This window comes from Synechococcus sp. CS-1329 (genome assembly GCF_025128055.1).
In the GTDB taxonomy this organism is placed as follows: domain Bacteria; phylum Cyanobacteriota; class Cyanobacteriia; order PCC-6307; family Cyanobiaceae; genus Regnicoccus_A.
In genome coordinates, this window is sequence record NZ_JAHLYS010000014.1 from 1 (window position 1) to 55239 (window position 55239).

Sequence of the window (55239 nt, forward strand, 5' to 3'; positions counted from 1 at the left end):
CAATGTCTTGCAGAGAGGCCAACGATGCCGAAATCGGGCAGTTTGCGGCTCTGATAGCCGCCGATCCGTCTTTTTGAGCCGGAAATCCACTGATGCCTGTGGAAAACTGGCTCGTGGGCTCGTTTTTCAGCAAACTCTTAAAGCGCAAATCTCGAGGACGGGACACTTGGATGTCCACATCGGCCAGCATCCAATCTTGCTGCCCAGAGCATGTAGCGAAGGATCAGGAAGCCTCGCCTCCTGGGTGGATCGGTTCCTCCCACTCGAGCACTGGAAGTCCTCGGAAGGCTTGGCGCACGCCTGCACTCCAGCCGGTGCTCAGAGCGGAGAAGTAGGGGTCGCCGTCGTGGAAGCGGCGTCTGTGGTGAATCGCCAGGCTGCCGCGCTCATAACAGATCAGGTCGATCGGCATGCCCACCGAAAGATTGCTGCGCATGGTGGAATCGAAGGACACCAGCACGCACTTGGTGGCATCGGCCATTGTTGTGGTCGGGGTGATCACACGGTCGATGATGGGCTTGCCGTATTTCGCCTCGCCGGTCTGCAGGAATGGGGTGTCCTCGCTCGCTTCGATGAAGTTGCCTTCGGCGTAGATGCGGAACAGCCGTGGGGCTTCTCCTTTGATCTGGCCGCCGAGGATGAAGGAGGCGTTGAAGGTCAGCGCACTGCCCTCCAGGGAGGGGGCATCGCGATGTTCGATCTCGCGCATGGCATCCGACACCAGCAGGGCCACGTCGAACAGTGTCTGGGCGGTCCACAGGGTCGCGGGTGCGTCGTTGCGGCTGGCCCGTTGCTTCAGCAGGCTCACCACCGCCTGGGTGCCGGCCAGGCTGCCGGAACTGAGCAGAACGATCACCCGATCACTGGGCTGCTCGAAGGTGGTCATCTTGCAGAACCTGGCGAAATCATCGACACCGGCGTTGGTGCGTGAATCGGAGGCCATCACCAGTCCCTCCTGCAGCAGCATGCCCACGCAGTAGGTCACGGCCGGCTCATCCCTTGGGCGGCTCCATTGTTGCGGCGCGCCCGCCGCTGCGTCTGTGCCGGCAACGCCCCCGGTCAGGGGGGACAATGGCATCAGCTGCAGTGGCCGGTGATGCCCTCATCCCAGACGTCCCCCGCTAATGACCCTGAAGCGGCCATCGATCCGGCCGCTCCCGCCGATCACCCCCACAATTTCGAGGTCCAGAAGGAACTGCACCAGCGGATCCGCAACGACCCCGACTACGACGACTGGGAATACGGCACTGAGCCGCTGCCCCATGAGTCGGAAGCCTGGATCCGTGCCCAGAAGGCCAGGACCCAGGTCAACGATCAGGTCAACGACCAGGTCGAGGAGCCCTGAGGGCTCCCCACGCTCACGGGGATCAGAGCCTTGGTTGGATCTGCCGCTGAGCGGCATGGGGATGGAAGCGGCTCAGCTCCCCCACCAGCAGCAATCCCAGCAGGCTCAGCAGCGTCATCAGCAGCCAGAGGCCGGCCCCGTGCTTCTGGTTCTCCAGCAACCAGCCGCCCACCAGGGGTGCCACGAAGGAGCTGATGGCGAAGCACTGGGAAAACAGGGCCAGGGCCATCCCCTGATGGGACGCCGGGGTGACCTCGATCACCGCTTCGCTGGCGGTGGGCAGGAAGGCCGCCGCTGCTGCCGCCAGGGGCAGCTGGGCCAGCACCAGCAGGGGCAGGCTCTGCCAGCCCAGGGCGGAGAGGGCCAGCAGCAGGCTGCCGAGGGCGAAGCCCAGCAGGCTCCAGCCCAGACCGAAGGCCACCGGCCGCTGCGCCAGCCAGCGCCCCAGGGGCCACTGCAGCAGCAGCAGCAAGCTGAGCTGCAGGCCCAGCAGCAGGGCCCCGATGCTCTCGCTCAGCGGCGCCCGCTCCAGCCCGCCCCGCACCAGATCCAGTGGCAGGGCGCTCTGCAGCAGCGACAGCATCGCTGTGGCCAGCAGGGTCACCCCCAGCAGGGGCAGCAGTGGTTTCACCCATTGGCGCCAGGGAAGCCGGCGCTCCAGCTGGCTGGCGGCCACCGCCATGGGCAGGGGTGAGCGCAGCAGCAGGCTGATCACCACCAGCATGCAGGCGATGTCGAGCAGATAGATGCCCCGCAGGTGCCGGCTGCTGGCCAGCAGGGCTCCCAGGAGCACCCCCAGGGCTGCACCCAGAGCATCTCCGGTGCGCACCAGGGCATAGGCGCGGCTGCTGGGCAGGGGTGGCGCACTCAGGGGCACCGCCAGCTCGATCGCCGGCCAGTAGATCCCCATCGCCAGTCCCAGCAGCACCTGCCCCAGCACATAGGCGGCGAAGGTGTCGGCGCTGAACAGCCGGCTGTCGGCCACCACCGAGATCAGTGCCGCCAGCAGCACCGGCCGGGTGGTGCTGAGGCCATGGTCGAGCCACCAGCCGCTCAGCAGCCGCCCGACAGTGCCGGCCAGGGCCGCGGCGGCCAGCCCCTGACCCACCGCCAGGGCCGAGAACTGCGCCTGATGGAACACCACCGGAGTGAGATAGAGGATCCCGCCGGCCCCGAAGCTGCCCACCAGGCGGATCACGGTCAGTTCGCGCAGCGGCGCGGGAAACTGGAGCCACCAGATTGGTTGGCTTGCTCCTGCCTGCGGCTCTGTCACAACACGTTCGTCGGGGGCTGGCACTGCTGGCCAGTCTGCTGCTGGGCACGGCGTCGCCGCTGCTGCTGCTGGCCACAGCCCGGGCGGCCGACCGCCTTGATGTGCGGCTCGATGGCCTCTCGCTGCCCATCGACCTGCACCAGCTCGAGGCCTGGAGCCTCGATCCGACGGGCAGCCGCAATGAACTGGGGATCTGGCTTGAGCTGCTCGACAGCAGCAGCCGCGAGGATCTGTTGAGCCTGCTGCGATCCCCCCTGCTGCCCGATCGCGGTTTCGCCCTGCAGCTGCTGCAGAGTTGGGCGGGCCGTCAGGTGCTCGAGGCGGTGGGGGAACTGTTCGCCGGTGGCAAGCCCGGCAGTGGCGTGCTGCTGCTCACCACCCTGCGCGAGCGCCTGCAGCGGCCCGAACCGATCCGGTTCGTGGACCTGCTGCAGGCGGTGCCCACGCCCCAGCTCACCCTTGATCTCGATGGTCTGCTGCAGCTCGCGGCCCTCTGGCGGCGGCAGCTGGAGGAGCAGACGCTGGCGCTGAAGCAGTTGCGGGACCTGCCGCTGCGCCTCCTCCGCCAGGAGTCGGAGACCGGTGCAAGGCTGGCGGCGATTCAGCCCGACCCCAGGCCCAGGGCCATCGCCCTGACGGTGGCCCACAGGCCAGTGCCGCTGGAGCTGGAGCTCTGGCCCGCCGTCGCACCCCGCCAGCGCTCCTGGGTGCTGCTGATGCCGGGACTCGGGGGCAGCAGCGCCCAGCTGGGCTGGTTGGCCCGGGGCCTGGCCGCCCGGGGCTGGCCGGTGCTGATGATCGAGCACCCAGGCAGCAACGAGGCGGCGGTGCGCCAGATGCTCGATGGCCAGCGCCCCCCGCCGGGGGCTGAAACCCTGCCCGACCGCCTGGCTGATGTGGAGGCGGTGCTGGCGGCGGAGCGACAGGGACAGATCCCTGGACTGGGCGACTCCGTGGTGCTGATGGGCCACTCCCTGGGAGGGCTTTCGGCCCTGTTGGCCAGCGGCCTGCGCCCGGCTCCGGGCCTGACCCGCCGCTGCGAGCGGGCCCTGGATGTGATCCCGCTGATCAACATCTCCAGGCTGCTGCAGTGCCAGCTCCAGGAGGTGCCCCTGCCGGAGCAGGCGAGCGCTCGGCCCGGAACGTTGGCGGCCGTGGTGAGCTTCAATGGCTTCGGCAGCTTGCTCTGGCCTGGCCGGGGTCTGGAACGCCTCAAGGCACCCCTGCTGATCACCGGTGGCGGGTTGGATCTGGTCACCCCGCCGGTGAGCGAACAGCTGGCGCTGTTTCTGCAGCACCCCGATCCCCGCAGCCGCCTGGTGATGGTGGAGGGCGGCAGCCATTTTTCCGTGGTGCGCGTCAAGGAGCAGGAGCAGGCCCTCTGGCGGCTCGGCGATGGCCTGGTGGGGGTGGAGCCGGTGCGGGTTCAGGAGTTGCTGCTCAGCCTCACCTCCGATTTCCTCTCGTCGGTGGACGCCGCCATTCCCATGGCCCCGCAGCGGCGCAGCCGTGATGGCGTCACGGCCTACGTGCTCGATGGCGCCAGTGCCCGGCGTTGGCGCCGCCGCATCGGCCCCTGAAGAAGGCGCCGCTCAGAAGCGGATGCGTGGATCCAGCACCGCCACCAGCATGTCCACCGTCACGCTCACCAGCACCACCAGGGCCGCCACCACCACGACGATGCCCTGCACCAGGGGGTAGTCGCGCTGGCCGATGGCCTCCTGCAGCCGGAAGGCGATGCCGGGCCAGGAGTAGGTGACCTCGATCAGCAGGGCGCCACCGATCAGCGAAGCCACGGTGATGCCGGTGATCGTGAGCACGGGCAACAGGGCATTGGGCAGGGCATGGCGCAGCACCACCCGGGTTTCGCTGAGGCCACGGCTGCGGGCCGCCTCCACGTAGTCGGAGCGCAGCACCCGCCGCAGGTTGAGGCGCAGGGCGTTGGCGAAGATACCGCTGAGGAGCAGGCCGAGGGTGGAGGCGGGCAGCACCAGGTGCCGCAGGCTGCCGGCCAGCTGCTGGAGATTGGCGGCGCGCAGGCTGTCGAGCAGGTAGAAGCCGCTGCCGCTGGGCGGCATCAAAGTGGCGGGGAAGCGCCCGCCCACCGGAAACCAGCCCAGCCAGACGGCAAAGATCAGCTGGATCACCATCGCCGCCCAGAAGGGCGGCAGGGCGTAGGTGCCGATGCCGTAGAGGCGTCCGGCCAGGTCGAGCTTGCCCTCGGGGCGGGCGATGCCGCTGAAGCCTACCGCCAGCCCCAGCACCGCCGCGATCAGCAGCGCGCACAGCCCCAGCTCCAGGCTGGCCGGCAGGCTCTGGCGGATCACCTCCAGCACCGGGGTCTGGTTGGTGAGCGATTCGCCCAGATTTCCCCTGAGCAGATCGGCGAGAAAGTGGCCGTACTGGGCCAGCAGGGGCTGGTCGAGCCCCAGCTGCTGGCGCAGGGCCTGCCGGGCCGCCTCCGGCGCCCGGATGCCCAGCAGGGCGTCGATGGGATCCCCCGGGGCCAGCCGCAGCAGCAGAAACACCAGGGTGGCGATCAACCAGAGCATCACTGGGGCGAGCAGCAGCCGGCTGCCCAGATAGCCCAGCAGCTGACGGCGACGGCTCATGGCCCTGGCCTTGCCGCGGACGGCCGCTGCTGCAGCTGGCTGAGCACCACGCGCCCGGAGCCATCGAACACCGGGGTGTTCAACCCGGTCTGGGCCCAGGCCCGCGGCGCCACCAGCCAGACCGGGATGTAGGGAGCGGCGGCGGCGGTCTCCCGTTGCAGGCGTTGCAGCAGCTCAATTCGCTCCTGTCCCTGCAGGCTCTGGCTGAGGAGCAGCTCCTCGTTCAGACCGGGGCGGGTCCAGAAGCTGCCGCTGGCGGCACTGGGTCCCTCCAGGCAGCGCTGGCCCTCGGCCTTGTCGCAGCCCAGCAGCGGCTGCAGATAGTTGTCGGCGTCGGGGAAATCGCCCATCCACTCCAGCAGGATCGAGGCGAAGGCCCCTTCGCTGAGCTGACGGTAGGCCGTGGTGGATTCCATCCCGCTCACCTCCAGCACGATGCAGTCGCCGAGATCCCGGCGCAGCTGTTCCTTCCAGATCAGGGCGAAGAGCTTGTCGGCGGGAATGTTGGAGCGGAAGGTGAAGGGCAGAGTCAGCCTCTTGCCCCGGCAGTAGCCGGCCTGCTCGAACAGCCGCCGGGCTTCCACCGGGTCGAAGGCGGGCCAGGCCGTGGGCTCGGCGCCGCTCAGGCTGGGGGGCACCAGATCCCGCAGCGGTGGCCGCAGGCCGTGGGTCACCCGCTGGCTGATCAGCTCGTGATCGAGGCTGTGGGCAATGGCACGCCGCACCACCGGGTTCTTCAGGGGCGGCTGGTCGCTGAGCAGGGTCAGGTAGCCGATCTCCAGGGCCGGACCCACCCCTTCGAGCAGGCGCCCCCGCTGGGCGTCCTGGTGTAGGGAGAGCTGCTGGTCGCCCTCCAGACTGGTGGAGAGCAGCACATCCACCTCGCCGCTGCGCAGGGCCCCGTAGAGGGCGGTGGAGTTGCTGAGGTTGACCAGATCCAGCCCGCTGTTGGCAGGAGGCTCTCCCCAGTAGTCCTTGAAGGGCTCCAGACGCTGCTGCTGGTCGGCGAAGAAGGTGAGCCTGTAGGGGCCTGTGCCCACGAAGCGATCATTGAGGAAGCGCTTGTCGTGGCTGCGGTAGGCGGTGGGGGAGAGGGGCGTGAGACTGACGGCGCTCAGCAGCTGGGGCAGGGCGGTGAAGGGGCGCCGCAGCTTCAGCTCCAGTTCATGGCTGCCGCTGGCGCGCACCGCAACGATCCGGTCCCCCAGCAGGTAGCTGAGCTTGCCGATCGCCAGAAAGCGCTCCAGGGTGAACACCATGGCGGCGGCATCAAAGGGGGTGCCGTCGTGGAAGCGCACCCCCTGCCGCAGTGGTACCCAGGCGGTGAGCCGATCCGGGCTCATCCGCGGCAAAGCCGTGGCCAGACGGGGCTGCAGCTCGCCCCTGGCATCGATGGCATAGAGCGGATCACCGAGGGCGCTGATCAGCTGCAGGGCCCCGAAGTTGTAGGTGGCAGCCGGGTCCACCGAGTCGATCCGGGTGCGGCTGCCCACCACCAACCTCCCACTGGGCCGCTGGGGCTGGCATCCCAGCAGCAGCATCAGCAGGGCGGCCAGCAGGGAGAGCGAGCGCAACCCCTTCAAGGCAGGCAAAGCGTGCAGGATGCTCCTGGGTGCTCAATGGCGCCCATTCAAGACCGCGACGGGCAGCTCTGGGCCTGGGGCAGGTGCTGAAGTTGCACCTGGCGGATTGACACCTCGAACACCGGAGAGCCGTGCCGGGCCAGGGGCCAGCGCCGCACCCAGCAGCGGTCGCGGGGAGCATCCACACCGATCACCTGATACACGCTGGACTGGGCTGCTTCACCGATGGTCCAGGTGGACGCCGAGAGACCGTCCGGGGGACCGGCGCTGAGGGCCACATCAGTGCTGAGGTGAACGCAGTCACCCTGATGGAGGGTCATGGCGGTCGCGGAGTGACGGGGCGAACGGCTGCCCGGATCAGGGCTGTCAGGGAAGGCGGTCAGGGCTTGGATACCGGGAAGCGATCAAGGGGGTTGAGGCCAGGGGCCTGAATGGACTCAGGGTTTCGCAGGGATCGCTCAGCTGGCGTTCAGGCTGGACAACAGCTGGACACAGGTGAGGGCATCAGCATCCGCAGGGCCTGGCGGATTGATTCCATTTTGGCCCTGCCCTGCCCCTGCCCGTCAACCGCTGCGGCATGAGCACTCGTTCTGGCCATCAGCAGCTCTGCTGATGGCCTCAGAGGGTGCGCAGGCAGGCCGCCACACTCTGGACCTCTGACAGGGCCTGAATCGCGGCGAGGGCGGCCTGGAACCGGGCCTCCTCCACCTCGTGGGTGATCACCACGATTTCGGCCTGGCCACCGCTGGCCTCCAGCTGCACGATCGACTGGATCGAGACTTCTTCCAGACCGAAGCAGCTGCCGATGCGGCCGATCACCCCGGCCTGGTCGCTGGTCTGCAGGCGCACGTAGTTGCGGTGGCTGGTGCGGGAGCTCTCCACCAGACGGCAGCGGCGCCAGCGGCTGGCGGCCAGCAGCGGATCGAGCCCGCCGCCTGTGCCGCCCATCTGACGGATGCCGGCGATGTTGAGAATGTCGGCCACCACGGCCGAGGCGGTGGGACCGGCCCCTGCGCCAGGGCCGTAGAACATCACCCGCCCCACGGGATCTCCCTCCACCAAAATGGCGTTGTTGACGCCATTGACCACCGCCAGGGGATGGTCCGTGGGCACCAAGGTGGGATGGACGCGCACATCAAGGCATTCGCTGCCATCGGCGGCAGTGCCCAGGTGCTGGGCCACCGCCAGCAGCTTCACACGGTAGCCCAGCTGGCTGGCATAGCTCACATCCCGCGCCTGCAGGTCACTGATGCCGGCGGTGGGAATCAACGCTCGCTCCACCGAGCCGCCGAAGGCCAGGCCGGCCAGGATCGCGATCTTGTCGGCCGCGTCATCGCCTTCCACATCGGCGGCGGGGTCGGCCTCGGCGTACCCCAGCGTCTGGGCTTCCGCCAGCACCGCGGCGTAGGCGGCCCCCTCATCCGTCATGCGGCTGAGGATGTAGTTGGTGGTGCCGTTGATGATGCCGCTCACCCGCTGGATGCGGTTGCCGCCCAGGGATTGCTTGAGGGGCTCAATGATGGGAATGCCGCCACCCACCGCCGCTTCGATCAGCACATAAACCCCCTGACGGGCCGCGGCATCGGCGATCTCCTCCCCATGGCGGGCGATCACGGCCTTGTTGGCCGTCACCACCGATTTGCCGGCGGCAATGGCCGCGAGGATGAGGGTCCGGGCCGGCTCCAGCCCGCCCATCACCTCCACCACGATGTCTACCGTGGGGTCGTTGACCACCTCGGCCGGGTCGGTGCTGAGCAATGCGGGGGCCAGGGTCACGGGGCGGGGCCGGCTGAGATCGCGGACGGCGACACGCCGCAGCTCCAGCTCCGCCACCAATGGATGCCGGCCGTGCGGGGAGGTGAGGATCTCGGCCACACCGGCTCCCACCGTGCCCAGACCGAGCAAGCCGATGCCGATGGTCATGCCGAATGCGCCGCGAAACCGATGATCCTAGAAATCATTCCGCCGTCAGGCCCCTGGCCTGGGCCTGCATCATCTTGAGGATGTTCAGAAAGCCATTGGCGCGCGATGGGGTGAGACTGCCCTGAAGGCCGGTTTCAGCCAGAAAACCGGGATCCAGACCTGCCGCCTGGCTGGGTGCCAGGCCCTCGAGGCCGGCGATCAGCAGGGCCAGCAGCCCCTTGGTGATCTGGGCGTCGGAATCTCCCCTCCAGTGCAGCTTGCCGTCGACCAACTGGCCCACCACGTACACCTGGGAAACACAGCCCTTGACCTTGAACACCTCCTGACGGAATTCGTCGGGGAGGGGTTCGAGTTTCTTGGCCAGCCAGAGCACGTACTCGTAGCGGCGCTTGGGGTCACTGGTGCCCCGCAGACGCTCCACGATCGCGTCGAGGCTGTCGCTGCCGGTGCTCATCAATGGGCCAGGGCGGAAGTGGCCCCAGTGTGGCGCTTGGCTTCAGCCGCGGCGGCGCTGCACCGCCAGACCACCCACCAGAGCGCCCAGGCCGGTGATTCCGCCGATCAGCAGCAGGGAGCCCCGTTGCCGGACTGAGAAGAGCGAGGGATTCTGGATCCGATCGGCACTGCTGACGCGATCCAGCTGGGCCTGGCCCGCCTGGGTGGGCACCTCAAGAAAATCGCGGTGCCCCGGGCCTGCATCCACCTGCAATTCCCAGTCGCCATTGGCGCCTTTGGGCATGCTGAAGCTGAGACGACCCTCGTCGCTCATCTGACCGACTTCCACGGGCTGGCCCCCATCGGGGGGCACCAGCCGCACCATGGCGCCCTTCACGGGTTCGCCATTGGAGAAGTGGCTTTCGAGCATCAGTCCCTCGCGCAGGGATTCGAGCCGATCCAGGCTCGATTCGATCGCATGGGCCTCAACCCGGCCTGGAGCCGCAGCCATGCCCACCACTGCAGCCAGGGCGGGCAGGGCGAGGAAGCTGAGGAAACGGGGAAAGCGGGATGTCGTCATCGGCAAGGCGTGGTCGCGTCCGAAGGGGCAGATCCGAAAGCTAAGGCGCAATCAGGAGGCTGACCAGCGGTTGCCGGCGGCCTGACCCTTGCCGGCCTGAACCATCCGCACCATCGAGCTGACCATCATCGAGAGGGCTTCGCTGGGCTGGGAGCGGTGGCCCAGCTCTGCGGCCATCACCCGCTCGGGCACCGTGCCGGCTCCGATGGCACCGGCGCCGACGCGCCGGGCGGGTGATGGGCGGGACTGATCGAAGCTGATGTCCAAGGAAACAGGGGCTCGCACCCGCTGATCCTGGCAAAAGATCGGCACCAGGGCCGTCAAAGCCAGGGCCTCTCAACAGGTTGCAACCATTTGATCCCCTCCTCGCTGAGCCAGCCGTCGAAGGGAACGTCCCATGGATCCTGCGGCAGCTGCTCCACGGCGCAGGCGGCGGGGGCCACGATCAGCGCCGGCACCGAGCGCCAGGCGGGATCGGCCCGCAGCCGGTCGAACCAGCCACCGCCATAGCCGAGCCGCAGAGCACGACGGTCACAGGCGAGGGCCGGCACCAGCAGCAGGCCAAGGCTTTCGGCCGGCAACGGAATGCTCGCCGCCGCTGGCGCCGGCACCCCTGCCGCATCGGACCGGAGCGGGTCGCCGGGCTGCCAGGCCTCGTAGCCGAGCCTCCGCTCTCCTGCCATCACTCGGATGGCCGGCAGGGCCAGCCGGCCTGGAAGTGCTGCGGCCAGCTCCCGCAGATCGGGCTCCCCGGCCAGGGGCCAGTAGAGCCCCAGCCGCTGGTCGGCCCCGATCAGCCCTGGCACCCCAGCGCGGGCCTGCTCCAGCAGCCGCCTCTGCTGCTCCTCGGGCTGCTGGGCGCGCCGCTGGCGGAAGTGCTGCCTCCAGAGGGGCTTGGGGTCGCTCAGCCCCGGTGCTCCCGTCATCAGCGCTGAAACCAGGCCGTGATGGCGGCGGCGAGGGCATCGGCGGCGTCATCGGGGCGGGGGGGGGTCTCCAGGTCCAGTTCACGCATCACGGCGTCGAGCACGTCGTTCTTGTCGGCATGGCCGGATCCCGTGAGGGCCAGTTTGATCTGCATCGGCGGAAACTCCACCACCGGCACCCGCAGGCGGGCCAGGGTCATCATCACCACCCCCCGGGCCTGCACCACCGAAATGGTGGTGCTGGAGCGATAGAAGAAGAATTTCTCGACGCAGGCCAGCTCAGGACTCCAGCGGCGCACCAGCCAGCGCAGGTCGCGGGCGATCTCCACCAGCCGTTCCCCCTCCGGAGTGCCGGCTTCGGTGCGGATCATTCCGCAATCCAGCAGGCGCTGGGGCGGACCGGTCTCGATCAGGCCATAGCCGACACGGGCCAGGCCTGGATCGATGCCGAGGATGCGCAAGGCCTCAGGCCGCCAGGGCCAGCTGGAAGGCGTCGCGGGCGGTGTCGGCCATCTCGAAGATCTTGCAGAACACCTTGATCACCCGATCACCGGAATCGATCTGCTCCAGCGGATCCTTGCGCAGCCGGTGGCGCAGGCAGCAGGCCACCACCCGCGCCACGTCGTCGTCGTTCACTTCGGTGCGGCCTTCGAAGGCGGCCAGGGCTCGGGCTGCCCGGTTGGTGACGATGTCGCCGCGCAGGCCGTCCACATTGAGCTCACCGCAGACCGCCGAGATGCGGATGCGCAGATCGGGGTCGATCAGCACCTGGGGCAGCCGCTGCTGGGCCTCCACCACCCGCTCCTGCAGCGCCTCCTGGGCACCCAGATGGTGGCTGTTGAAGCCTTCTGGATCGCTGTCATAGCCCGTGCGCTGATCCACCACCTGCACCCGCAGCTCGGGATCGCGCACCGTGCGCACCTCCACGCTCATGCCGAAGCGATCCAGCAGCTGGGGCCGCAGTTCCCCTTCCTCGGGGTTGCCCGAGCCGATCAGCACGAAACGGGCCGGGTGGCGCACCGACACGCCCTCGCGCTCCACCGTGTTCCAGCCGGAGGCGGCTGAATCCAGCAACACGTCCACCAGGTGGTCGTCGAGCAGGTTCACCTCATCGACGTAGAGCAGACCACGGTTGGCCTTGGCCAGCAGACCCGGCTCGAAAGCCCTCACGCCCTCGCTCAGGGCTTTTTCGATGTCGATGGTGCCGCAGAGGCGGTCTTCGGTGGCCCCCAGGGGCAGGTCCACCATCGGCACCTGGCGCGGCTCCACCGGCAGCGTTTCGCCACTTTCTGCCCGCTGGCGCACCTCCACGCTCTGCAGGTCGGGGTCGCTGGGGGAGCTGTTGTAAGGGTCGCCGGCCACCACCTCGATCTCCGGCAGCAGGTCGGCGAGGGCACGGATCGTGGTGCTCTTGCCCGTGCCCCGATCGCCCATGATCATCACTCCGCCGATGCGGGGATCGATCACGTTCAGGAGCAGGGCGAGCTTCATCTCCTCCTGGCCGACGATGGCGGTGAAGGGGAAGGCCCTGCGTTGGCGGGTCTGACTCACGGACGGGTTGCCGGCACGGATTCGGATTGTTTCACAGCTGGTTGGCCCAGCGCCGGGGCTGGCAGCAGGGTCAGCACCTGGGGAGGCGTGGCATCGGCGGGGTAGATCAGCCGCACCCTCACCTGCCGCTGCTGGCCAGGGGCCAGGCTGATGCGTCCAAGACTGGGGCCCTTCTCACCCTGGCGCTGCACCAGGTGGAACCAGCGCCGGCCGGCGGGACGGCCGGCCGTTCCATCCAGCCCGCTCACCTCCACCGTGCCGCGGAACACCACGGCACGAGGGGGGTTGAGGTTGAAGAGGAGCCCCCCCTCCGGCCTGTCGGTCTTGCGCGGAGATTCCAGGGCCAGATCCAGGGCCACCGGGGCCTTGGTGTCATTCACCAGGGGCAGCGTCAGGTCGTACTCGACGCCGTAGTTGCCGTGGGCGGCCCAGGCGGTGCCGGGGTAGAAGGCCTCGAGCTCGGCGGTCTGCACCTGGCCAGTGCCCAGGCTGCCCCGCTCCAGCGAGGCGATCGGCCACGACACCGGTGCACTGCGCACGGAGAGCACCTTGCTGCCGGGGTCACTGAGCTTCGCGCTCCAGCGGCTGCCGTTCTGCACCCCGCTCACCCGCGAATAGATGATGCCGCCGCTCTGCCCTCTGGGGGTGGGCAGATGCTCCTTGGAGCTGAGCCCGGCGCGCAGCAGCCGATTCCAGACCTCCGGCTCCGGTGGCCGCTCGCCGCCGAAGGCGGCCAGGGTGGCCAGATGAACGGGGCCGTCACTCTCCAGCCGCAGTTGCAGGTTGCGGCCGTTGAGCAGGGGATCGAGTCCCTTCACGGGAATCGGCAGCGCCAGCAGGGTGGTGAGCTGTCCCGGGGCCAGGCTCCACTGCTGGGGAATTCCGACGCCCCGGCGGTTCTGCAGCAATTCGGCCGCCACCCGTGAGCCGGGGCCGGCGAACACGGAGCTGCCGTCGTGGGTCATCAGCGGCGGCAGCGGCAGGAAGGGAGCCGCCGGCTGGCCAGGATCGCTCGACTGGGAGAGGGCCGTGGACCCCCCCAGCACCCGCAGCCGCACGGGTTTGCCGTTCACAGGAGCAGCCACCACCCCCAGCCAGAGCACGGAGTCGAGGGTTTCCGGCCGGCCGGCGTAGACGTGGTGGCTGAACAGCTCGAAGCGCCCCTGCAGGGGAACGTTCAGGTGGGCCTCAGGCCTGGAGAACGGTTGCCCCGCAAGGGTCCCACCACCGTTGAAGGTGGAGAGCAGGATGCCGGGCTCGATGATCAGCTCGGGGTTGTTGTCATTGACCACCAGCACCTGATCAAGCCCACCGCTGAGGGGACGCACCTGCTGGGTTCTCAGCGTGGTGGTGGGAGCTGCTGCTGGCGTTGCAGCTGGGGCTGGAGTGGAAGCTGGGGCCGCTGCGGGGGCTTTGGCCTGGGCCACGCCGGCGCTGAGCAGGAGGCCGGCGGCCAGGGTCAGGAGTGGCATCAACGTCAGCGTGGTTGGGGAGAGGGATCGCTGCGACCCACGAGGGTCTGGCTCACGGCGGCGGCCATGGCCCGGATCAGATCGGTGGAGCGGGGGTCGTTGAACGGGCCTTGGACCATGAACCCTGCCACGGCCCGCTTGCCGTTGGGAAGTTCGATCAGGCCTGCATCGGAGTAGGCGATGCCGATGTCGCCGGTTTTGTTGAGCACAGTCAGGCCCCGGGCCATCAGCTCGCTGTCCGGGTCGCTGGAGTTGCCCCCCAGGCCCTTGAGCAGCCCCGCCGGCAGCAGGGTGTTGGTGCGGGAGGTGGCCATGATCGTGCGGAAATGGTCGCGCGCCCGGGGACTGAGCTTTTCGCCGGTATCCACCAGGGCGATGGAGCGGGCCAGGTCGCGGGGGCTGGTGGTGTTGGTGCCCTCGAGATCGGGCAGCCAGTTGTTGACCACCGTGGCGGGCAGGCCCAGGGCCTGGAAATGGGCATTGGTGGCGGCCTTGCCACCGAGACGTTTGATCAGCAGGTTGGTGGCGCTGTTGTCGCTCACCCGGATCATCTCGGTGGCGGCCTCGTAGAAGGGGAAGCGGGTGCCCAGAGGTCGGCTGGCCATCCAGCCAGCCCCACCGCCCATCACCTCCTTGGTGAGAGGCAGCGGTTCGTTCCAGCGCAATTTGCCGGAATCCAGGTCGTCGAGAGCGGCCAGCAGGATTGGGGTCTTGATCGAGCTGGCGGCCGGCAGGGGCGTGTCGGGGTTGAGCTGGGCGTAGCGGCCGTCATCCAGCACCAGCAGGAAGCCACCCACCTTGAGGTCCTTCTGCTGGGCGGCGAGGGCCTTCCAGCGCTGGCTGAGCTTGGTGAGCTCCACCCTCGGCTCGAAGCGGCCCAGGGCCAGGCCTCCCTTGGGGGTGGGCACCGGTGAGCTGGCGCTGCTGGCCTTGGGGGCTTCCATCGCCCCCTGGGCCAGCTTCGGCGCCAGTTGTTTCAAGGCGGTGCCGGTGAGCACCCCGAGGCCGAGGCCCATCACCACCAGGCGCAGGACGAGGGCGAAGGGCTGAAACCAGCCGGGGGATCCGGAACGGGGGGAGCGACCCGTAGGCACGATGCAGCCGGGGGCGACGGAGATGGCTGGACCTTAGGGGGTTCTCCGCTGGCTGGCCCAGCGCAGCTGACGGACCATGCCCCGGACCAGGGCCACTTCCTCGGAGCTGATCTGGGCCCGCTGCAGCAGGGCCCGCAGCTTGGCCATGCGGGCATGGGCCGTGTGAGGGAGAAGAAACCCCACCTCCAGCAGCAATTCCTCGGCATCGGCGAGGGCGGCCTCCAGCCGCTCCCGGGGGGCGGGCTCGGGGCCGGCCACCGCCGCCGGATCGCTGCTTCGGCCTGGCGCGCCCGCTTGCCGGCAGCGACGCAGCTCGTGCAGGCTGACCGCCACCGCATGGGAGAGGTTGAGGGAGGGGTATCCGGCATCGGTGCCGATCCGCAGAATGCGGCCGGCCTGGAGCAGCTCATCGGTGCTCAGACCCCGGTCCTCCCGCCCGAACACCAGCGCCGGAGCACTGGCTTGATCGCCTGGATTGGGCCTGGCCTGCTGCTCCAGCAGCCAGGGGATGGCTTCGGAAGGGCCTTCGATGGGCAGGGCCTGCGAGTCGACCCGTCCACTGGCCGCCACCACCCGGGTGCGGTCGGCGAGGGCTGCCGCCAGATCCGGATAGAGCCGTGCTCCTTCCAGCACGGCTCCGGCGTGGACGGCCATGCGCCGCGCCTCCTCACCGAGGTGATCGCAGCGGGGAGCCACCAGCCGCAGGTCGTGAAGATCGAAATTGGCGCAGAGCCTGGCCACACTGCCCACATTGAGGGGGCCGGCGGGCTCCACCAGCACCAGGGCCAGGGGTTGTTCCCGCCTGGTTTCGTCTGTGCCGGAGGGCGTGCCGCCGCTCACTCCAGGCTGCGGAGATGGGCCAGCAGGTCGGCCATGGCCTGGGGTTCAGGCTGGAAGCGCGGCATCGGTGGAGTGCGGCCGCTCACCACCTGGCGGATCAGCTGACGATCGTTGCGGCGTTGGCTCACCCCCTGCAGGCTGGGCCCCACCAGCCCCTGGGCGGCGATGCCATGACAGCCGGCGCAGTTCATCCGGAACAGGCGTCCACCGGTTTCGAGCGAGCCCGTGAGTTCCAGGGTGCGCCGGGTGTATGGGTCGCTGCGGGCCGCTGGCAGGACAAACAGCAACAGCAGGATGCAACCGACAGCAGCCAGCAGCACCAGGGCGGTGATCAGGCCCCGGCGCTGCACCGGCGCCGGGGTGGCCTCCAGGAGGGTGGAAGGATCGCCGGTCACGGATCACTCGGAAGACCCACACAGCCTGCCTTGGCCGTGGGAGAATTGCGTCAGGCACAACTTCCGGCTCCCGATGATCGAACCCCTTCTCTGCGGCATCGTTCTGGGTCTGATCCCGATCACGATCATGGGTCTGTTCGTCGCGGCCTGGAACCAGTACCGCCGTGGCAGTGCCCTGGGCGGCTGAGTCAGGCTGCAGGCACCAGGATCATCAGGCCGCAACTGCCATAGCGCCGCTTGTCGCTCAGCTGCCAGCCGGCAGGAACTTCGGGGTAGGCGCTGCTGGAGCATTCCCACAACAGCTGTCCACCCGGAGCCAGCCAGCCCGAAGTGGCCACCGCTTCGGCCAGCGGTGCGTAGAGGGCTGAGGCGTAGGGGGGATCGGCATAGATCAGATCGAAGCCGGCGGCTGTGTCGGCTCCCAGCCGTTGTGCCGGGCTCTGGCCCAGCCACTGCGGCAGTGAGGCCCTGATCACCCGCAGGTCACAGCTGGGATTCACCCCGGCCTTGACGGCCTCCAGATTGCGCCGGGCGATGGCGAGGGTGGCCTGGTCGTGATCCACCGCCACCACCTGCCGGGCGCCGCGCTGCAGGGCTTCGCAGCCCATCACGCCGCTGCCGCAGCAGAGCTCGAGCCAGCGGCAACCGCTCAGGTCACTCGCCAACAGGTTGAGCACCGCCAGCCGCAGCCTGGAGCTGGTGGGGCGGGTCTGCTGTCCTGGCGGACTGATCAGCTTGCGACCGCCGCTGAGCTTCAGAGTCACGCTGCGCTCTGCTCCAGCCAGTGCAGCCAGCGCTGGAGCATGCGCTGCCCCTGGGGCCCCGACTTCTCAGGGTGAAACTGACAGGCCGCCAGGGACCCCTGCCACACCGCCGCTGTCACCGGTCGATCGGCGAACAGGACCGCGGCGGTGCTGCAGGTCGGATCGTCGGGAGCGGCGGCGTAGGAGTGCACGAAGTAGACCCAGGCCGCTGGATGTCCTTCGGGCAGCAGGGGGCTGGGGTTGGTGGAGATCAACGGCGCCCAGCCCATGTGGGGGATGGGATGTCCTGGCGTGGAGGGCAGGGCCCGCACCTGGCCCTTGAGCAGGCCCAGACCTGCCATCTTCCCCTCCTCGCTCCCCTCGAACAGCAACTGCAGCCCCAGGCAGATCCCCAGCAGGGGGCGTCCTCTGGTGCTCCACTCGCGCAGGGGCTCCACCAGCTGGGCCTGGTGAAGGCGCTCCATGGCTGGATCGAACGATCCCACCCCCGGCAGGATCAGCGCGTCGCAGGCCTCCATCGCCGGGGCATCGGGCACCGAAATCAGTTCAACACCAAGGCGCTCCACGGCCCGCGCCACCGAATGCAGGTTGCCCATGCCGTAATCGACCAGACCGATGCGAGCGCTCATGGCGGCGACCCCAGGCAGCTGCGCTGCTCGGGGTGGAGCAGATCGTCACAGCGGGGCAGATCGAGGGCGTTGATGGCGGCGATGAGTTGGTAGAGGCGGCCGGCGCGGCGTTGGTCGAAGTCGAAGCGCAGACAGGGCCGCAGCAGATCGTTGTCATCGCAGCTCTCCCCCAGCTCGAAATCGCCACTGCTCAGCAGGTCCTGGAAGCCGGAGCGGATCGCCAGCAGATCCGCTTCTGCAAGGGGCACGTGCAGAAGCAGCTCCAGTCCGTCGTCGCTGACGCGGGTGGTGTGGAACACCCGATAGAAGTGGCGGATCAGATCGATCGCCTCACGGGCGCTGCCGGCATGGCTGACCAGGCCACCGTCGTCCGGACCGATCAACCCCTCCCGCTCCAGCCCGCTGAGCAGGTCCTGGGGCCACTGTTGCCAGAGCTCCGATGCCGCGGGCGCCAGCAACACCACCGGAATCGGAGCCGTACGCCCCGTCTGGATCAAGGTGAGGGCCTCAAACAGTTCATCGAGGGTGCCGAAGCCGCCAGGGAGCACCACCAGGGCATCGCTCTCCCGCAGGAAGAACAGCTTGCGGGTGAAGAAGTAGCGAAAATCCACCAGCCGATCGCCTGCCGCCGCCACGTAGGGGTTGGGGGCCTGCTCGAAGGGGAGCTGGATGTTGAGGCCGAAGCTGTGTTCCGCTCCCGCTCCCCGGTTGGCCGCTTCCATCACCCCACCACCGGCGCCGGTGATCACCTCAAAACCAGCCGCCATCGCTTCACGGCCCACCTGTTCGGCCAGCTGATACGTGGAGCTCTGCGGCAGGCTGCGGGCTGATCCGAACACCGTGACCTTGCGGGATCTGCGGTGGGGATGGAACGCAGAGAGGGCGTCATGCAGATCGCTGAGTGCGCCGGAGATCAGCTGCCAGTCGGCCGTTTCATCGGCGATCCGGGCCATCTCCAGGATTGAGTGCAGCGACCGCTCGATCAACAGGCGGTGGGGGTGGTCAACGAGGGATTGGCCCAGCCGCTCCAGGGGGCCGGAGGCGGGCGACAGCACTGGAGTGGTGGCGGCAGGAGCGGAGGGACTGCTCAGAGGTATTTGGCGATCGTGCCGGAGAGGGTGTTCTTGGGTACCGCGCCCACCACGGTGTCCACTTTCTGACCGCCCTTGAAAATCATCAGGGTGGGGATGCTGCGGATGCCGTACTGGCTGGCGACGTTGGGGTTCTCGTCGGTGTTGAGCTTGAAGACCTTCAACTTGCCTTCGAATTCCTTGGCGATCTCGTCGACGATCGGGGCCACCATGCGGCAGGGACCACACCAGGGGGCCCAGAAATCAACCAGCACGGGCACGTCACTTTTGAGCACGTCCAGCTCAAAGGAAGCATCGGTGACGGCGGTGGCGCTGGACATCCGAGGGAGGGGACAAGGTACCTGGAATCTAGCAACGAGGCCCTTGAATCCCCCAGTTCGGCGGGGGGACCGTAGGAAGACAAAATGCCCGGACGCGCCGGGCGGGTTGGTGTGAGGAGTGTGCGAGCCGGAGCCCCCACAGCTTGAGGTTAACGCCCGTCTCCGCTGAGACTCCGTCGTTTCGGGCCGGGCGATCGCTCCAGCGGCGCGGATCTACTTGCCCATGCCCAGCTGCTGGGCTTTCTGATACACCTTGCCCTCGGTGAGCAGGGATGGAGCCACCACCACATCCACCTGTTGCATCTCCTTGATCGTGCGCGCACCAAGGGTTCCCATTGAGGTGCGCAGGGCACCGAGGAGATTCTGGGTGCCGTCGTCGAGGCTGGCGGGCCCGCGCAGGATCTTCTCAAGGCTGCCGGTGGTGCCGACGCTGATCCTGGTGCCCCGCGGCAGCACGGGGCTGGGGGTGGCCATGCCCCAGTGGAAGCCCCGGCCGGGGGCTTCCGTGGCCCGGGCGATCGGTGAGCCGATCATCACCGCATCGGCACCGCAGGCGATGCACTTGCAGATGTCTCCGCCGGTGACGATGCCGCCGTCGGCAACGATCGGCACGTACCGGCCGGTCTCCCGTTCGTGGTCGTCGCGGGCGGAGGCGCAATCGGCCACGGCTGTGGCCTGTGGGATGCCCACTCCCAGCACGCCCCTTGAGGTGCAGGCGGCACCGGGGCCAATGCCCACCATCACCGCGGCGGCGCCGGCACGCATCAGCTCGAGGGCCACCTCATAGGTGACGCAGTTGCCGATCACCACTGGAATGCCGAGATCACGGCAGAGGGCGGCCAGATCGAGGGTCTCGCGGCCGGCCGGACCGATGTGGTCGGTGGAGACCACCGTGGCCTGGACAAAAAAGAGATCGGCGCCGGCTTCGGCCACCGCCTGACCGAAGCGCAGGGCTGCCGCCGGGGTGGCACTGACGGCGGCGATGCCCCCGCCGGCTTTGATCGCCGCGATGCGCTGGCGGATCAGGTCTTCGCGCACGGGCTGCGCGTAGAGCTCCTGCATCAGCGGCACGAAGGCTTCCTTGCCCACCGCCGCCATGCGATCCAGGATCGGATTGGGGTCGTCGTAGCGACACTGGACCCCCTCGAGGTTCAGCACCCCCAGGGCCCCGAGCCGGGACAGTTCCACCGCCATCGCCACATCGACCACACCGTCCATGGCGCTGGCGATGATCGGGATCTCCCGCTCAATGCCGGCAATGGTCCAGCGACTGTCCGTCACCTCGGGATCCACGGTGCGACCGCCGGGCACCAGGGCGATCTCGTCGATCCCATAGGCGCGGCGAATGGTTCGGGATCGACCTAACTGAATGGACACCACTGGGGTTTCTGCAGTCGGGCCAAGCTATCAACCGGTCTGGCCAGTCCAAGGCTGCAGCAACCCTGAGGCTGACCTCAGGGTTGACCGCGAAAGGCTGCCCAGCGCTGCCGCCACGAGGCCAGCAGAGCCTGTCGGTCGCTGCTGCGCGCCAGGCGGGTGAGCCCGAAGCGGCCCAGCCAGATCACCCCGGCCAGCTCCAGCAGGCCCGGCAGCAGGGGCAGGCTCTCGATCGCCCCCAGCAGGGCGGCGTAGATCCGCAGCAGCAGCAGCAGACCCACAAAGCCCGCCAGCAGCTTCAGGGGGCCGGCGTACTGGTGCAGCAGCTGCTGGATGTCTCCCTGGCTGAACCAGTCGCGCAGTTTGCCGCGCAGCAGCTCCCACTCGCCGCCTCCGTCGCTGGCGGCACTGTCTTCGCTGGCAGGGATGGAGAGGCTGCTGGCCACGGCTGGATCGGCCGTGGGCTCCACAACCGGCGTGGACTCCACAACAGCAGTGGGTTCCACAACAGGAGTGGGTTGAACTTCTGGTTCAGGGGCGGGCTGGGCCGTGGCTGGAGGCTCAACTGAAGCCTGGGGCTGGGCCTGGGCCTGGGGCTCAGGCTCAGGCTCAGGCTCGCCTGCTGCCTGGGGAGCTGGATCAGCCACGGGCTCGGTGGCTGGCGCTGGCTCGGTGCCAGGACCCCCCTCACCGAAGGCAGGCGGGGATGGCGGGTCCTGGCCCTGCTCGGGCTCATGGGATGCAGCTGAGGACTCGACCATCGGTTATCAGGCAAAACCGCCGGTGGAGCTTACGTCGTTTCCTTCGGCTTGTTCATGCTGCCGCTGCCCTCAGCCTTCGAGGGGAATCAGGCCCGGGCGATCACTGAGGGGGAGCAGGGGAAGTCGCAGGGGAAAGGAGCCCTCACGCAGGCGCTGGATCAGTTCGGCGCCGATCTCCTCGGCCAGGCGCGGACTGTGGGCCGGGGCGCAGCGCAGCCTGCGGGCGTCCACCTGGATCTCACCGGCGAGCAGGTGGCTGTAGGGAACGAAGCCGAAGCTGGGCCGGATCCGGCGGGGGATGGAAAAATCGAGCACGGGGGCCTCGAGCTGGTCGTCGCCGCAGGCGGCCTGGCGGGCCACGGCCAGATTGATCAGAGGAACCGGTGCTGCGATCGCCACCAGCAGGGCACTGCCGTGGCCTTCGAAATGGCAGGGGCGGATCCACTCGGCCTTCAGGTCCGCCAGATCGACGCTCAGCGCCGCCACGGCCCCCGGCCCACGGGCATGGCCGCTGGGCAGCCGCCGGATCTGAGGCTGGTGGCCGCTGCCGGCGCCGATCACCCAGCCGATCGCCCCGGCCACCAGCACCGGTGAGCCTGGGCCCAGCAGGCTGAGCCCAGGCATGGTCAGGCCGATGCTGCGGCAGCCAGCACTGCTGTACAGGGCGCTGCCATAGGGGCCCAGCAGGGGGCCGTAGGGGCTGTGGGTGACCCCCTCGGCGCTGCTCACGGCCACGATGCCGTTCTCGCTGATGGCGCGATGCAGTAGCAGGCGTGCCACACCAAGACGGTCGAGCTGAAGACGGGTCTGCAGTTCCCGGCGCGGATGCAGGGTCGTGCCTTCGCCACTGGCCACCAGCTCCACCTCCAGCCCCGCCAGCAACCTGGCCAACACCTGGGCGCCGCCCTGCTGCTCCGGGTCCGAGATCCCGCCCCCGATCGGCAGGGTCAGGCCGCCGCTGCCGCTGGCTCCGAGGGCCAGCACCCCGTCCAGCCGCGCCTCACGCAGGCGCATGGGCGGATCACAGGGGCCGAGGCTGAGCTGGAGCGTGGCCTGATCGCTGAACTCGGCATTGGCCGCCACCACCACATCGGTGCTGGCATACGCCGTCTCCAGTCCTTCGGCGGCTACCAGGGCGCGGAACTCCGCGCCGTCGCGCACCGCCAGGTCACCGGTGCTCTGGCGCTCCAGCAGCTGCGCTTGTGTGCGGGAGCTGGGGGGGGCGGAGCTCATCGGTGCAGGCAGCCTGAAGACGGTGGACCCAGCCTCGCTTAACCTGGCCTTCGGCAGTGTGGTGCGAGATGGCGGATCCAACGGGTCCCGGCGAATCCGACGGGCGGATCATCCAGACAGACCTGCGCAATGAGATGTCGCGCTCCTATCTGGAGTACGCGATGAGCGTGATCGTGGGCCGGGCTCTGCCCGATGCCCGCGACGGGCTCAAACCGGTGCACCGGCGCATCCTCTACGCGATGTACGAGCTCGGTCTCACCAGCGATCGGCCCTACCGCAAGTGCGCCCGGGTGGTGGGCGAAGTGCTCGGCAAATACCACCCCCACGGGGATACGGCCGTCTACGACGCCCTGGTGCGCATGGCCCAGGACTTCTCGATGCGCATGCCGCTGATCGATGGTCACGGCAACTTCGGCTCGGTCGACAACGACCCTCCGGCGGCGATGCGATACACCGAATCACGGCTGCAGGCCCTCACCACCGACAGCCTGCTGGAGGACATCGAAGCGGAAACCGTCGATTACATCGACAACTTCGACGGTTCCCAGCAGGAACCCACGGTGATGCCGGCGCGGGTGCCGCACCTGCTGCTGAATGGCTCCTCGGGCATCGCGGTGGGTATGGCCACCAACATTCCCCCCCACAACCTCACCGAACTGATCAATGGCCTGCTGGCCCTGATCGCTGATCCTGATCTTGAGGAGAGGGCCCTGCTGGCGCTGATCCCCGGGCCTGATTTCCCCACCGGCGGCCAGATTCTCGGCCGCCGCGGCATCCGCGAGACCTACACCACCGGCCGCGGCTCGGTGACCATGCGCGGAGTGGCCGCGATCGAAACGCTGGAAATTCCCGGCCGCCCCGATCGCGATGCGGTGATCATCACCGAACTTCCCTATCAAACCAACAAGGCGGCGCTGATCGAGCGCATCGCCGAGATGGTGAATGATAAGAAGCTCGATGGCATTTCCGACATCCGCGATGAGAGTGATCGCGATGGCATGCGCATCGTGATCGAGTTGCGCCGCGATGCTTATCCGCAGGTGGTGCTCAACAACCTGTTCAAGCTCACGCCGCTGCAGAGCAACTTCAGCGCCCACATGCTGGCGCTGGTGAACAGTGAGCCGGTGCTGCTCACCCTGCGGCGCATGCTCGAGGTGTTCCTCGAATTCCGCATCGAAACAATCGAGCGGCGCACCCGCTATCTGCTGCGCAAGGCCGAGGAGAGGGACCATATCCTGCTGGGTCTGCTGCTGGCGCTCGATCAGCTCGATCCGATCATCGCCCTGATCCGGGCGGCCTCGGATGCGGCCACAGCCCGCCTGCAGCTGCAGGAGCGCCATGGCCTCAGTGAGATTCAGTCGGATGCGATTCTGCAGATGCAGCTGCGCCGGCTCACAGCCCTTGAGGCCGACAAGATCCGTCTGGAGCATGAGGATCTTGTCACCAAGATCGCTGATTACAAAGACATTCTGGGCCGGCGTGAGCGCGTGCTCGCTTTGATCGAAGCGGAGTTGGTTCAGCTGCGCGAGCGCTATCCATCGGAGCGCCGCACCGAGATCCTTGATCTGGAGGGTGGGCTCGAAGACATCGATCTGATCGCCAATGAGCGGTCGGTGGTGCTGCTCACCGAGAACGGCTACCTCAAGCGCATGCCGGTGAGCGAGTTCGAGGCCACCAGCCGCGGCACTCGCGGCAAGGCCGGCACCCGCAGCCAGGGTGAGGAGGCCGTGCGGCTGTTCATCAGTTGCAACGACCACGACACCCTGCTGCTGTTCAGTGATCGTGGTGTGGTCTATGCCGTTCCCGCCTATCGGGTGCCGGTGGGCAGCCGCGGTGCCAAGGGCACTCCGGTGGTGCAGTTGCTGCCGATTCCCCGCGAAGAGCAGATCACGTCTCTGGTGGCGGTGAGTGCCTTCGACGACGATGTTCAGCTGCTGATGCTCACCAGCGGCGGCTACATCAAGCGCACCCGGCTGTCGGCTTTCGCCAACATCCGCTCCAACGGCCTGATCGCCATCAGCCTCGAAGAGGGCGACGCCCTGCGCTGGGCACGGCTGGCCCTGCCGGGTGACAGCGTGCTGATCGGCTCCCTCAAGGGCATGACGATCCACTTCCGCCTCACCGATGGCGAACTGCGCCCCCTGGGCCGCACCGCCCGTGGTGTGCGCGCCATGGCCCTGCGCAGTGGCGATGAGCTGGTGAGCATGGACGTGCTGCCGGCCGAACTGGCGGATCAGGTGGCCAGCTCGTCGGCTTCGGCCGGCGAGGAGGAGGAGCCTCCGGAGGCCGGTGAGAGCGCCGAGGGCCCCTGGGTGCTGGTGGCCTCCGCCAGTGGGCTGGGCAAGCGGGTGCCGGTCACCCAGTTCCGTCTGCAGCGCCGGGCCGGCCTGGGCCTGCGTGCCATCAAGTTCCGCCGCGATGGTGACGTGCTGGTGGGGCTGACGGTGATGGGCGCCGGCGAGGAACTGCTGCTGGTGAGTGAGCGGGGGGTGATCGTGCGCATGCAGGCCGACAACATCCCCCAGCAATCGCGGGCCGCCACGGGGGTGCGCCTGCAGAAGCTCGACAGCGGTGATCGTCTCAGCGAGGTGGTGCTGGTGCCCCCGGCCCCCGACGACGAAGAGCTCGCCGATGTTGCTGAGGCCACTGATCCCGCTGCCAGCGCAGACACCTCTGAGATCCCCTCGCCACCGGAGTCCCCCTGACACCAGCCTCCGCCGTCGATGTGCTGGTGCTCGGGGCCGGTCCTGCGGGGCTGGCCATCGCCAGCGAGCTTGTCCCCCTCGGCCTGAAGGTGATGGGGCTTTCGGCAGACGACCCCACCAGCCCTTGGCCGAACACCTACGGCATCTGGGCAGCGGAGCTGGATCAGCTCCACCTGTCCCATCTGCTCCAACACCGCTGGTCGAATTGCGTCAGCTACTTCGGCGCCGATCCTGTGGCCCTCAGCCGCGACTACGGCCTGTTTGATGCCGACAAACTTCAGCGCCACTGGCTGGGGCGTTGCTCCGGCATGGACTGGCGGCGGGGTCTGGCGGCTGAGCTGAGCCACGATGCCCAGGGCTCCCAGGTGACCACCCGGGAGGGGGAGGTGCTCAGGGCCCGCCTGGTGATCGACACCACGGGCCACGATCCGGTGTTCGTGCAACGGCCGGCCCTGGGGCCGGTGGCGGCCCAGGCGGCCTATGGAATCGTGGGCACCTTCACCGCGGATCCGGTGCCGCCGGGCCAGTTCGTGTTGATGGACTACCGCAGCGAGCATCTGAGCGCGGAGGAGCGCCAGGGACCCCCCACGTTCCTCTACGCCATGGATCTGGGCGAGGGGCGTTTCTTTGTGGAGGAAACCTCCCTGGCCCTGGCGCCACCGGTGCCCATTGCGGTGCTTCAGGACCGCCTGCAGCGGCGGCTGGCCCACCGGGGCGTGGCGGTGCTGCAGCAGGAGCACGAGGAGCGCTGCCTGTTTCCGATGAACCTGCCCCTGCCCGACCTCAGCCAGCGGGTGCTGGGCTTCGGAGGAGCCGCCAGCCTGGTGCACCCCGCTTCGGGTTACCTGGTGGGCTCCCTGCTGCGGCGCGCCCCTGGCCTGGCGGCTGCCATTGCCTCAGGCCTGGCACGGCCCGACCTCGACGCTGCCCAGGTGGCCGAGCTGGCCTGGGCCACCCTCTGGACCCCGGAGCTGGTGCGCAAGCACGGCATTTACCAGTTCGGCCTGGAGAAGTTGATGCGCTTCTCCGAGCAGGAGCTGCGCCAGTTCTTCAGCACCTTCTTTGACCTGCCCCAGCGTCAGTGGTATGGATTTTTGAGCAACACCCTCAGCCTCAGCGAGCTGGTGGTGGCGATGCTGCGCCTGTTTGCCAAGGCACCGGCAGCAGTGCGCTGGGGACTGATGCAGCTGAAGGGACGCGAAGCGGCCCTGCTGGGGCGAGCCCTGCGGGGATAGCCGCTGCGCCGCCCTCAGCGGAACACCAGCACCGGTAAGGGCGCATGGATCAGCATCCGCTGGGTCTGGCTGCCCAGCAACAGACCGCTCAGGCCCCGGCGGCCATGGGAGGCCATGAAGATGAGATCGCAGCCGTGCTGAGCAGCCGCCTCGATGATGGCCTCATGGGGCAGATCGTTGATCACCCCCTCACCGCTGCAGGGCACACCGGCACTCTCGGCCACCGCCTGAGCGTCCGCGAGAATTCGCTCGGCATTCTCCCGTGCCACCACGCTGAGGTTTTCCAGCGTGCCGGCATCGAGCATGGTGCCGGTGCCCACCATCGACACCGGCAGGACACTGCGGGCATTGAAGAAGGTGAGGCGCGCACCCATCTCCTTGGCGAAGGCCACGGCCCCATGGACGGCCTTGGCTGAGACGTCGGATCCGTCGATGGGAACGAGCAGATGGGAGTACATGGCTGCAGGCCTGGAGGTGGCCAGCCCGGAGAAGTCCTTGGCCGAAAGCGTACCCGGGCTGGTGCCGAAGCCCCTCGCTTCAGCGAAGGGCATGGAAGCTCAAGTCAGTCAGCCGGTAATCTGATGGCGGTGGCCCAGTCCGCCGCGTTCAGCTGGGGCAGCAAGCCGTCTTCGGCCTCGATGGCCTCCAGCCAGCCCTCAGGCAAGGCCATGCCGGTCTCGATGGCGTGCATCAGTCTCCAGAAACGATCGAGATGGCGGTGGATCCGCTCCCGGGCCAGCTCGGTGGTGGTGCCGGCCCGCAGGATGAAGCTCCAGTCAGAGCTCTGGGCCAGCAGCAGCTCCCGCCCCGCCTGGGTGAGCTGGCGCCGCTGGCTTTCGGTGGCCACGCCGCCGTTCACCCGCTTGACCATGGCGGCGGAGGCCCGGTGCCACTCCGGCACCACCCAGGCATTGCTCTGGTGGAGCCAGTAGTGGTGGTACCCCCCCTGGCCCCAGCTGGAGGGGGAAGGGCGGCAGACCTGCAGGGGGTCCCCCCGTTCAAGGACACGGCGCAGGCTGCTGAACTCCACACCGGCGCTGGGTCCCTGGCGGAACAGCTCGGCCAGAAACAGGGGTCCCTCGTACCACCAGTGGCCGAACAACTCCGCGTCGAAAGGTGCCACCAGCAGGGGGGGGCGGGCCATGGCCGCAGCCAGGACCTCCAGCTCCTGGCTGCGGCCGGCCAGGTAAGCGCTGGCGTGCTCCACCGTGCGGCTGGCCGCCGCCTGCGGGTCGTAGGGCAGCTTGCGATCGAGCGCGGAGCCCTGGCTGCTGACCCGGTGCAGCTTCAGGCCCAGGGGCCTGGAGCTGGTGATGCCCTGGGCGTGCAACTGGGCTTCGCTCAGGTCCCAGCCCAGGTCGCGGTGAAATTCCCGGTAGTGGCCATCGCCTGGATAGCCCTCCGAGGCCGACCACACCGGCAGGGTGGCGGAGCCATCGCGGCCAAAGAAGGCAAGGCCCGCCGGTGAGCAGATCGGCGCGTACACCCCGTAGCGCGGCCGCGGCAGGGCATGCAGCAGGCCATGGGCATCGAGCACGGCATAGCGCAGGCCGCACTGCCGCAGCAGCAGATCAAGACCTTCGTAGTAAGCACACTCCGGCAGCCAGATGCCCAAGGGGCGCTCCCCCAGCAAGCGCTGGTGTTCGCGCACGGCATTGATCAGCTGGGCCCTCACCGCTTCGGGGCTGTGGCGCAGCAGCGGCAGGTAGCCGTGGGTGGCGGCGCAGGTGAGCAGGTCGAGCACCCCGTCCTGCTGCAACTGCCGGAAGCGCTCCAGCAGCCGGCCGCCGCTGGCGAGCCAGCCCTCTCGAGTGTTCTCGAGGGTTTCAGCCAGAGCGCTGGCGGCACCGCGCAGGCTGGACGGAGCCAGAGCCAGCAGGCGCTGGCGCTGGGCGATCCAGTCGGGGAAGCGTGCGCTCAGCACCGGATCGCTGATCAGGCTCAGCAGGGTGGGCGAGAGCCCGAGGCTGAGGTGGGGCTGCTGGGCGGGATCATCCCGGCTGGCTTCCAGCACCCGCAGCAGGGGCAGATAGCTCTCGAGCAGAGCCTGGAAATACCAGTCTTCCTCCAGGGAGCCGGGCCGACTGTTCCGGACGAAGGGGAGATGGGCATGAAGGACCAGGGCCAGGGTGCCTGTGGCCATCGACCATCCATCAATGAAGCCACCTTACGGGCCCCCCTTGTTTGGTCTCCGGTGCTCAAAGTTCTTTACGCTGGAGCCATGAGGCCAGGCGGGGCACAGGTGGAGCAAGGCACGATCCGACGCGTGGTGATCGTGGATGGTCACGGCATGTTCTATGCCCAGCAGAAGCTGGGCTGGTTCTTTGATCCCCGCCGCCTGCTGGAGATGGCCAGTGCCGGACCTGACGTGGAGCTGGACGGCGCCTACTGGTACACGGGCCTGAAGGATCCGACCGATCAGCGGCCGTTCCGCGATGCCCTCACCAGCCTGGGTTACACGGTTCGCAGCAAACCCCTGCGCGAGTTCGGTGCGGATCCTGAGCACCGCCAGTTCGCCCGGGCGAACCTGGATGTGGAGATCTGTCTGGATCTGATGCTGGTGGCCCATCGCCTTGATGAGGTGTGGCTGTTGAGTGGCAGCCGGGATCTGGAGCGGGTGGTCGAAACGCTGCGGGCCAGGGGAGTGCGGACCACGCTGCTGAACACCGATGGCATGGTGCCCAGGGAGCTGCGCAACGCCGTGGATGTGTTTGTGGACCTGGCCGGGCGGCGCAAGCAACTGGAGAAGGCCGAAGCCGCCCAGGTACCGGTGTTCCACCGGGAGCTGGTGCGCCGCCCGCAGGAGCGTCTGGAGGGCAGTTCCTTGGAGGTGGCGGTCGCGCCGTCCCTCTAGGATCCCCTTAACTCATACTCACATCGACTTGTAACGGTCATGGCCAAGGATCCCGGCCGGGTCTTGATCTTCGACACCACCCTCCGGGACGGTGAGCAATCCCCCGGGGCCAGCCTCAACCTGGAGGAGAAGCTGGCGATTGCCCACCAGCTCGCCCGTCTGCGGGTCGACATCATCGAAGCCGGCTTCCCCTTCGCCAGTCCCGGTGATTTCAATGCGGTGCAGCGCATCGCCGCTGCCGTGGGCACCCCCGAGGGGCCGGTGATCTGTGGCCTGGCCCGGGCGGCCCGTGGTGACATCAAGGCCTGCGCTGAGGCGGTGACCCCCGCCGCCCGGCGACGCATCCACACCTTCATCGCCACCAGCGACATTCACCTCGAGCACAAGCTGCGCAAGACCCGCGCCGAGGTGGTGGCGATCACCGCCGAAATGGTGGCCTACGCCCGGTCCGTGGTTGAAGATGTGGAGTTCTCCTGCGAGGACGCCGGTCGCTCCGATCCCCACTATCTCTATGAGGTGATTGAGGCCGCCATCCGCGCAGGCGCCACCACCATCAACATCCCCGACACCGTCGGCTACACCACGCCGGCTGAATTCGGGGGTCTGATCGCCGGCATCGAGGCCCATGTGCCCAACATCGATCAGGCGGTGATCTCGGTGCACGGCCACAACGACCTGGGCCTGGCGGTGGCCAACTTCCTCGAGGCGGTCAAAAACGGTGCCCGCCAGCTGGAGTGCACGATCAACGGCATCGGTGAGCGGGCCGGCAACGCCTCCCTCGAGGAGCTGGTGATGGCCCTGCATGTGCGCCGGGCCTACTTCAACCCCTTCCTCGGCCGCGAGGCCGGCAGCACGGAGCCACTCACGGGGGTGCGCACCGAGGAGATCTACAAGACCTCCCGGCTGGTGAGCAATCTCACCGGCATGGCCGTGCAGCCCAACAAGGCGATCGTGGGGGCCAATGCCTTCGCCCATGAATCGGGCATCCACCAGGACGGCGTGCTCAAGAACCGCCTCACCTACGAGATCGTCGATGCCCGCACCATCGGCCTGGCCGATAACCGCATCTCCCTGGGCAAGCTGAGCGGCCGCAGTGCCTTCCGGGCGCGGCTGGAGGATCTCGGTTACACCCTCGAGCGCGACGACCTCGACGAGGCCTTCGCCCGTTTCAAGGAGCTGGCTGATCGCAAGCGCGAGATCACCGACCGGGATCTGGAGGCGATCGTCAGCGATCAGGCCCAGCAGACCGAGGCCCGCTATGTGCTCAAGCTGGTGCAGGTGAGCACCGGCACCAACCTGCGCCCCACCGCCACCGTCACCCTCACCACCAGCGATGGGGCTGAACTCACCGAGGCCGCCATCGGCACCGGTCCGGTCGATGCCGTCTACCAGGCCCTCAACAGCCTGGCGCGGGTGCCCAACGAGCTGGTGGAGTTCAGCGTCAAGTCGGTCACCGAAGGCATTGATGCCATGGGCGAGGTCACGATTCGGCTGCGCCACCAAGGGGTGCTCTACGCCGGCCATGCCGCCGACACCGACATCGTCGTGGCAGCGGCCCAGGCCTTCGTCCATGCCCTCAACCGGCTGGTGCATGGGATCGATCGCCAGCCTCTGCATCCCCAGAAGGCCTCTCTGCCGGTGGCGGAGCTGCCGCGGCTGTGAAGGACCAACGACCTCTCTGGATGAGTGCCTTGCAGCTGGGGGCGCTGCTGCTGCTGGCCCTGCTGATGCTGGTGCCCCTGCTCTGGCTGGTGAGCACGTCGCTGAAGGGCCCCGCCGAAAACATCTTCTCCACACCACCGTCGCTGATTCCGGCCCAGCCGAGCCTGGAGGCCTATGGCCGTCTCTTCGCCGACTACCCCCTCGGCCTGTATCTGTTCAACAGCACGGTGGTGAGCCTGCTGGCGGTGCTGGGGAATCTGTTATTCTGTTCGCTGGCGGCCTATCCGCTGGCGCGGATGCGCTTTGCCGGCCGCGGCCTGGTGCTGGCCCTGGTGGTGGCCACCATCTTGATCCCCTTCCAGGTGGTGATGATTCCGCTCTATCTGATGATGGTGCAACTGGGTCTGAGGAATACCCTCTGGGCTCTGATCATTCCCCAGGCCGCCACAGCCTTCGGCATCTTTCTGCTGCGCCAGAGTTTTCTTGGCGTGCCGGTGGAGCTGGAGGAAGCGGCCCGCATCGATGGCTGCACGCCGGTGGGGGAATGGTGGAACGTGATGATCCCCGCCGCCCGGGCCGATCTGATCACCCTGGCGATGTTCGTGTTCATCGGCACCTGGAGTGATTTCCTCTGGCCGCTGGTGATCCTTGACGACCCCAGGCTGTACACCCTGCCCCTGGGACTGCAGCAACTGGCCAGCAGCTTCTCCCTCGACTGGCGCCTTGTAGCCGCCGGATCGGTGGTGTCGATCCTGCCGGTGCTGGTGCTGTTCGTGCTGCTGCAGCGCTTCATCCTCCCCAGCGCCAGTGGCGATGCGGTGAAGGGCTGAAGCGCACCACTGTGCGAACAAACGCATCGCCTGACCTGGGCTGCTGCTGCCCTCGGTACTGTTCTGGCTCGAGAGTCGATCACTTACCGGGCGCCTGAATGGAGACCAGCCTGGTGCTGCAGAATCTGCTCTCACCGCCGGTGCTGTTCTTCGCCCTCGGGGTGATCGCCGTGCTGGTGGGATCCGACCTGGAGATCCCGGCGCCGTTGCCGAAGCTCTTCTCCCTCTACCTGCTGCTGGCGATCGGCTTCAAGGGGGGTGTGGAGCTGCTCCACAGCGGCCTCGGTCCCCAGGTGATCAGCACGATCGCAGCGGCGATGCTGATGTCGGCCCTGGTGCCCCTCTACAGCTTCCTGGTGCTCAAGCGCCAGCTCGACACCTTCAATGCGGCGGCGATCGCCGCCACCTACGGCTCCATCAGTGCCGTCACCTTCATCACTGCCGAGAGCTTCCTGGGCATCACGGGCATGCCCCACGACGGCTTCATGGTGGCCGCCCTGGCGCTGATGGAATCCCCGGCAATCATTGTTGGCCTGCTGCTGGTGAAGCTGGCCCCAGGCGAAACGAAGGAGGACCCTCGCGAGGGGATCCGCTGGGGCTCGCTGCTGCATGAAGCCTTTCTGAACAGCTCCGTGCTGCTGCTGGTGGGCAGCCTGGTGATCGGTGGGCTGGTGGCGGCTTTCAGCCCGTCGGGGCTGGGGAAGATGGAGCCCTTCACCGGTGAACTCTTCTATGGAGCCCTCAGCTTCTTCCTGCTCGACATGGGCATCGTGGCGGCCCAGCGGGTGGGCGACCTGCGGCGGGCCGGGGCCTTTCTGATCGGTTTTGCCGTGCTGATGCCGCTGTTCAATGCCGGGATCGGCCTGGCGGTGTCCTGGCTGCTGGGCCTGCCCCAGGGGGATGCGCTGCTGTTCATGGTGCTCAGTGCCAGTGCCTCCTACATCGCCGTGCCGGCGGCGATGCGCATGACGGTGCCCCAGGCCAGCCCCAGCCTCTACATCTCCACCGCCCTGGGGGTGACTTTCCCGTTCAACATCGTCGTGGGCATTCCGCTCTACATGGCGATGGTGAGGCTGGTCATCCCGGCCACCTGACCCTGCCTGACTTTTCGGCTTCTGCCATGCATCGCCTTGATCTGATCTGCAGCGAACGGGAACTTGAGCGGGTGGTGCACCTGATCGATGCGGCCGGAGCGCCGGGCTACTCAGTGGTTCGCCATGTCACCGGCCGTGGCCCCCATGGCTCTGTCTCGGAGTCGATGGAGTTCAGCGGGCTGGGGGCGAACGTTCATGTGATCGTCTTCTGTCAGAGCGAAGCGCTGGAGAGTCTTCGCCAGGGTCTGCGGCCGATCCTGGAGTACTACGGAGGAGTTGGCTTCGTCTCCCAGGCCGAGCCGCTCTGAGCACCAGCCCCAACCCCCTTCATGGCCAGCGATCCCGCCATCGCCGCGTTCGGCTCCAGCTTCACGGCGATCACCCTGGCGGAGCTGGGGGACAAGACCTTCTTTGTGGCCTTTCTGCTGGCGGCCCGCCACCGGGCCCGCTGGGTGTTCATCGGAGCCTTCGCAGCCTTGGCGGCCGTGACGTTGATCTCCCTGGGCCTGGGCCTGGGGCTGCGCAGTTTGCTGCCTCCGGAGCTAGTGCCCTGGCTGGCCGCTGTGTTCTTCGGCGGATTCGGCATCAAGCTGCTGGTCGATGCCCAGACCATGGGCTCCCAGGCCGCCGAAGAGGAGGCCCAGGCGGCGGAGGATCTGGTCAATGCCGCCGAAACCAACCAGGACCAGAGCCGGGCGGGGGGCTGGCTGGTGGTGCGTGAAGCCTTCCTGCTGGTGTTCATGGCCGAGCTGGGGGATCGCACCCAGTTCGCCACCATCGTGCTGGCCACCGCGCCGGGATTCAGCTTCAGCGCCCTGCTGGCCGGCACCCTGGCGGGCCATGCCCTGGTCACGGGTCTGGCGGTGGGGGCGGGCAAATGGATTGGTCAGCTGCTCTCCGAGCGCCTGCTCTTCCGGCTCAGTGGGGGCTTGTTCCTGGTGTTCGCCGTGGTGGCCCTGCGCCAGGCCCTGGGCTGATGGTCTGCATCGGGGCCTCTGCCCAGTGCCAGTGCCCCAGAGCCGTTGGTGCCGCAGGGCTCAGGGCTGCCCTCAGCCCTGGCGAGCGCTGTGGTGGGCACAACGATCACAGGGGCCATCGGGCAGCACGGCGCAGCGCAGCAGCGGCGAGCGGGCATTGAAGCGACAGCTGGGGTCGCCGATCACCCAGCCGCCGTTCCACCAGCGCGCCTCACTGGGCTGGCGCTCGGCTTTCACCTGCAGCGCCACGCTGGCCAGTTCGTAGCGGCCATTGCAGAGCTGGTAGCGGTGGTGCCGCTGCAACACCAGGAAGCTGCGGCTGCCATGCAGAAACCAGTGGCCGGGTTGGGGAATCTCAGCGAGCTCCCCAAGCTCCAGTTGGCCCAGCAACTGAGCGCTGCCGGCCTGGCGAAGTTCGATGCGCAAGGGTTTCAGGGGGTCACCTCACCGGCCTCGTCGCTGATGCGCCTGGAAAAGCCCCAGAGGAACAGGCCCGCCACCAGCAGCAGCAGGGCCCACTCGGGCAACTCGAACTGAGGGAGCCCGAGGCGCAGCAGCAGGCGCAGCCCCACCAGTCCGACGGCCAGGTAACCGGCCCGCTCCAGGTTGGAGTAGACCCCCAGCCAGCGGATGAACAGCTCGGCAGTGAGGCGCAGGGCGATCACCCCGATCACCCCGCCGGCCATCACCAGCCAGAGTCGATCGCTGATCGCCACCGCCGCGGCCACGCTGTCGAGGGAGAAGGCCAGGTCGGTGACCGCCAGGGTGACCACCACGGAACCCAGCCCCGTCGCTGAGGCGTGACCGCCGGAGCTGGTGTCCGCCTGCCCCAGCGGATTCGTGGCCGTGGCCGTGGCAGCGTCTGTGGCCGGCGCAGGCCCATCGCCGCCGGCCTCCTCGGCCGGTCCCAGAATGTTGCTCACGCTCAGCCAGAGCAGATAGCCGGCGGCGGCCAGCTGCAGGGGCCAGAAGTTCAGCACCCAGCGGGCCAGCACGATCAGCACCAGGCGAAAGGCCAGGGCCAGGCCGAGGCCGAGGTTGAGGGCCTGACGCTGCAGCTGCGGATTCTGCAGCCGCCTGGAGATGGCGGCCAGGGCGATGGCGTTATCGGCGGAGAGCACCGCTTCGAGGGCCACCAGCAGCGGCAGCAGCAACAGCAGCTCCCCCCATTGATCCGCCTCTTCAATCAGAGGTGTGAGGGAGGAGAGCGACTCCGCTTCCATTGGCGTGCAGCGGGTTCGGTCGCGCCACTCTAGAAAGTCATCCCCACCGGTTTCCCTGTGATGCAGCTTCAGGCGCGACTGGCCCATGTGGACTCCGGCCAGCGGGTGGTGGAGGTGAGTGCCTGGGACGACGGCCGCTGCCTGGGCAGCGCCCTCGGGGAGGCGGCGAGCGCCGAGATCGCCGAAGACCGGGCCCTGCAGCGCTTGTTGCGGCGGCTGCAGGAGCCGGCAGAGGCACCAGCAGAGGCATCACCAGAGTCACCGGCAAGAGCAGCAGCACCAAGACCAACAGCAGCAGCAGCAAGACCAGCTCCACCACCGGCCCTGCTGGAACTGGAGCCCAGTGCCGGTGCGGCCCCCGCCCGGCCAGCTGCTGCCGTCCCTGAAGCCGAACCGCTGGCCGATCCCGATGACTGGAGCGAGGAGCTGGCGGAGCTGGAGCGGTTGCTGAATCAGCTGGGCTGGGAGCGGGAGCAGGAGTCGATCTATCTGCAGCGGGCCTTTGGCCACCCCAGCCGCAGCCGCCTGATTCGCTACGCCGACCTGCTCACCTACCTCGCCGCCCTGCGCCGCCTGCAGCCTGGGGTGGATCCAGCCCAGGCTGCCCTGCCCCTGCTCCGCTCCGACCTCCTGCTCCGCTCAGATGGCCTGCTGGCGCGCCTGGGCTGGGGAGCGGCCGAGGGGCGCTCCCTGCTGGAGCGCGAGTTCAGCCTGGCCAGCCGCCAGCAGCTCAGCGACCATGAACTCCTGCGCTTCAACGAACTGCTGGCCCAGCAGCTGGAGACTTCTCCTGCGCCCAAAGCGGAGTCCGGCATTCCTGCGCCAGCAGGGCCGGCCCCAGGCTGAGCCGGTGGTGGTGGGCGTAGGCCTCCTGCTCCAGGCGGATCTCGGTGGGGCTGGCCTTGGCATAGACGGGATCCTGCAGCTGGCGCTGGTTGATCGGATCTAGAACGATCGAGAGGCCCAGCAGCTTGGGCCGCGCCCCCGGTCCGCCATGGCGGCAGCTCTGGGCCACGTGGATCGCTTCGTGGTTGAGCACTCGGGCGAACTCCACGCTTCCCTTCTCGATCACATCGGGGCGGATGCGCAGGGTGCGGGCTGCTGGGTCCCATTCGCCGGCGGCCCGGACCTTGCGGGGCGGGCCGATCACCACCTGCACCCCTGAGCGCCCGAGCCCGCTCAGCAGGCTGGCGATGGCGTCATGCTCCAGCTGGTGGCTGGGGGGGTTGCGGCGCAGCGCCTCGATCTGGGTGATGCTCAACGGCGGATCCCCCAGGCGCCGCTTGTAGATGTAGCGGATGCGGCCGTTGCCGAGGGACTCAGCCCGGGGCAGCCAGCTGCGGTCAGCCGTTCTCAGCTGGGCCAGCAGCTCCGGTAGATCAGCGCTGGTGAGCAGCCGATCGCCGGGCCGGGGTGGCTCCGGACGGCCGGCGAGCACCACCTCCTGCAACTGCACGCTGAGGTCCTGCAGGGCGACAAGGGTGTCGCTGCGCCGCGCCTGGGGGGAGAGCAGCGCCAGGGCGGCCAGGGCGCCGGCGCCGCTGAGGGCCATCCCCACCAGCACAGGGGTTTTGCTCATGACGGGATCAGGCGCATGCAGCGGGGGCGGAGTGGATGGCCATGGCGGAGCGGTCTGAGCGCCTGGGGGGAATCCTGGCGGCGGGCCGCGGCCGCTGCCGCCGCTTGCGAAGATCGAGCCCCGCGCCCGCCTGCTCTCCGATGCCCCTCACCGCCCTGGTGCGCCAGCTCGAGCAGGTGCCCCTCACCGGAGAGGTGCTGGAGCGCAGTGGGCGGCCCGAGCGCCTGCGGCTCAGTGGAGCGGGCCGGGCGGCGCGGGCGCTGATCGCCAGTGCCCTGGCCCGTCGCGGTGGCCGGCCGCTGGTGGTGATCGTGCCCACCCTGGAGGAGGCCGGTCGCTGGACGGCCCTGCTGGAGCTGATGGGCTGGCCCACGGCCCAGCTCTATCCCACCAGCGAGGGCTCCCCCTATGAACCCTTTGATCCCACCAGTGAGATCACCTGGGGCCAGCTGCAGGTGCTCAGCGAGCTGATCGATGGCACGGGCCGCTCCTGGTCGGGAGCGATCGTGGCCACCGAGAGGGCCCTGCAGCCCCACCTGCCGCCGCCCGAGGCCCTGGCCGGCCGTTGCCTCAGTCTGCGCAAGGGCAGCAGCGTTGACCTCGAGGAGCTGGCCGACACCCTCACCCGCCTGGGCTACGAGCGGGTGCCGACGATCGAGCAGGAGGGCAGCTGGAGCCGCCGCGGCGACATCGTGGATGTGTATCCGGTGAGCGCCGAGCTGCCGGTGCGGCTGGAGTTCTTCGGGGAAGACCTGGAGAAGCTCAGGGAGTTCGATCCCGCCAGCCAGCGCTCCCTCGATGCGATCGAGGCGGTGCGCCTCACCCCCACGGGCTATGCCCCACTGATCGCCGATGCCCTGCGCGAGTCGATGCCGGAGGCCCTCAGCGAGCTGCTGGCTCCCGAGGCCCTTGAGCAGCTGCTGGAGGGGGGCACGCCCGAGGGAATGCGCCGGCTGATGGGCCTGGCCTGGAGGCAGCCCGCCTCCCTGCTCGACTACCTGCCCGAGGCCACGCTGATCGCGGTGGATGAGCGGCGCCAGGGCCTGGCCCATGGCCAGCAGTGGTTCGACCACGCCAGCGACCACCACGCTGAGCTGAGCGCTGCGCTGCCGGCGGACTGCCTGCCGCCGTCGCTGCACCGGCCGGTGGCGGCGGCCCTGGCGGACTCCGATCACTTCGCCGGCTTCGATCTGGCCGAGCTGCACGAGAGCGATCGGCACCCCAACGCCTTCGATCTCTCCAGCCGTCCGGTGCCGGCTCACCCCAACGCCTTCGGCCGTCTTGCGGCGCTGGTGAAGGGGTACCAGCAGGAGAAGGCCCGGGTCTGGCTGGTGTCGGCCCAGCCCAGCCGGGCGGTGGCGCTGCTGGAGGAGCACGACTGCCCCAGCCGCTTCGTGCCCAATCCCCACGATTTTCCGGCGATCGAGCGCCTGATCGAGCAGGCCACGCCGGTGGCCCTGAAGCTGCGCGGCACCGCCGAGCTGGAGGGTCTGCAGCTGCCGGCCTGGCGGCTGGTGCTGCTCACCGATCGGGAGTTCTTCGGCCAGCACAGCCTGGCCGCCTCGGGCTACGTGCGCCGGCGCCGCAAGGCGGCCAGCCGCACGGTGGACCCGGGCAAGATGCGCCCCGGCGACTTCGTGGTGCACCGCAACCATGGCATCGGCCGCTTCCTGCGGCTGGAGAAGCTGGCGATCAGCGCTGAATCGCGTGATTACCTGGTGGTGCAGTACGCCGATGGGCTGCTGCGGGTGGCGGCCGATCAGCTGGGCAGCCTGGGGCGCTTCCGTGCCAGCAGCGACAGCCCGCCGGAGCTGAACCGCATGGGCGGTGTGGCCTGGACCCGGGCCAAGGAGCGCGCCCGCAAGGCGGTGCGCAAGGTGGCGCTGGACCTGGTGAAGCTCTACGCGGAGCGTCAGCAGGCGGCCGGCTTCCCCTTCCCGCCCGATGGCCCCTGGCAGGGGGAGCTGGAGGACTCCTTCCCCTACGAGCCCACGCCCGATCAGCTGAGGGCAATCACTGAGGTGAAGCGCGACATGGAGAAGCCCGAGCCGATGGACCGGCTGGTGTGTGGCGATGTGGGCTTCGGCAAGACCGAAGTGGCGATCCGGGCGGTGTTCAAGGCGGTGACCGCCGGCAAGCAATGCGCCCTGCTGGCCCCCACCACGGTGCTGGCCCAGCAGCACTGGCGCACCCTGAGCGAACGCTTCGCCCCCTATCCGCTCAAGGTGGCCCTGCTCAACCGCTTCCGCACCACCAGCGAGCGCAAGACGATCCTTGAGGGCCTCAAGGATGGAACGGTGGATGTGGTGGTGGGCACCCATCAGCTGCTGAGCAAGGGCACCCACTTCGAGAAGCTCGGTCTGCTGGTGGTGGATGAGGAGCAGCGCTTCGGTGTGAACCAGAAGGAGAAGATCAAGGCGCTGCGCAGGGACGTGGATGTGCTCACCCTCTCGGCCACGCCGATTCCACGCACGCTCTACATGAGCCTCTCGGGGGTGCGGGAGATGAGCCTGATCACCACCCCACCGCCCCTGCGCCGGCCGATCAAGACCCACCTGGCGGCCCTGGATGAAGAGGCGGTGCGCAGCGCCATCCGCCAGGAGCTCGACCGCGGCGGTCAGGTGTTTTACGTGGTGCCGCGGGTGGAGGGGATCGAGGAGGTGGCGGGCCAGTTGCGCGAGATGCTGCCGGGCCTGAAGTTGCTGGTGGCCCACGGCCAGATGGGTGAGGGGGAGCTGGAGAGCGCCATGGTGGCCTTCAACGCCGGTGAAGCCGACGTGATGCTCTGCACCACGATCATCGAGAGCGGCCTGGATATCCCGCGGGTGAACACGATTCTGGTGGAAGACGCCCACCGCTTCGGTCTGGCCCAGCTCTATCAATTGCGCGGCCGGGTGGGACGCAGCGGTGTGCAGGCCCATGCCTGGCTCTTCTATCCCGGTGATGCCTCCTTGAGTGAGGCGGCGCGGCAGCGCTTGCGGGCGATTCAGGAATTCGCCCAGCTGGGCAGTGGCTACCAGCTGGCCATGCGCGACATGGAGATCCGTGGGGTGGGCAATCTGCTGGGGGTGGAGCAGAGCGGCCAGATGGAAGTGATCGGTTTCGATCTCTACATGGAGATGCTGCAGGAATCGCTGGCGGAGATCCAGGGCCAGGACATCCCGGTGGTGGAGGAAACCCAGATCGATCTGCCGATCACCGCCTTCATCCCCGCCGACTGGATTCCCGAGAGCGACGAGAAGATCGCCGCCTACCGCGCCGCCGCCGATTGCCGCGCCCGCGAGGAGCTGGTGCAGCTGGCCGCCGACTGGGCGGACCGCTACGGCTCCCTGCCCTCACCGGTGGCGAGCCTGCTGCAGTTGATGGAGCTGAAGCTGCTGGCGCGTCGCTGCGGCTTCTCGCGCATCCGCCTGGAGAAGCCCAACATCGTGCTGGAAACCCCGATGGAGGAGCCTGCCTTCCGCCTGCTGCGCCAGGGTCTGCCCCAGCATCTGCATGGCCGACTGGTGTATCAGGGCGGCGGCGGCAGCGCCGCCAAGGTGCTGGCCCGTGGTCTGAATGTGCTGGCGGCCGACCGCCAGCTCGAGATGCTCAAGGAGTGGCTGCTGGCGATGGCCGAGCAGATCCCCGGAGCCGATGGCCTCACCGACGCCCAGCGCAGCGAGCAGGCGGCCGCGAAGAACGCGGCGGTGCTGGCGGTGTGAAGCGTGGTGGCACGGCTCCCTGGGCGGTTTCAGGAAAGCTACAGGTTGCCTCCTGTCTCATCTGCGCAAAAGTTCGTTACAGTGCTACGAAATGAAACGTGGTCATGGGTGAATTGGTGGGCGGATCGGTTGGCATCACGGCTGAGCTGCAGAGCGGCTATGCGCTTGTTTCGGCTGTGATCAGCGTTCTGGCCCTCGGCGTCTTCGCCCTGTTCCAGAACGACCAGGAGAACAACAACGACGACGACGACTCCAACCCCGGCGGCGGCCTGATGCAGCCGGTGGCCTGAGGCTCAGAGAGGCCTGAGGCCTAGGGGGTGACCGCTGCCGGAGCCCCCAGAGCTGACGGCAGGTTGGCGCTGCTGGGGTTGTAGGTGGTGCGGGAAGCACTGGCTTGGCGCAGCTTTTTCATCAGGGTGGATTCGGCGGCGCGGTATTGCACGTCTTTGGAGGTGCCCAGGTCTTCCAGCCTGAGTTTGGAAGCTTCGGCTTCGCTCAGCTTCACGGACACATCAGGGGCGATGCCGTGCTTGTGAATGTCGCGGCCGCTGGGGGTGAGGTACTTGGCGATGGTCACGGTCATGCCGGAGCCATCTGAGAGCCCCCGCACCGACTGCACCAAGCCCTTGCCGAAGGTTTTCTGACCCACCAGCACGGCGCGCTTGTTGTCCTGCAGGGCGCCGGAGAGGATCTCGCTGGCGCTGGCGGAGCCTTCGTTGACCAGCACCACGATCGGTGATTTTGTCAGGGCGCGGCCGTTGGCGCGGCGCACGTCCTGAATGCCGTCGCGGGTGCGGGTGGAGACGATGATGCCCTCATCCAGCAACTGGCGGGCGATCTCCACACTGGCCATCAGCAGGCCACCGGGGTTGCTGCGCAGGTCGAGCACGTAGCCCTGCACGCCCTTCTGCTCCAGGTCACGCAGGGCGGCGCGCATGTCCTTGGCGGCGTTGGCGTTGAACTGCTTCAGGCGGATGTAGCCCACCTTGACGCCGTCGGGGCCGGTGTTGATCTGGTGCTCCACCGCATGCAACTCGATGCGGGCGCGGGTGAGCGGCACGGACACCACCTGGCTGCGGCGCCGCAGCTCCAGAGTGACCTTGGTGCCCGCCTGACCGCGGATCAGCTTGACGGCATCCTCGGTGGTCATGCCCTTGGTGCTCTTGCCGTCGATCGAGACGATCACGTCCTTGGGCTGGACGCCCGCCTCAGAGGCCGGCGAGCCATCGATCGGTGAGACCACCACCAGTTCCTTGGTGTCCTTGTCGAGGCTCAGCTGGATGCCCACCCCGGAGAGCTCCCCGGAGGTGTCGATCTGCATCTCCTTGAACTCCCGCGGATCCATGAAGCGGGTGTAGGGATCGTCGAGGGTGCCGAGCATGCCCCGGATCGCCTCATAGCTTTCCTTGGTGCTGCCGTAGCTCTTGGCCAGTAGGTCACGGCGCAGCTTGCGCCACTGCTCGGGGGTGTACTTGCCGGTGGTGTCGAGGTAGTCGCGGAAAACGATCTGCCAGGCCTGGTCCATCACCTCCTTGGGACTGTCGGTGATCAGCGAGGCGGCGCTCGGGGAGCCCACCCAGTCGGTGCCGACGATCACGGCGGTGGCGCAGGCACCCAATCCGGCGAGAACGGCGATGCCGGTGCGACCCCTGCCCATTGGCTGATTCCCTGGAGTTTGACTGTGGCCTCAAGCTAGCCCGCTTGACAGGGCTGGGCGAGGGATCGGGGACAGTCACAGGCAAGTCAGGATGTGACCGCTCAGGGATCCACCCAGCGGCCGTCCTCCTTGATCAGGGCGATCAGCGCCTCCACCCCCTCGGCCTCCGGCACCCGGCGGATCTCCTCGCGGCCGCGGTAGAGGGAGATGGTGCCGGGGATCTTGCCCACGTAGCCGTAGTCGGCGTCGGCCATCTCGCCGGGGCCATTGACGATGCAGCCCATCACGGCGATGTCGAGGCCGGTGAGGTGGGAGGTGGCGTTGCGCACCACGTGCAGCACCTCCTCGAGGTTGAACAGGGTGCGGCCGCAGCTGGGGCAGGCCACGTACTCCACCATCGTTTTCCTCAGGCCCAGGGCCTGCAGGATCGAGTAGCAAACAGGGATCTCCTTCTCCGGCGCCTCGGTGAGCGACACCCGGATCGTGTCGCCGAGGCCCTCGGCCAGCAGGGTGGCGATGCCGGCGGTGCTCTTGATGCGGCCGTAGTCGCCATCGCCCGCTTCGGTGACGCCCAGGTGCAGGGGGTAGTGGAAGCCGCCTGCGTCCATGCGGTCGGCCATCATCCGGTAGGCGGCCAGCATCACCGGCGCCCGCGACGCCTTCATCGACACCACGATGTTGTGGAAGTCGAGGCGATCGCAGATGTGGATGAACTCCATGGCGCTCTCCACCATGCCCAGCGGCGTGTCGCCGTAGGTGAACAGCATCCGCTCGGCCAGCGAGCCGTGGTTCACGCCGATGCGCAGACCCTTGTCCTGCTCCTTGAGCAGGCTCACCAGCGGTTCGAGCGTGGCCTGGATGCGCTCGCCGATCGCCGCCACCTCCTCGGGGGTGAATTCGGTGCGGTTGGGATCGGGCTTGTCGAACACGTAGAGGCCCGGGTTGATGCGCACCTTGTCGACGTGCTGGGCCACCTCCAGGGCGATCTTCATGCCGTTGTGGTGCACATCGGCCACCAAGGGCACCGGCTGGTAGGTGTCTTCGAGGCGCTGGCGGATCTCCTTCACCGCCTTGGCATGGGCCAGGGAGGGCACGGTGAGCCGCACGATCTCGCAGCCGGCCTCATGCAGGCGGCGGATGCCGGCCGTGGCGCCGGCGATGTCGAGGGTGTCCTCGTTGATCATCGACTGCACCACCACCGGGTGCTCGCTGCCCACCCAGATGTCGCCCACCCGCACGCTGCGGGTCTTGCGGCGGCGGATCAGGGTGTCGTAGCGGGGGTTGCTGGCCCAGTCGGCGGGGAGGCCCGGACGGCTGGTGTCGGGGCGGGCGAGGGTGCCGGTCATCACCAGGGGGCCGGGAAGTGGTCCAACCCTGCCACAGATCAGGGGGCGCCTGACGAATCCGCGCTGGGCTCCGGGGCGGCCCTGAGCTGCTCAAGGCGATCCCTGACCGCCTTGAGGTCCTGCCAGGTGTGCCACTTGGGGCTTTCCGGTTCCCGTGAGGGATTGCGCAGCAGATAGGAGGGGTGAAAGATCGGCAGGCACCAGCGGCCCTGCCACCGCTGCCACTGGCCGCGCAGGCGGGTGATGCCGCCCTTGATCCCCAGCACCCCTTCCACGGCGGTGCCGCCGGCCAGCAGCAGCACCTGCGGTTGCACCAGCTCCACCTGCTGCTGCAGCCAGGGCAGGCAGGCGGCCATCTCCTGGGGGCTGGGTTTGCGGTTCTCAGGCGGGCGGCACTTCACCACGTTGCAGATGTAGGCGTCGCGGTTGCTGTCGATGCCGACGCTCTCGAGCATCCGATCCAGCAGCTGCCCCGCCCGGCCCACGAAGGGGGAGCCGCTGGCGTCCTCCTGGGCGCCGGGGCCCTCGCCGATCACCATCAGGGCGGCGCGGGGATCACCCCGGCTCACCACCACCTGCTGGCGCCCTTCCGCCAGGGAGCAGCGGCGGCACTCGGCGCAGCCCTGGGCGAGCTGCTGCAGGGCCCTGCCCGAATCACCCTCCATCCACGCTCCCCCCTGGGCCTGAGCCCCCAAGTTGGCGGCAGCGGGGGTCACCTGTCCAGGTGCCGAGCGTGACGGTGCCCGCTCGAACCTTTCCCAGGAAGGGCGTCAGGCAGGATGCAAGCTCTCCCTGGCGCTTCTTTTTCGGAGCGCCGCGGCCCTTTGTGGCCGCTTCGCGCTGCGGCCGTCGGCCGCGCCCCCGCCGATGCCCCGCCCGTTGAAGCTCTCGGCCCGGGCCGAAGCCCTGCAGCCTTCGCTCACCCTGGCCATTGCGGCCCGCGCCAAGCAGTTGCGCGCCGGGGGGCAGGACATCTGCAGCCTGAGCGCGGGCGAACCCGATTTCGACACTCCCGCCTTCATCCGCCAGGCGGCCAGCGACGCCCTCGAAGCTGGTGCCACCCGCTACGGCCCGGCCGCCGGTGAGCCGGCCCTGCGTGAGGCGATCGCCGCCAAGCTCAGCGATGAGAACGGGGTTCCCACCAAGGCCGAGCAGGTGCTGGTCACCAATGGCGGCAAGCAGGCTCTGTTCAACCTCTTTCAGGTGCTGCTGGGCCCCGGCGACGAGGTGTTGCTGCCCTCTCCCTACTGGCTCAGCTACCCGGAGATGGTGCGGCTGGCCGGGGCCACGGTGCGGCTGCTGCCCAGCGACGCCGAGCAGGGCTTCCGCCTCGATCCCGAACAGCTGGAGGCGGCGATCACCCCGGCCAGCCGCCTGCTGGTGCTGAACAGCCCCTCCAATCCCACCGGGATGGTGCTCAGCCGCCGGGAGCTGGAGGCCATCGCCGTGGTGCTGCGCCGCCATCCCCAGGTGGCCGTGGTCTGCGACGAGATCTATGAATTCCTGCTGGCCCCGGGCCATGAGCACCACAGCCTCGCGGCGGTGGCGCCCGATCTGAGCGATCGGGTCTTCATCGTCAACGGTTTCGCCAAGGGCTGGGCCATGACCGGCTGGCGGCTGGGCTTTCTGGCCGGCCCCACCGCCGTGGTGAGTGCCGCGATCGCCCTGCAGAGTCAGAGCACCAGCAACGTCTGCTCCTTCGCCCAGTTCGGTGCCCTGGCGGCGGTGAGTGGCCCACGCGACTGCGTCGTGGAGATGGCGCGCCAGTTCAGTGAGCGGCGTTCCCTGCTCCATCAGGGTCTCGTGGCCCTGCCGGGGCTGACCCTGCAGCCACCGCAGGGGGCTTTTTATGTCTTCCCGGATGTGAGCGCCCACGGGCTTGATTCGATGACGTTCTGCAACCGCCTGCTCACGGACGTGGGTCTGGCGCTGGTGCCGGGAATCGCCTTCGGTGACGACCGCTGCGTACGCCTCTCCTGTGCCGCGTCCCCCGCCACCCTGCGTGACGGACTGGACCGACTCGGCCACTTCCTCGCATCCCTGTAACTCGAAGCACTCCCATGCTCTCCTTGCCCCTCCTCCGCCCACGCCTTCCCCGCGCCGGTTTTCGCCTGGCTCTGCTTGCCGGCCTGGCCCTGGCCCTCACGCCAGCGGCTCTGCCGCCCCAGCTGCAGCAGGCCGCACCCCAGCTCGCCGGCGCCCAGGCCCAGCAGAAGCTGCTGCGGATCAGCGCCATTCCAGATCAGAAGCCCGAAACCCTCAACCGCCTCTACCCCCTGCTGGCGAACGAACTGAGCCGCAGCCTCGGTGTGCCGGTGAAGTACGTGCCGGTGACTGATTACACCGCAACCGTGAGTGCCTTTCGCCGCGGCGATCTGGATCTGGTCTGGTTCGGAGCCCTCACCGGTGTTCAGGCCCGGCTGCAGAAGCCCGGCGCCAGGGTGATCGCCCAGCGCGACATCGACGCCTCCTTCCAGAGCTTCTTCATCGCCAACACGGCCAGTGGAATCAAGCCCATCGCCAACCAGAAGGGGCTGACTGCGCTCGTGGGCAAGCGCTTCACCTTCGGCTCGGAGAGCTCCACCTCCGGTCGGCTGATGCCCCAGTACTTCCTCGGCCAGGCCGGCGTGCGGCTGAGTGATTTCGCCGGCGGCGCCCCGGGCTTCAGCAGCAGCCACGACGCCACGATCGCCCTCGTGCAGAGCGGCGCTTATCAGGCTGGGGTGGTGAACGAGGAGGTGTGGAAGAGCAGCCTCAGCTCTGGCAGGACTGACCCGAAGAAGGTGATCGTGATCTGGCGCACTCCCGGTTACGCCAACTACCACTGACTCGCGCAGCCGAATCTCGACCAGCGCTTCGGCAAGGGTTTCACCACCAGGCTTCAATCCACCTTCCTGAATCTGAGCGCCAGCAATCCAAAGCAAGCCCAGATCCTCGACCTCTTCGGTGCAAAACGATTCATTTCTGCACCTCCGCGTCTGTACGACCCGATCGAAAAGGTGGGCCGCGAGATCGGCAAGATCCGCTGAGCCTCGCCGCTGGGGCCCCTTAGCCTGAGGCCAGGTCCGAGCGGTTGCATGCAGTTCAACGGCAGTCTGGAGGAGCTTCAGGCCCTCGTCGCCCAGCTGGGCCAACCTGGCCACTGGGTGCACCAGGGAGCCTTCGAGATGTATGTGCTCGATGCCGAGGACACCAACATTCGCCTGAACTGGTGGCCCCGCAGCGGCGAGCTCCGCCTGGTGGGTGATCCGGCCGAGCGCGTGGGTCTCGAAGCGGCCCTCCGGGCGCTGCTGCCCTGAGCCCCAGGATGCTGGGGGGATGGAATGGTCCCTGTCCGCCTTCAGTCTGAACCTCCTGCCTTGATTAGCTCCCCTGACTGCCCTCTGCTGGAGCTGCGTGGCATCCGCGTGCCGGGCCGTACCGCAGCGCGGCTGGATGATGTGTCGCTGCAGCTGAGGCCGGGGGAGCGGGTGGCCCTGGTGGGCCCCAGCGGAGCGGGCAAGAGCACCCTGCTGGCGGTGGCCAATGGCCTGCTCAACCCTGAAGCCGGTCAGGTGTTCTGGAACGGCGTCGCCCCGGCGCGCTCCAGGAGCCGGCGCCGGCGGCAGCAGGCCCTGATCGGCACCCTCTGGCAGGACCTGCGCCTGATTGAGGAGCTGACCGTGCAGCAGAACCTGAATGCAGCGCGGCTGGCCCGCTGGGGCTGGCCGCGGGCCCTGCTCAACCTGGTGCTGCCGCTGGAGACCGCCGCCAACACGGCCGCTCTCGCTCGGGTCGACCTCAGCGCTGGCCTGCTGGAGCAACCGGTGACCGCCCTCTCCGGCGGCCAGCGCCAGCGGCTGGCCCTGGCCCGCCTGCTGCGCCAGGAGCCGCTGCTGCTGCTGGCGGATGAACCCCTGGCCCACCTGGATCCACGCCTGGCGCGGGAGCTGCTGGCCCTGCTGCTGGAGCAGGCCAGCGGCCGCCGGGCCCTGCTGCTCAGCCTGCACCGCCCCGACCTGCTCGATGGCTTTGATCGGGTGGTGGCCCTGCGCCAGGGCCGGGTGGTGCTGGATGCGGCACCCTCGGCGCTGGCGGGCCCCCAGCTGGCGTCCCTCTATCGCTCGGAACCATGACGGCTTCCGCCGCTTGGAGCTGGAGGGCGCTGCGCCTGGCCCCGCCGCTGCTGCCGTTGCTGCCGGCCCTGGCCTGGCTGCCGGTGCTGTGGGTGCTTCCAGGCCTCAGCCACGGCGGCGGCTGGGGTCTGATCGGTCAGTTCGCCGCGGCGGCCTTTAGCCCGTCGCTGGATCCGCTGGTGCTGGGCTCGGCCTTCTCCGGCCTGGGGGTCACGGTGGGGATCGCCCTGCTGGGCTGGGCCTTCAGCCTGGTACTGGGCCTGCTGGGGGGAGTGCTCAGCTCGCGCACCGTGTGGCGCACGGCCTGCGGCAGCGCCCTGCCGGCGGAGCTCATCCGGCGTCTGCTGGCGGTGCCGCGGGCGCTGCATGAGCTGCTCTGGGGCCTGCTGCTGCTGCAGTGGCTGGGCCTGCAGCCGGCGGTGGCGGTGCTGGCGATCACGATTCCTTACGCCGCTCTGGTGGCGCGGGTGGTGAGCGATCTGCTCGACGCCCTGCCCACCTCGGGCCTGGAGGCCCTGCGCCTGGCGGGTGCCCCGGCGGGGCCGGCCCTGCTCACCGCCCTGGGGCCAGCGCTGCAGCCAGGGGTGATCAGCTACGGCGGCTACCGGCTGGAGTGCGCCCTGCGCAGCGCCACCTTGCTGGGGGTGTTCGGCCTTGGCGGCCTGGGCACCGACCTGCGACTCACGCTTCAGTCACTGCAGTTCCGTGAGCTCTGGAGCGGGCTGTGGATGCTGCTGCTGGTGATGCTGGCGCTGGAGGCCCTGCTGCGGGTCCTGCGCCAGCGTTGGGCGATGCCGGCCCGCTTCGGCCTCAGCAGCCGCTCCGTGGGCCGCGGTGGCCGCGAGGTGCTCCTGGGAGCGCTGCTGCTGCTGCCCCTGCTGCTGCTGGTGGCGGTGGCCCTGGGGGTCAACCCGTTGCAGCTGGGCACGTTCCAGTCCCTGCCCCCCTGGACGGCCGACTGGCCGGCGGTGGCGGCCCTGCCCTGGCCCTCGCTGATCGGCACCACCCTGGGACTGACGCTGCTGGCGGCGGCCCTGGCGGTGGGCACTGCCCCGCTGCTGCTGCTGTTGATGGCCCCCTGGCCCTGGGGCCGGCTGCTGCTGCAGGCCGTCTGGGCCCTGGGGCGCCTCTGGCCGCCGCCGCTCACCGCCCTGCTGCTGCTGTTCGTGCTGCAGCCCGGGGTGCTCACGGCCGCCCTGGCCCTGGCCTTTCACAACCTGGGCGTGCTGGGCCGCCTGCTGCTGGAGGCGGAGGAATCGGCCCCGCTGCAGGCGGAGGAGGCCCTGACCGCCGCCGGTGCCGGTCCACGGCTGGCGCTGTTCTACGGCCGTTTCAGTGCCCTGGCCCGCTCCTATCTGGCCTACGGCGCCTACCGCGCCGATGTGATCCTGCGCGAGACGGTGGTGGTGGGTCTGGTGGGTGCCGCCGGGCTGGGCAGCTTGCTGCTGGAGGCCCTCAGTTCCTTCGCCATCGACCAGCTGATCGCCCTGGTGGCGGTCTATGTGGTGCTGACCCTGATGGGAGAAGATCTCAGCGACCGCCTCCGCCGGCGCCTGCTGGCGGCCTGACGCCTGACGCCCGAGCCCATGGCCGTGACCGCGACACCGCGCAAGCTGATCGTGCTGGGGGACAGCGGGGTGTACGGCTGGGGTGATCCCGATGGTGGCGGCTGGTGTGAGCGGCTGCGGCGCCACTGGATGGGTCTGCCCGATGGACCCGTGCTCTACAACCTCGGCGTGCGCGGCGATGGCCTGGAGCGGCTGGCGGCGCGCCTGCATCGGGAGGTGGGCTGCCGAGGTGAGCTGCGCCGTCAGGCGCCGCAGGGGATCGTGCTCAGCGTGGGCCTCAACGACACCGCCCGGGTCGGACGGCCCGACGGCCGCCATCAGCTGGAGCCGGAAGCGTTTCTGTTCGGCTGGCAGCAGCTGCTGCGCGAGGCGGTGCAGCTGGCGCCGGTGCTGGTGGTGGGGCTGACGCCGGTGGATGAGGCGGTGATGCCCTTCGCCGGCTGCCTCTGGTACCAGCAGGCCAGCGTGCACCGCTACGAGCGTCTGCTGGAGGAGGCCTGCCTGGAGGCCGACGTGCCCTTCCTGCCACTGCTGCACCCCCTGCTGGAGGATCCCCACTGGAGCCGGCTGCTCAGCGCCGATGGCCTGCACCTCAATGCCGACGGCCATGGCCGGATCTACGAGCAGGTGCGCCAGTGGCCTGCCCTGCTGGCCTGGGCGGGCCTGGAGTCGAGAGTGGCGCGCACGCCGGCCCACTGAGGGGGCGGCGTGCGCCCCTGACGGCCCCCCAGGCGGACCACCATCACCCATCTGGGGGAGGTGGATTCACCGGTTGGGGTGAGGCGCCACCGGTTCAGCGGGCGGAGGGTGGAAACACGGACCCACCGCTGTCCCCGCCATGACCGATGCACGCCCCCAGACCCCCCAGGACCAGGACCTCCACAGCCGTAACGCCGAGCTGCTGCAGCGTTTTCACAGCAGTGGCGACCACCGCCTGCGCAACCGCCTGGTGGAGCTGAATCTGCCCCTGGTGCGGCAGGTGGCTGCCCGCCAGGGTGCGAGCACGAGGCTGCCGCTCGACGATCTGGTCCAGCTGGGTTGTCTGGGGCTGATCCGTGCGATCGAGGCCTTTGACCCAGCCCGCCCCACCAGCTTGAGCAGCTTCGCGGTGCCCTACATCCGTGGGGCGATGCAGCATCACCTGCGCGATCACGAGCAGCCCCTGCGCTGCTCCCGTCAGCTGCGGGAGCTGCACCGCCGCGGCCAGGCCCTGCAGCAGCAGCGCCAGCACCGCCAGCTGCCGGCGCTGGGGGAGGAGGAGCTGGCTCTGGCCCTCGGCTGCACGACCCAGCGCTGGCGTGAGGCGCTGGAGCTGCACCAGGCCCTGCGGCTGCGCAGCCTCGATGCCCCCAGCGGCACCGGTGAGGAGCGGGGCGGCACGCTGCTGGAGCGCCTGCCGGCGCGGGAGCGGCCTGATCTCTGCGGCGCCGATCACCAGGAGGAGTCGCTGTGCTGCGAAGGCGAGAACCAGCGCTGGCTGAGGCACCGGCTGAAGCGGCTGGATCCAAGCCTGCGTCAGCTGATGCTGGAGCGGGTGCTGAAGGGTGCCTCCTGGCGGCGGCTGGCGGCGGGTCAGGGACTGCCGGCCCGGGCCACCCAGCGGCGCTTCGAGGCGCTGGTGCTGCTGCTGCGCGAGGAGGTCCAGCAGCTGTTGCTGGATCGCCAGGCCCCGCCGGTCTGGCCGGTGCGGCGGCCCGTGGCGGTGTCGGCGCTCAGAGCTTCAGCAACGGGGCCAGCCCCATCGCCAGCAGCGCGGCGATCAAGGTCTGCAGGCCGTTCACCAGTTCATTGCTGAGCCAGACCAGACGCCCCTGCAGGGTGGCGCCGATCAGGCTCTCGATCAGGGTGGCCACCAGCCCCACCGCCGTCACCAGCAGGGCCGCGGCGGCGGAAGGCAGCAGACCGAGGGCCAGCAGAGCCGCGGCCATCACGGCACTGCCGCCGAGGCTGGCGGCGGTGCCCTCCAGGCTGATGGCCCCCTCGCTGCCGGGGGGCACCGGCCGCAGGCTGGTGATCAGCACGGTGGTGCGCCCCCAGCGTTTGCCGATCTCGCTGCCGCAGGTGTCGGCCAGCTTGGCGGCGAAGCTGGCCGCGAAGCCCAGCATCAGCAGGGGAACGGGGGCGCCGGGCAGGGTGGTGAGCGCGGCCAGCACGGCGCCGGTGGCGGCCGAACCCCAGACGTTTTCGGGTCCACGCCGGCCGCCGCGACCCTCCGCCAGCCCCTGTTCCCGCTTGCGCCGGATCCCGAGCCGGGTCACGGCCGAACCCAGGGCCAGGTAGATCACCACCGCCAGCCAGCCACGCCAGCCCAGGCAGCCCCAGAGCAGGGTGCCGAGGATGCCGGCGTGCACCCAGCCGGCCCTGGTGAGCAGCGGCAGGCGCTGGGCCAGGGCGATCAGCACGGCGTTGATCAGAAAGGCCAGCAGCCACTGGGCCGCAGGTGGCGGGGCAAGGGGCAGGGTGATCAGCACGGCTCAGGGGGTGGCGCTCACCAGTTTCCCCGGCGCCCGGGGTCCCACCGCCTGCGGTCCCACCGTCTGCGGCCTCACCGTCTGCGGCGGCGCCCCAGGTCTCTGTTGCACTCCCCAACGGGCCGGTGGGGATGGAGCCGTCGCGGCGGATAATCAGCCCACACGTCCTGGCTGGCCGGCGTCATGATTTTCAAGCCCAAGGGGTTCTTCCTCAACCTCGACAAGGACGCGGACGCCAAGCCAGCAACGGTGGCTCCCGTGGCGGCAGCGCCTGCCAAGGACAAGGGGGCCAAGGCCAAGGCTGAGCCTGCTGCAGCGGCTCCCGCCGCCGCCGCCGGCGCCGCTGCAGCCCCGGCCGTACCGGCGCTCACCACCGCCGAGGCGATTGCCGCCGAACTGCGCCGCGACCAGGAGAATCGCCCGGCCCCGAGTGTGGTCACCTTCTCGCCCGAGCGGCTGATCCCCTCCGGTGCGCTGCCCCGGGCCCGCCGCCGGGCCGGCGCCAACCTGGGCATGTTCAAGCAGATGGCCAGCGGCATGCTCGGCCGCTGAGCGCCTCCCGCCACTGCGCCAGCGTGGCCAGCCCGGCCACGGCCGCTGTGGAGGTGCGCAGGATGTGGGGGCCGAGGCTGACGCCCTGCCAGCCGGCCGACTGCGCGGCGGCTGCTTCCGCTGGACTCCAGCCCCCCTCCGCGCCGATCGCCAGGGCCACTCCAGGGCTCGCTCCGGCCAGGTCAGCCGCTGGCACCTGCGCCAAGGCGGCGCTCAGCGCCGGCAGCTGCCGCTCCCGGGTGCTGGCCAGCAGAGGCAGGCCGGAGCGGGCTTCGGCGAGATAGCTGACCGCTGTCAGCGGCTGCAGCAGCTGGGGCAACCAGAGGCGTTCGCACTGCTCGCAGGCCTCGCGCAGGATCGTCTGCCAGCGGGCTGCCTTCCAGCTGCCACGCAGCGCGCCGTGCTCGGCCACCAGGGGCTGAAGCCGGTCCACCCCCAGCTCGCAGGCCATGCGCACCACCACGTCGAAGTCGAGGCGGGGGATGGCCACGGCCAGCTCCAGCCAGGGGCTGGCGGCTGGCTGGAGCTGCAGGGGCTGATCCAGCGGTTGCTCCAGGCGGGCCTGGGCTCCATCGAGCAGCTGCGCGCTCCAGAGACGCCCCTGCCCGTCGACGACGGCGAAGCGATCTCCGGGGCCGTAGCGCAGCACACGGCTGAGGTAGCGGCTCTCCTCGGCGGCCAGGGCCAGGCTGGTCCCGTCCGCCAGGCGCTCGGGGGCGATCAGCAGGCGGCGCAGCTCGCGCACCACCGGCCTCAGTTGGCGCCGTGGGGGAAGAGGGCCTCGGGCGCCTCCTCCACCGGCCAGTCGTCATTGACGCCGCCGATCAGCACCTCCTCGATCTCCACCACGTCGTTGTTGAGCTGACGCAGGGCATTGATCAGCACATCGAGGGCCACCCCATCGCTGGTGCCCAGGTCAACCCAGCAGCGGCACCAGGCATCGCGGTATTCCGGCTCGCCCATGCTGTGCATCAGGGCGGGGAGGGTCGCCTCGGCGGTCTCGATGTCGTAGTGCATGGCGCTGAGGTCGATGCCCTCCTCATGCACCTGCAGGCTTTCGGCGTTGAAGCCCCCCAGCTTGCCGAGGAAGAACCAGCTGTCGAAGACGGTGTCGACGTAGCCCCGCTCCCCCTGACCGGGGTGGTCGGGGAAGCGCAGCCAGATCCAGCAGTTGAACGGATCCACCTCGCGGAAGCGAATGTCCATGGGCGTTGCTCCTTCCAGCATCGACTGGTGACCCCCATCAAACTCGGTGGCGGCTGCTGCAAGCTGGTGCGGTCCGTGGTTGCCCATGCTGGAGCTCCGATCGGTCCGTTATCACCCGGCCACCACCCCTGAGCCGGTGATCTGTGACCTCAGCCTGACGCTGCCTGTGGGCGAGCCGGTGCTGGTGGCGGGCCGCAGCGGCAGCGGCAAGAGCACCCTGCTGGAGCTGATCAGCGGCCTGGCCGACCCCTGCGCCGGCACGATCCTCTGGCAGGGCCAGCCGGTGACGGGCCGGGAGCGGCGCTGGCTGAGCGGCCTGGTGTTCCAGTTCCCCGAACGCCATTTCCTTGGCCTGAGCGTGGGCCAGGAGCTGAAGCTGGGTCAGCGCCGGCTGGAGAGCGAGCGGCTGCAGGCGGTGCTGGCTCAGGTGGGCCTGCAGGGGGTGTCGCTGCAGCAGGCGCCGGAGCGGCTCAGCGGCGGCCAGCAGCGGCGCCTGGCCCTGGCGGTGCAGCTGCTGCGGGACCCCAAGGTGCTGCTGCTGGATGAACCCACCGCCGGTCTGGATTGGTCGGTGCGCCATGAGGTGCTGCAGCTGATCGCCCAGCTGGGCCGCCAGCGGGCGCTGCTGGTGGTCACCCATGAGCCGGAGGTGTTCCGCAGCGTGGTGGGCCAGGCCTGGCGCCTCAGCGAGGGGGCCCTTCAGCCCCTGCCGGCACTTCGTACGATGCCCTGAGTTGGCGGAGGGCGCAGCGATGCCCGATCAGTTGGTGCGGGCCACGGCGGCCGATGGGGGAATCCGACTGGTGGCGGCGCTCACCACGGTGACCAGCCGCTACGCCCGCCGCCGCCACGGGCTCTCGTACCTCACCACGGCGCTGCTGGGGCGGGCGATGACGGCCGGGCTGCTGCTGGCCAGCTCGATGAAGGTGGCCCATGGGCGGGTGAACCTGCGCATCCAGTCGGATGGGCCCCTGCGCGGGCTGATGGTGGATGCCGGCCGTGATGGCAGCGTGCGCGGCTACGTGGGCTATCCGGGCCTGGAGCTCGATCTGCTGGAGGAGGTCGACGGCCAGCACCAGTTCGATTTCCGTCAGGCCACCGGCACCGGCTACCTGCATGTGGTGCGTGACCAGGGCAAGGGGGAGCCGTTCAGCAGCACGGTGGAGCTGGTGAGTGGCGGCATCGGCGATGACGTGGCCTCCTACCTGCTCCACTCCGAGCAGACCCCCTCGGCACTGTTCGTGGGGGAGCAGATCGACAGCAGCGGCGTGCGCTGCGCCGGTGGGGTGCTGGTGCAAGTGCTGCCGAAGGCGGCGCAGGAGCCGGCCCTGGTGGCGCTGCTGGAGGAGCGCTGCCGGGAGATCAGTGGCTTCAGTTCGCGGCTGGCGGCCTGCAAGGACGACCTCAAGCTGCTGCTGGAGGACATCTTCCCCGACCTTGATCCCCAGCTGCTGGAGGACGCCGAGGCCCGCCAGGACGTGACTTTCCACTGCCCCTGCACCCGCCGCCGCAGCGTCAATGCCCTGCGGCTGCTGGGCCAGCAGGAACTGGCCTCAATCCTCCAGGAAGACGGCCGCGCCGAGCTCACCTGCCACTTCTGCAACGAGGTGTATGGCGTGGAGGAAGGAGAGCTGCGCGAACTGATCGCTGAGCTCTCCGTGGCCTAGGGGGGCAGATCAGCTGGGCCTAGGCGATCAGCAGGGCGCCCAGCAGCAGCAGGATCAGGGCCGGCAGGCTCTGCACCTGATTGAGGGCCAGCGGCAGGCCGAGGGGCAGGGCTGGATCCAGCCCCATGGTGAGCAGACCGCCCAGCAGCAGGCCCACGCTCAGCAGGGCGAAGCTCCAGCCCACGGCGGCCAGGAAGCGGCCGTTGCGGCGCCTGAGGTTGACCACCGTGACGCCGGTGGCGAGGGCCAGCAGCACCTCCGCTGAGCCGGGCGGGGTGACCAGCACCAGCAGCAGCAGCAGGCCATTGGCCACCAAGGGAAACCAGCGCTCACGGCCTTCGGCCAGGGCGATGGTGGGCATCGAGAGGTTGGGGGCCTGCAGCTTGTTGCCGCCGCTGAACTGGGGCAGGGAGGGCAGCTGGGGCAGGGACGGCCGGGAGGGAACCCTCGCCGCCGCCGGTTTGATCTCCTCGCGCTTCGAGGCGGTGACGGCGGCGCTGCTCACCTTGCCCTGCTGTCGCTCGCGCAGGCGCTCCATCAGCACGGCGTCGTAGGCGGCCTCCACCTTGGCGCAGGCTTGGGGATCAGCG

The 55239-nt window shown here is 68.8% G+C and carries 59 protein-coding genes and 1 pseudogene (1 of these 60 only partly in view); 24 read left to right on the top strand and 36 right to left on the bottom strand.

The window, feature by feature from the left end; all coding sequences use genetic code 11:
- A partial coding sequence (locus tag KQ304_RS02020) for a hypothetical protein (RefSeq protein ID WP_259735453.1) occupies nt 1-190 on the bottom strand: 190 nt, incomplete at its 3' end.
- A 33-nt stretch (nt 191-223) separates the two neighbouring features.
- Entirely contained in the window at nt 224-985 is a 762-nt protein-coding gene (locus KQ304_RS02025; RefSeq protein ID WP_259735454.1) for a peptidase, read from the bottom strand.
- A 30-nt stretch (nt 986-1015) separates the two neighbouring features.
- Here KQ304_RS02025 and KQ304_RS02030 point away from each other — a divergent pair, with 30 nt between their 5' ends.
- Entirely contained in the window at nt 1016-1345 is a 330-nt protein-coding gene (locus tag KQ304_RS02030; RefSeq protein WP_259735455.1) for a hypothetical protein, read from the top strand.
- A 22-nt stretch (nt 1346-1367) separates the two neighbouring features.
- Here the strand turns inward: KQ304_RS02030 and KQ304_RS02035 are convergent, their stop codons facing one another.
- A complete protein-coding gene (locus KQ304_RS02035; protein ID WP_259735456.1) occupies nt 1368-2543 on the bottom strand; it encodes an MFS transporter in 1176 nt (391 codons plus the stop codon).
- Between the two features lie 41 nt (nt 2544-2584).
- Between KQ304_RS02035 and KQ304_RS02040 the strand changes: the two genes are divergently transcribed.
- On the top strand, nt 2585-4198 hold the full coding sequence (locus KQ304_RS02040; protein WP_259735457.1) for an alpha/beta fold hydrolase: 1614 nt from the start codon (nt 2585-2587) through the stop codon (nt 4196-4198).
- A 12-nt stretch (nt 4199-4210) separates the two neighbouring features.
- Here KQ304_RS02040 and KQ304_RS02045 read toward each other — a convergent pair whose 3' ends face one another.
- The 14 genes from KQ304_RS02045 to KQ304_RS02110 all read right to left on the bottom strand — a co-directional run bounded on the left by KQ304_RS02045 (nt 4211) and on the right by KQ304_RS02110 (nt 16029).
- Nucleotides 4211-5230 carry an ABC transporter permease gene (locus tag KQ304_RS02045; protein WP_259735458.1) on the bottom strand — a complete coding sequence of 340 codons (1020 nt, stop codon included), beginning with the start codon at nt 5228-5230 and terminating at the stop codon, nt 4211-4213.
- The gene (locus KQ304_RS02050) at nt 5227-6771 is read right to left on the bottom strand and encodes an ABC transporter substrate-binding protein (protein WP_259735513.1); all 1545 of its coding nucleotides are present in this window, start codon (nt 6769-6771) and stop codon (nt 5227-5229) included. Before KQ304_RS02050 ends, KQ304_RS02045 begins: the two co-directional genes overlap by 4 nt.
- Before the next feature lie 89 nt (nt 6772-6860).
- Entirely contained in the window at nt 6861-7133 is a 273-nt protein-coding gene (locus KQ304_RS02055; RefSeq protein ID WP_259735459.1) for a hypothetical protein, read from the bottom strand.
- Between the two features lie 298 nt (nt 7134-7431).
- On the bottom strand, nt 7432-8736 hold the full coding sequence (locus tag KQ304_RS02060) for a homoserine dehydrogenase (protein ID WP_259735460.1): 1305 nt from the start codon (nt 8734-8736) through the stop codon (nt 7432-7434).
- A 34-nt stretch (nt 8737-8770) separates the two neighbouring features.
- Nucleotides 8771-9190, bottom strand: a complete 420-nt coding sequence (locus tag KQ304_RS02065; RefSeq protein ID WP_259735461.1) for a SufE family protein — start codon at nt 9188-9190, stop codon at nt 8771-8773.
- A 42-nt stretch (nt 9191-9232) separates the two neighbouring features.
- The gene (locus KQ304_RS02070; RefSeq protein ID WP_259735462.1) at nt 9233-9751 is read right to left on the bottom strand and encodes a hypothetical protein; all 519 of its coding nucleotides are present in this window, start codon (nt 9749-9751) and stop codon (nt 9233-9235) included.
- 51 nt (nt 9752-9802) lie between these two features.
- Entirely contained in the window at nt 9803-10036 is a 234-nt protein-coding gene (locus tag KQ304_RS02075) for a hypothetical protein (RefSeq protein ID WP_259735463.1), read from the bottom strand.
- 35 nt (nt 10037-10071) lie between these two features.
- Nucleotides 10072-10677 (bottom strand): 5-formyltetrahydrofolate cyclo-ligase, encoded by a 606-nt coding sequence (locus KQ304_RS02080; protein WP_259735464.1) that lies wholly within the window; start codon nt 10675-10677, stop codon nt 10072-10074.
- Nucleotides 10677-11138: a crossover junction endodeoxyribonuclease RuvC gene (ruvC, locus tag KQ304_RS02085; protein ID WP_259735465.1), complete on the bottom strand. Its 462-nt coding sequence runs from the start codon at nt 11136-11138 to the stop codon at nt 10677-10679. The genes KQ304_RS02080 and ruvC overlap by 1 nt, the downstream gene beginning before the upstream one ends.
- A gap of 4 nt (nt 11139-11142) precedes the next feature.
- Nucleotides 11143-12228, bottom strand: coding sequence for a magnesium chelatase ATPase subunit I (gene bchI, locus KQ304_RS02090; protein WP_259735466.1), 1086 nt, complete (start codon nt 12226-12228; stop codon nt 11143-11145).
- Complete coding sequence (locus KQ304_RS02095) at nt 12225-13700, bottom strand: DUF3370 domain-containing protein (RefSeq protein WP_259735467.1); 1476 nt, start codon at nt 13698-13700, stop codon at nt 12225-12227. Before KQ304_RS02095 ends, bchI begins: the two co-directional genes overlap by 4 nt.
- 5 nt (nt 13701-13705) lie before the next feature.
- A complete protein-coding gene (locus KQ304_RS02100) occupies nt 13706-14794 on the bottom strand; it encodes a serine hydrolase (protein ID WP_259735468.1) in 1089 nt (362 codons plus the stop codon).
- Nucleotides 14795-14827: 33 nt separating this feature from the next.
- Complete coding sequence (locus KQ304_RS02105) at nt 14828-15634, bottom strand: RNA methyltransferase (RefSeq protein ID WP_259735469.1); 807 nt, start codon at nt 15632-15634, stop codon at nt 14828-14830.
- Nucleotides 15631-16029 carry a cytochrome c gene (locus KQ304_RS02110; RefSeq protein WP_259735470.1) on the bottom strand — a complete coding sequence of 133 codons (399 nt, stop codon included), beginning with the start codon at nt 16027-16029 and terminating at the stop codon, nt 15631-15633. The genes KQ304_RS02105 and KQ304_RS02110 overlap by 4 nt, the downstream gene beginning before the upstream one ends.
- A 73-nt stretch (nt 16030-16102) precedes the next feature.
- Between KQ304_RS02110 and petG the strand changes: the two genes are divergently transcribed.
- Complete coding sequence (petG, locus tag KQ304_RS02115; RefSeq protein WP_259735471.1) at nt 16103-16216, top strand: cytochrome b6-f complex subunit V; 114 nt, start codon at nt 16103-16105, stop codon at nt 16214-16216.
- A 1-nt stretch (nt 16217) separates the two neighbouring features.
- Here the strand turns inward: petG and rsmD are convergent, their stop codons facing one another.
- The 7 genes from rsmD to KQ304_RS02150 all read right to left on the bottom strand — a co-directional run bounded on the left by rsmD (nt 16218) and on the right by KQ304_RS02150 (nt 22204).
- Nucleotides 16218-16793 (bottom strand): 16S rRNA (guanine(966)-N(2))-methyltransferase RsmD, encoded by a 576-nt coding sequence (gene rsmD / locus KQ304_RS02120; protein ID WP_259735472.1) that lies wholly within the window; start codon nt 16791-16793, stop codon nt 16218-16220.
- Nucleotides 16790-17422, bottom strand: a complete 633-nt coding sequence (gene hisH / locus KQ304_RS02125; protein ID WP_259735473.1) for an imidazole glycerol phosphate synthase subunit HisH — start codon at nt 17420-17422, stop codon at nt 16790-16792. The genes rsmD and hisH overlap by 4 nt, the downstream gene beginning before the upstream one ends.
- Nucleotides 17419-18477, bottom strand: coding sequence for an LOG family protein (locus KQ304_RS02130; RefSeq protein WP_259735474.1), 1059 nt, complete (start codon nt 18475-18477; stop codon nt 17419-17421). Before KQ304_RS02130 ends, hisH begins: the two co-directional genes overlap by 4 nt.
- Before the next feature lie 32 nt (nt 18478-18509).
- Nucleotides 18510-18833, bottom strand: a complete 324-nt coding sequence (trxA, locus tag KQ304_RS02135) for a thioredoxin (RefSeq protein WP_259735475.1) — start codon at nt 18831-18833, stop codon at nt 18510-18512.
- Between the two features lie 213 nt (nt 18834-19046).
- The gene (locus KQ304_RS02140; RefSeq protein ID WP_259735476.1) at nt 19047-20210 is read right to left on the bottom strand and encodes a GuaB3 family IMP dehydrogenase-related protein; all 1164 of its coding nucleotides are present in this window, start codon (nt 20208-20210) and stop codon (nt 19047-19049) included.
- A gap of 77 nt (nt 20211-20287) precedes the next feature.
- The gene (locus KQ304_RS02145) at nt 20288-20971 is read right to left on the bottom strand and encodes a CAAD domain-containing protein (RefSeq protein WP_259735477.1); all 684 of its coding nucleotides are present in this window, start codon (nt 20969-20971) and stop codon (nt 20288-20290) included.
- Nucleotides 20972-21040: 69 nt separating this feature from the next.
- Nucleotides 21041-22204 (bottom strand): homocysteine biosynthesis protein, encoded by a 1164-nt coding sequence (locus KQ304_RS02150; protein WP_259735478.1) that lies wholly within the window; start codon nt 22202-22204, stop codon nt 21041-21043.
- 68 nt (nt 22205-22272) lie between these two features.
- Here KQ304_RS02150 and gyrA point away from each other — a divergent pair, with 68 nt between their 5' ends.
- Nucleotides 22273-24909 (top strand): DNA gyrase subunit A, encoded by a 2637-nt coding sequence (gene gyrA / locus KQ304_RS02155; protein ID WP_259735479.1) that lies wholly within the window; start codon nt 22273-22275, stop codon nt 24907-24909.
- Nucleotides 24906-26144 (top strand): lycopene beta cyclase, encoded by a 1239-nt coding sequence (gene crtL, locus KQ304_RS02160; protein WP_259735514.1) that lies wholly within the window; start codon nt 24906-24908, stop codon nt 26142-26144. Before gyrA ends, crtL begins: the two co-directional genes overlap by 4 nt.
- Nucleotides 26145-26158: 14 nt before the next feature.
- On the opposite strand, the gene KQ304_RS02165 is transcribed toward crtL, so the two are convergent.
- Nucleotides 26159-26695 carry a universal stress protein gene (locus KQ304_RS02165; RefSeq protein WP_311133878.1) on the bottom strand — a complete coding sequence of 179 codons (537 nt, stop codon included), beginning with the start codon at nt 26693-26695 and terminating at the stop codon, nt 26159-26161.
- Nucleotides 26696-26706: 11 nt separating this feature from the next.
- Nucleotides 26707-28287, bottom strand: coding sequence for a glycoside hydrolase family 57 protein (locus KQ304_RS02170; RefSeq protein WP_259735480.1), 1581 nt, complete (start codon nt 28285-28287; stop codon nt 26707-26709).
- A 99-nt stretch (nt 28288-28386) separates the two neighbouring features.
- On the opposite strand from KQ304_RS02170, the gene KQ304_RS02175 reads away from it, so the two are divergent.
- The 6 genes from KQ304_RS02175 to KQ304_RS02200 all read left to right on the top strand — a co-directional run bounded on the left by KQ304_RS02175 (nt 28387) and on the right by KQ304_RS02200 (nt 33561).
- Complete coding sequence (locus KQ304_RS02175; protein ID WP_311133879.1) at nt 28387-28998, top strand: NYN domain-containing protein; 612 nt, start codon at nt 28387-28389, stop codon at nt 28996-28998.
- Between the two features lie 39 nt (nt 28999-29037).
- Entirely contained in the window at nt 29038-30660 is a 1623-nt protein-coding gene (locus KQ304_RS02180; RefSeq protein ID WP_259735481.1) for a 2-isopropylmalate synthase, read from the top strand.
- 20 nt (nt 30661-30680) lie between these two features.
- Nucleotides 30681-31490, top strand: coding sequence for a carbohydrate ABC transporter permease (locus tag KQ304_RS02185; RefSeq protein WP_259735482.1), 810 nt, complete (start codon nt 30681-30683; stop codon nt 31488-31490).
- A 98-nt stretch (nt 31491-31588) separates the two neighbouring features.
- The gene (locus KQ304_RS02190; RefSeq protein ID WP_259735483.1) at nt 31589-32584 is read left to right on the top strand and encodes a sodium-dependent bicarbonate transport family permease; all 996 of its coding nucleotides are present in this window, start codon (nt 31589-31591) and stop codon (nt 32582-32584) included.
- A 26-nt stretch (nt 32585-32610) separates the two neighbouring features.
- Nucleotides 32611-32892: a P-II family nitrogen regulator gene (locus KQ304_RS02195; RefSeq protein WP_259735484.1), complete on the top strand. Its 282-nt coding sequence runs from the start codon at nt 32611-32613 to the stop codon at nt 32890-32892.
- Nucleotides 32893-32913: 21 nt separating this feature from the next.
- Nucleotides 32914-33561 carry a TMEM165/GDT1 family protein gene (locus KQ304_RS02200; protein ID WP_259735485.1) on the top strand — a complete coding sequence of 216 codons (648 nt, stop codon included), beginning with the start codon at nt 32914-32916 and terminating at the stop codon, nt 33559-33561.
- A 72-nt stretch (nt 33562-33633) separates the two neighbouring features.
- Here KQ304_RS02200 and KQ304_RS02205 read toward each other — a convergent pair whose 3' ends face one another.
- Together KQ304_RS02205 and KQ304_RS02210 are read right to left on the bottom strand one after the other, a co-directional pair.
- A complete protein-coding gene (locus KQ304_RS02205; protein WP_259735486.1) occupies nt 33634-33987 on the bottom strand; it encodes a DUF6464 family protein in 354 nt (117 codons plus the stop codon).
- 5 nt (nt 33988-33992) lie between these two features.
- Nucleotides 33993-34784 (bottom strand): TerC family protein, encoded by a 792-nt coding sequence (locus tag KQ304_RS02210; protein WP_259735487.1) that lies wholly within the window; start codon nt 34782-34784, stop codon nt 33993-33995.
- A 60-nt stretch (nt 34785-34844) separates the two neighbouring features.
- On the opposite strand from KQ304_RS02210, the gene KQ304_RS02215 reads away from it, so the two are divergent.
- Complete coding sequence (locus KQ304_RS02215; protein WP_259735488.1) at nt 34845-35630, top strand: hypothetical protein; 786 nt, start codon at nt 34845-34847, stop codon at nt 35628-35630.
- Here the strand turns inward: KQ304_RS02215 and KQ304_RS02220 are convergent.
- Nucleotides 35539-36363, bottom strand: a complete 825-nt coding sequence (locus KQ304_RS02220; protein WP_259735489.1) for a hypothetical protein — start codon at nt 36361-36363, stop codon at nt 35539-35541. The genes KQ304_RS02215 and KQ304_RS02220 overlap by 92 nt on opposite strands.
- 140 nt (nt 36364-36503) lie before the next feature.
- On the opposite strand from KQ304_RS02220, the gene mfd reads away from it, so the two are divergent.
- Together mfd and KQ304_RS02230 are read left to right on the top strand one after the other, a co-directional pair.
- A complete protein-coding gene (gene mfd / locus KQ304_RS02225; protein ID WP_259735490.1) occupies nt 36504-40067 on the top strand; it encodes a transcription-repair coupling factor in 3564 nt (1187 codons plus the stop codon).
- A 104-nt stretch (nt 40068-40171) separates the two neighbouring features.
- Complete coding sequence (locus KQ304_RS02230) at nt 40172-40357, top strand: hypothetical protein (protein ID WP_259735491.1); 186 nt, start codon at nt 40172-40174, stop codon at nt 40355-40357.
- Nucleotides 40358-40377: 20 nt separating this feature from the next.
- Here the strand turns inward: KQ304_RS02230 and KQ304_RS02235 are convergent, their stop codons facing one another.
- The 3 genes from KQ304_RS02235 to KQ304_RS02245 all read right to left on the bottom strand — a co-directional run bounded on the left by KQ304_RS02235 (nt 40378) and on the right by KQ304_RS02245 (nt 43735).
- Nucleotides 40378-41724 carry a S41 family peptidase gene (locus tag KQ304_RS02235; protein WP_259735492.1) on the bottom strand — a complete coding sequence of 449 codons (1347 nt, stop codon included), beginning with the start codon at nt 41722-41724 and terminating at the stop codon, nt 40378-40380.
- A 101-nt stretch (nt 41725-41825) separates the two neighbouring features.
- Nucleotides 41826-43070 (bottom strand): (E)-4-hydroxy-3-methylbut-2-enyl-diphosphate synthase, encoded by a 1245-nt coding sequence (gene ispG / locus KQ304_RS02240; RefSeq protein ID WP_259735493.1) that lies wholly within the window; start codon nt 43068-43070, stop codon nt 41826-41828.
- Nucleotides 43071-43108: 38 nt separating this feature from the next.
- Nucleotides 43109-43735, bottom strand: a complete 627-nt coding sequence (locus KQ304_RS02245; protein WP_259735516.1) for a uracil-DNA glycosylase family protein — start codon at nt 43733-43735, stop codon at nt 43109-43111.
- Nucleotides 43736-43937: 202 nt separating this feature from the next.
- On the opposite strand from KQ304_RS02245, the gene KQ304_RS02250 reads away from it, so the two are divergent.
- The 7 genes and pseudogenes from KQ304_RS02250 (at nt 43938) to KQ304_RS02280 (ending at nt 50548) form a co-directional block, all read left to right on the top strand.
- Nucleotides 43938-45116, top strand: a complete 1179-nt coding sequence (locus KQ304_RS02250) for a pyridoxal phosphate-dependent aminotransferase (protein ID WP_259735494.1) — start codon at nt 43938-43940, stop codon at nt 45114-45116.
- A 14-nt stretch (nt 45117-45130) separates the two neighbouring features.
- A pseudogene (locus tag KQ304_RS02255) lies at nt 45131-46099 on the top strand (putative selenate ABC transporter substrate-binding protein).
- A 48-nt stretch (nt 46100-46147) separates the two neighbouring features.
- A complete protein-coding gene (locus KQ304_RS02260; RefSeq protein WP_259735495.1) occupies nt 46148-46369 on the top strand; it encodes a hypothetical protein in 222 nt (73 codons plus the stop codon).
- Between the two features lie 60 nt (nt 46370-46429).
- On the top strand, nt 46430-47185 hold the full coding sequence (locus KQ304_RS02265; RefSeq protein WP_259735496.1) for an ATP-binding cassette domain-containing protein: 756 nt from the start codon (nt 46430-46432) through the stop codon (nt 47183-47185).
- Complete coding sequence (locus tag KQ304_RS02270) at nt 47182-48753, top strand: ABC transporter permease (protein WP_259735497.1); 1572 nt, start codon at nt 47182-47184, stop codon at nt 48751-48753. The genes KQ304_RS02265 and KQ304_RS02270 overlap by 4 nt, the downstream gene beginning before the upstream one ends.
- A gap of 18 nt (nt 48754-48771) precedes the next feature.
- Nucleotides 48772-49452: a GDSL-type esterase/lipase family protein gene (locus KQ304_RS02275; protein WP_259735498.1), complete on the top strand. Its 681-nt coding sequence runs from the start codon at nt 48772-48774 to the stop codon at nt 49450-49452.
- A gap of 139 nt (nt 49453-49591) precedes the next feature.
- The gene (locus tag KQ304_RS02280) at nt 49592-50548 is read left to right on the top strand and encodes a sigma-70 family RNA polymerase sigma factor (protein WP_259735499.1); all 957 of its coding nucleotides are present in this window, start codon (nt 49592-49594) and stop codon (nt 50546-50548) included.
- Here KQ304_RS02280 and KQ304_RS02285 read toward each other — a convergent pair.
- Nucleotides 50466-51224 (bottom strand): DUF92 domain-containing protein, encoded by a 759-nt coding sequence (locus tag KQ304_RS02285; protein ID WP_259735500.1) that lies wholly within the window; start codon nt 51222-51224, stop codon nt 50466-50468. The genes KQ304_RS02280 and KQ304_RS02285 overlap by 83 nt on opposite strands.
- Before the next feature lie 183 nt (nt 51225-51407).
- On the opposite strand from KQ304_RS02285, the gene KQ304_RS02290 reads away from it, so the two are divergent.
- Nucleotides 51408-51776, top strand: a complete 369-nt coding sequence (locus KQ304_RS02290; RefSeq protein ID WP_259735501.1) for a hypothetical protein — start codon at nt 51408-51410, stop codon at nt 51774-51776.
- Here KQ304_RS02290 and KQ304_RS02295 read toward each other — a convergent pair.
- Nucleotides 51742-52521 (bottom strand): 16S rRNA (uracil(1498)-N(3))-methyltransferase, encoded by a 780-nt coding sequence (locus KQ304_RS02295; RefSeq protein WP_259735502.1) that lies wholly within the window; start codon nt 52519-52521, stop codon nt 51742-51744. The genes KQ304_RS02290 and KQ304_RS02295 overlap by 35 nt on opposite strands.
- 8 nt (nt 52522-52529) lie before the next feature.
- Nucleotides 52530-52982: a DUF3531 family protein gene (locus KQ304_RS02300; RefSeq protein ID WP_259735517.1), complete on the bottom strand. Its 453-nt coding sequence runs from the start codon at nt 52980-52982 to the stop codon at nt 52530-52532.
- Nucleotides 52983-53067: 85 nt separating this feature from the next.
- On the opposite strand from KQ304_RS02300, the gene KQ304_RS02305 reads away from it, so the two are divergent.
- Nucleotides 53068-53715, top strand: coding sequence for an ABC transporter ATP-binding protein (locus KQ304_RS02305; protein ID WP_259735503.1), 648 nt, complete (start codon nt 53068-53070; stop codon nt 53713-53715).
- A 19-nt stretch (nt 53716-53734) separates the two neighbouring features.
- The gene (hslO, locus tag KQ304_RS02310) at nt 53735-54649 is read left to right on the top strand and encodes an Hsp33 family molecular chaperone HslO (protein ID WP_259735504.1); all 915 of its coding nucleotides are present in this window, start codon (nt 53735-53737) and stop codon (nt 54647-54649) included.
- Between the two features lie 19 nt (nt 54650-54668).
- Here hslO and KQ304_RS02315 read toward each other — a convergent pair whose 3' ends face one another.
- Nucleotides 54669-55239, bottom strand: partial view of a CPP1-like family protein gene (locus KQ304_RS02315; RefSeq protein WP_259735505.1) — the 3' portion only. Its footprint extends 119 nt past the window's final position; 571 of the gene's 690 nt are visible here — the last part of the coding sequence; the start codon falls outside the window, past its right edge; its stop codon occupies nt 54669-54671.

Coding starts and splice junctions, on each gene's coding strand:
- KQ304_RS02210 (WP_259735487.1), bottom strand. CDS start 34,784: ATGGAAGCGGAGTCGCTCTCCTCCCTCACACCTCTGATTGAAGAGGCG.
- petG (WP_259735471.1), top strand. CDS start 16,103: ATGATCGAACCCCTTCTCTGCGGCATCGTTCTGGGTCTGATCCCGATC.
- KQ304_RS02260 (WP_259735495.1), top strand. CDS start 46,148: ATGCAGTTCAACGGCAGTCTGGAGGAGCTTCAGGCCCTCGTCGCCCAG.
- KQ304_RS02065 (WP_259735461.1), bottom strand. CDS start 9,190: ATGAGCACCGGCAGCGACAGCCTCGACGCGATCGTGGAGCGTCTGCGG.
- KQ304_RS02070 (WP_259735462.1), bottom strand. CDS start 9,751: ATGACGACATCCCGCTTTCCCCGTTTCCTCAGCTTCCTCGCCCTGCCC.
- ispG (WP_259735493.1), bottom strand. CDS start 43,070: ATGACCGGCACCCTCGCCCGCCCCGACACCAGCCGTCCGGGCCTCCCC.
- KQ304_RS02045 (WP_259735458.1), bottom strand. CDS start 5,230: ATGAGCCGTCGCCGTCAGCTGCTGGGCTATCTGGGCAGCCGGCTGCTG.
- KQ304_RS02305 (WP_259735503.1), top strand. CDS start 53,068: ATGCTGGAGCTCCGATCGGTCCGTTATCACCCGGCCACCACCCCTGAG.
- hslO (WP_259735504.1), top strand. CDS start 53,735: ATGCCCGATCAGTTGGTGCGGGCCACGGCGGCCGATGGGGGAATCCGA.
- gyrA (WP_259735479.1), top strand. CDS start 22,273: ATGGCGGATCCAACGGGTCCCGGCGAATCCGACGGGCGGATCATCCAG.
- KQ304_RS02165 (WP_311133878.1), bottom strand. CDS start 26,695: ATGCCCTTCGCTGAAGCGAGGGGCTTCGGCACCAGCCCGGGTACGCTT.
- KQ304_RS02215 (WP_259735488.1), top strand. CDS start 34,845: ATGCAGCTTCAGGCGCGACTGGCCCATGTGGACTCCGGCCAGCGGGTG.
- KQ304_RS02145 (WP_259735477.1), bottom strand. CDS start 20,971: ATGGTCGAGTCCTCAGCTGCATCCCATGAGCCCGAGCAGGGCCAGGAC.
- KQ304_RS02275 (WP_259735498.1), top strand. CDS start 48,772: ATGGCCGTGACCGCGACACCGCGCAAGCTGATCGTGCTGGGGGACAGC.
- hisH (WP_259735473.1), bottom strand. CDS start 17,422: ATGAGCGCTCGCATCGGTCTGGTCGATTACGGCATGGGCAACCTGCAT.
- KQ304_RS02300 (WP_259735517.1), bottom strand. CDS start 52,982: ATGGACATTCGCTTCCGCGAGGTGGATCCGTTCAACTGCTGGATCTGG.
- KQ304_RS02235 (WP_259735492.1), bottom strand. CDS start 41,724: ATGGGCAGGGGTCGCACCGGCATCGCCGTTCTCGCCGGATTGGGTGCC.
- KQ304_RS02095 (WP_259735467.1), bottom strand. CDS start 13,700: ATGCCACTCCTGACCCTGGCCGCCGGCCTCCTGCTCAGCGCCGGCGTG.
- KQ304_RS02055 (WP_259735459.1), bottom strand. CDS start 7,133: ATGACCCTCCATCAGGGTGACTGCGTTCACCTCAGCACTGATGTGGCC.
- mfd (WP_259735490.1), top strand. CDS start 36,504: ATGCCCCTCACCGCCCTGGTGCGCCAGCTCGAGCAGGTGCCCCTCACC.
- KQ304_RS02200 (WP_259735485.1), top strand. CDS start 32,914: ATGGCCAGCGATCCCGCCATCGCCGCGTTCGGCTCCAGCTTCACGGCG.
- KQ304_RS02220 (WP_259735489.1), bottom strand. CDS start 36,363: ATGAGCAAAACCCCTGTGCTGGTGGGGATGGCCCTCAGCGGCGCCGGC.
- KQ304_RS02180 (WP_259735481.1), top strand. CDS start 29,038: ATGGCCAAGGATCCCGGCCGGGTCTTGATCTTCGACACCACCCTCCGG.
- KQ304_RS02170 (WP_259735480.1), bottom strand. CDS start 28,287: ATGGCCACAGGCACCCTGGCCCTGGTCCTTCATGCCCATCTCCCCTTC.
- KQ304_RS02290 (WP_259735501.1), top strand. CDS start 51,408: ATGATTTTCAAGCCCAAGGGGTTCTTCCTCAACCTCGACAAGGACGCG.
- KQ304_RS02270 (WP_259735497.1), top strand. CDS start 47,182: ATGACGGCTTCCGCCGCTTGGAGCTGGAGGGCGCTGCGCCTGGCCCCG.
- KQ304_RS02280 (WP_259735499.1), top strand. CDS start 49,592: ATGACCGATGCACGCCCCCAGACCCCCCAGGACCAGGACCTCCACAGC.
- KQ304_RS02190 (WP_259735483.1), top strand. CDS start 31,589: ATGGAGACCAGCCTGGTGCTGCAGAATCTGCTCTCACCGCCGGTGCTG.
- KQ304_RS02060 (WP_259735460.1), bottom strand. CDS start 8,736: ATGACCATCGGCATCGGCTTGCTCGGTCTGGGCACGGTGGGAGCCGGT.
- KQ304_RS02185 (WP_259735482.1), top strand. CDS start 30,681: ATGAGTGCCTTGCAGCTGGGGGCGCTGCTGCTGCTGGCCCTGCTGATG.
- KQ304_RS02195 (WP_259735484.1), top strand. CDS start 32,611: ATGCATCGCCTTGATCTGATCTGCAGCGAACGGGAACTTGAGCGGGTG.
- KQ304_RS02250 (WP_259735494.1), top strand. CDS start 43,938: ATGCCCCGCCCGTTGAAGCTCTCGGCCCGGGCCGAAGCCCTGCAGCCT.
- KQ304_RS02150 (WP_259735478.1), bottom strand. CDS start 22,204: ATGAGCTCCGCCCCCCCCAGCTCCCGCACACAAGCGCAGCTGCTGGAG.
- KQ304_RS02245 (WP_259735516.1), bottom strand. CDS start 43,735: ATGGAGGGTGATTCGGGCAGGGCCCTGCAGCAGCTCGCCCAGGGCTGC.
- trxA (WP_259735475.1), bottom strand. CDS start 18,833: ATGTCCAGCGCCACCGCCGTCACCGATGCTTCCTTTGAGCTGGACGTG.
- KQ304_RS02080 (WP_259735464.1), bottom strand. CDS start 10,677: ATGACGGGAGCACCGGGGCTGAGCGACCCCAAGCCCCTCTGGAGGCAG.
- KQ304_RS02050 (WP_259735513.1), bottom strand. CDS start 6,771: ATGCTGCTGCTGGGATGCCAGCCCCAGCGGCCCAGTGGGAGGTTGGTG.
- KQ304_RS02230 (WP_259735491.1), top strand. CDS start 40,172: ATGGGTGAATTGGTGGGCGGATCGGTTGGCATCACGGCTGAGCTGCAG.